The organism is Streptomyces sp. NPDC058295, from assembly GCF_042880655.1.
Classification (GTDB): Bacteria; Actinomycetota; Actinomycetes; order Streptomycetales; family Streptomycetaceae; genus Streptomyces; species Streptomyces coriariae.
Map to the genome: position 1 here is coordinate 168,966 of NZ_JBHVYO010000013.1, position 48,073 is coordinate 217,038.

Sequence of the window (48,073 nt, forward strand, 5' to 3'; positions counted from 1 at the left end):
CAGCGATGGAACAGGCAGCCCGCCGGCGTCCGGGGGCGCCACCCCGCCCACCTCGAACTCGGCCAGCAGTTCGATGTCCTCCTCGCCCGCGAGCTCGATCAGCTCGGCACAGAGCACCGGCGCGGCCGCCTCGGCCTCGCCGGACCAGGTGATCTGAGGCGCAGGCGCACAAAAGGGCCGGGTTCCTCTTCAGGAACCCGGCCTTGTCGTCGTACGGGTGGGGGTCAGAACAGCCGCAGCTTGTCGTCCTCGATGCCCCGCATCGCGTTGTAGTCCAGGACCTGGCAGCCGATGCCGCGGTCGGTGGCGAGCACGCGGGCCTGGGGCTTGATCTCCTGGGCCGCGAAGACACCACGCACCGGGGCGAGGTGCGGGTCGCGGTTCAACAGCTCCAGATAGCGCGTGAGTTGCTCGACGCCGTCGATCTCGCCGCGTCGCTTGATCTCCACCGCGACGGTCTGCCCCTCCGCGTCCCGGCACAGGATGTCGACCGGGCCGATGGCGGTCATGTACTCGCGGCGGATGAGGGTGTAGCCCTCGCCGAGGGTCTCGATGCGGTCGGCGAGCAGCTCCTGGAGGTGTGCTTCCACGCCGTCCTTGATCAGGCCGGGATCGACGCCGAGTTCGTGCGAAGAATCGTGGAGGATCTCCTCCATCGTGATGATGAGCTTCTCTCCGCCCTTGTTGACGACGGTCCAGACGCCTTCCTCGTCGCCCGCGCCCTCCTTCAGCGTGCAGGGGGGCGACATCCAGTTCAGGGGCTTGTAGGCCCGGTCGTCGGCATGGATCGAGACGCTGCCGTCCGCCTTCACCAGGATGAGACGGGGCGCGGAAGGGAGGTGGGCGGTGAGCCGGCCGGCGTAGTCCACGGAGCACCGGGCGATGACGAGACGCATGGTGCACCACGCTATCCGACGCCCCACCGGGCACGCGATTCGCCCGCCCGTCTCCCCACCCCCACCCGCAACCGAGGCCCCTTCTTGCCCGCCCCTTTCGACCTGGTAACCCCTCGTTCGGCAGCTGCTCGGCAGTGGCCGATTGTGTGCCTACTTGGAGTTCCCTATGTGCCCATTCTCCTGGTGCGGTCACGGTCCGTTGCCTACCGTAGTGAACGGGAGGTCGCGATGCGTGTACTCAGCGTGTGCGGTGTTTCGGCATGCGAACTCCCTTTCCCTGTCCGGCAACCCCTGATGTTCCGGGGGTGCGAGAGGAGTACCCATGTCGCTCGACGTCTCACCGGCCCTACTCGAACAGGCCGAGCGAGGCGAGGTCGACGAAGCAGAATTCGTCGACTGCGTCCGGACCTCCCTGCCCTACGCATGGGAGATGGTCAGCTCCCTGGTGGCCCAGCTGAAGGTGGACGGCGGAGACTTCGCCGACAACCAGACGCCCCCGCCGGACGAGCAGGCACGCGGGCAGTTGCTGCGCGCGCTCGCGAGTGACGCCATACGCGGCGCGCTCCAGCGGCACTTCGGTGTGCGGCTGGCCTTCCAGAACTGCCACCGGGTGGCGGTGTTCCCGTTGGAGCCGGCTGTCGACGAGAAGCTCGCCCGATTCACCTCGGTCCGCAGCCAGGTGCTGAACCAGTCCCCGGAATTCCGGGACTGCTGACACGTGAGCCTGTTGCTTGCCGCTCCTGACGCGGGAGGTTCCATCAGTACGGGAGCGGCAAGCCTCGCGGCCGGCTGGGCTGTTCACCGGAGGTGGGGGAGCACCTCCGAGCCCAGCCGCCGTACGTTCTCCTCGGTGGCCGCCAGGTCGCCGGAACCCTCGACCAGCAGGGCGAAACGCGAGATGCCGGTCCGCTCGCCGGTCGCCGCGAGACGGTCGACGCACAGCCGCGGGGTGCCCACCGGGTGCAGCCCGCAGAGCAGTTCGGTGTATGCCACCGGGTCCCGCATGGAGCGGGCCCGGCCGTCCACCGTCACATGGGCGTCGAGCCCCTGCCGCAGCCAGCCCGGCATCGCCTTCACCAAGGTCTCCACCGCGTCCGTGCGCCGGTCCGCGATCTGGCAGACGCCCGCCGAGACATGCCCCGCGCCCCGGATCTCGTCCCCGGACCGCCCGGCCGCGCGCGCGTACTGCCGCCACGCGGCGACCATCTCGGCCTTCTCCTCGTCCCCCACGTGCATGCCGAGGAGCATCGGCAGCCCGCGCTCGGCGGCCAGCCGTACGCTCGCCGGCGAGGTGCACGCGACGACGACCTCCGGGCCCGACGCGTCCGTCAGCGCCTCCGACGGCCGGGGGACCACGGGGACTTCGCGGAAGCGGAACCGCTCGCCGTCGGCCCCCACCGAGGGGTCGCGCAGCCAGCGCACCAGCAGATCGAGTGATTCCGGGAACCCCCGCTCGTACGCCTCCAGGCCCGCGCCGAACACCTCCAGGTCGACCCACGGGCCGCCGCGCCCCACGCCCAGCGAGAAGCGGCCGCCGCTCGTCAGGTGCAGCAGCGCGGCCTGCTCGCCCAGCGCTACGGGGTGGACGGTGGGCAGTACGCTGACCGCCGTGCCGACCCGGATGCGGCGGGTGCGGCCCAGCAGCAGAGCGGCGAGCGTGACCGCCGACGGGCATGTGCCGTACGGCACGAAGTGGTGCTCGGCCAGCCAGACCGAGTCGAGGCCCGCCTCCTCCGCCACCTCGGCCGAGCGGACCGCGCGGTGCAGCGCCTCTCCCTGACCCTGGCCGGGGAACTGGGCTCCCAACACGAAACTTCCAACGCGCATGGACTTTCCTGCTTCCTTGGCTCCGACACGGAGCTCCCCCACCCGGCATAACCGTCTGACACGTGCCGAGGACACGGCCTGGCGGAGAGATTTGCGGATTGTCTGGAGAACGGGACGTCCGGGAGGGCGACTTGTGGGGGCTCGCTGCCCTACGGATACCCGCGCGCACGCCGCGTAGGCTGGACAGCAATCCTGGTCCCTGTATAGCCCCGTGAGGTGTCCCGTGTCCCCGCGTCGCAACCGCCCCAAGGGTGAGGGCTCGTCCGGCCAGAGCGCCGAGGACGACCGCGCGAGACGCTACGGCGGCTGGCAGTCGGGGGAGAGCTGGCAGGGCGAGCAGTGGAGTGTGCGGCACGTGGCCGGCGCGAGCGCCCAGGGCAAGGCGTACCGGTGCCCGGGCTGCGACCAGCTGATCCCCGACGGTGTGCCGCATGTCGTCGTCTGGCCCGAGCACGCGGGCGTCGACGACCGCCGGCACTGGCACAAGGCGTGCTGGAACGCACGGGACCGCCGCACCCCGGGGGTGCGGCGGTCCCGTAACGCGCCGAGGTTCTAGCGGCCGTCGGCTGTCAGCCGTCGGCCGTCAGCTCTCAGACGTCGCGCTTCTCCAGCAGGGCGAAGGCGCCGCCGAGCACGACGGCGGTGACGCCGAGCGCGATCCACAGCGGGTCCCAGCCGGTCGGCCCGCTCTCGCTGAGCGAGGACGAGTAGAACACGCTCATCTGGCTCGGGATCGAGTACTCGAACAGCGCCTGGCGCAGGCCCTCCAGCGAGGACGAGAACATGAAGATCGCGATGACCAGCGGGGCCAGCAGGACACCGATCATGATGGTGATGGCGCCGGCCGAGTGCCGGATGATCGAGCCGACGGCCAGCGAGATCAGCCCGAGCAGCGCGATGTAGAGGGACACCCCGAAGGTGGCCTTGAGCCACTCCGAGCCGGTCGGCTGCCGGGCATCGCCCAGCATCCCCACGTGCACCATGGCGACGAAGCCCGTGGACACGAGCGTGACGACGAACGCGACGGCGAAGAACACGACCGCCTTCGCGGCGAGCACCCGGCCGCGGGACGGGCAGGCCACCATCGTCGTGCGGATCATGCCGGTGCCGTACTCCGAGGCCGTGGTCAGCACGCCGAGCGTGATGATGCACATGCTGCCCAGGAGCAGCCCGAAGAAGCCGAACGACAGGGCGGTGTCGCCCGCGAGGTCGCCCTCGGTCGCGTTCGCGGCGACGATCGCGCCGGCCAGCAGCCCGATGCCGACGACGAGCAGCACGAACACGCCCAGCGTCCACATCGTGGAGCGCACCGACCGGATCTTCGTCCACTCCGAGGTGATGGCGTGCCCGAGGTGCGTGCGCACGATCGGGATCGGCGAGGTGTAGGCGGGGCCGGCCGCGGCGTACGCGGGACCGGGCGCCCCCTGCCAGGCGGGCGCGGCCTGCGGCGACGGGTGCTGCGGGGTGCTCATCGGGCGTCCTCGGACTTGGTCGGGGCGGCGTCGGGGGCGGGAGCGGCGGGAGCGGCCGGGGCCGGCTCGGCCGGCTCGGCCGGGGCGGGTGCGGACGGTGCCGCCGCCGGCGACGCCGGGGCCTGTGCGGGCGCTTGCGCGTACGGGTTGGCCCCGTTCGGGCCGGGTGCCGTGGCGGGGGTCCCGGGGGCGCCGTACGCCCCGTAGGAGGCCGCCGGGGGCGCCTGGACCGGCTGCTGCGGCGCAGCGTATCCGGGGTGCTGCGGCGGCGGGGCGTACCAGCCCGGCTGGCCCTGGCCCGGCACCGGCATGGGCGGCTGCGCGCCGGGCGCGAGCTGCTGCTGGAGACCGGCCTTCTGGTCGATGGTGGACCGGTAGTCGACGGCGCCCTGCGTCATCCGCATGTACGCCTCTTCCAGCGAGGCCTGGTGCGGCGACAACTCCCACAGGCGGACGTCGCCTTCGTGGGCGATGTCGCTGATGCGGGGCAGCGCCAGCCCGGTCACCCGCAGCGCGCCGTCCTGTTCGGGCAGCACATGGCCGCCCGCCTCGGTGAGCGCGGAGGCCAGCTTCTCGCGCAGCTGGGGTTCGGTGTGCGGGGTGCGGACCCGCGCGAAGTCGGCGGAGTTGGCCGAGATGAAGTCCTTCACGCTCATGTCGGAGAGCAACTGCCCGCGCCCGATCACGATCAGGTGATCGGCGGTCACCGCCATCTCGCTCATGAGGTGGGAGGAGACGAACACCGTGCGGCCCTCGGCGGCCAGCGACTTCATCAGGTTGCGAACCCAGAGGATGCCCTCGGGGTCGAGGCCGTTGACCGGCTCGTCGAAGAGCAGCACCTGCGGGTCGCCGAGCAGCGCGGCCGCGATGCCGAGCCGCTGGCCCATGCCCAGGGAGAAGCCCTTGGAACGCTTGCGTGCCACGTCCTGGAGGCCGACGACGCCGAGGACCTCGTCGACCCGCCGGGCCGGGATGCCGGACAGCTGGGCCAGGCTCAGCAGGTGGTTGCGGGCGTGCCGGCCGCCGTGCACCGCCTTGGCGTCCAGCAGGGCACCCACCTGGCGGGCGGCGTTCGGCAGCTTGCGGTACGGGTAGCCGCCGATCGTCACCGTCCCGGAGGTCGGGTTGTCCAGCCCCAGGATCATCCGCATGGTCGTCGACTTGCCCGAGCCGTTCGGCCCTAGGAAGCCGGTGACAGCGCCGGGCCGCACCTGGAAGGAAAGGTTGTACACAGCGGTCTTGTCGCCGTAGCGCTTGGTCAGGCCGACTGCTTCGATCATGCTCCGCACCCATCGAAAGGTTCAGGACAGCAGGGCACACGCCCCCGTAAGGGTTAGGAGACTATCGGGGCGCTGACGGTTCCGCTCAAATGAAAGCAAAGACCAAAGCGTTACGCGTCGCGTTTCTTCAGCAGGAGATAGCCGCCCGCCAGCGCGGCGAGGGCCCACAGGGCCATGATTCCGAAACCGCCCCAGGGCCCGTACGGGGTGTCGTCGTCGATCGGCGTGACCACCTGCATGATCTTGCTGCCCGCCTGGTCGGGCAGATACCGGCCGATCTTCTTCGTCGCCGAGACGTTGCCGAGGATGTTGGAGATCAGGAAGAAGAACGGCATCAGAATGCCGAGCGACAGCATCGGCGAGCGCAGCATCGTGGCCACCCCCATCGAGAACACGGCGATGAGCGTCATGTACAGACCGCCGCCGATGACCGCCCGCAGGACTCCGGTGTCCCCGATCGACGCCTTGTGGGAGCCGAGCATGGCCTGCCCCAGGAAGAACGTGACGAAGCTGGTGGCCAGCCCCACGGCCAGCGCGAGCCCGGTGGCCACCGCGATCTTGCTGAACAGGAAGGTGCCACGTTGCGGCACGGCGGCCAGCGAGGTGCGGATCATGCCGGTGCTGTACTCGTTCGACACGACCAGCACCCCGAACACGATCATCGCGAGCTGACCGAGGCTCATCCCGGCGAAGCTGATGAAGGTGGGGTCGAAGGAGAGCCGGTCGTCGCGGCTCATGTTGTCGAACTCATTGCCCGTGAACGCCGAGATCAGCATGCCGAGGGCGACGGTGACCACCACCGCCAGCGAGAGCGTCCACACGGTGGAGGCCACCGACCGGATCTTGGTCCACTCGGACCGGATGACCTGGGTCGCCGCCATCATCGGCTCCTCGTCCAGTCGTCGCCCCACTGCGGTCCGGGCTGCTCGAACTGTTCGAGCGGACCGGGGGGTGTGTCCGTGTGCGCGTGGTACTCCACCGACTCCGCGGTGAGCTGCATGAACGCCTCCTCCAGGGAGGCCCGCTGGGGACTCAGCTCGTGCAGCACGATCTGGTGCTGCGCGGCCAGCTCCCCGATGTGCTCGGACTTGTCGCCGTCGACCTCCAGTACCCCGCTGCCGGACTCGACGACCAGGACCCCGGCGCCGTGCAGCACGTCGAGCAGCCGCTCCCGCTGCGGGGTACGGATACGGACGTACGAGCGCGAGTTCTGCGCGATGAAGTCGGCCATCGAGGTGTCGGCGAGCAGCCGGCCCTGCCCGATCACGATCAGGTGATCGGCGGTCAGCGCCATCTCGCTCATGAGGTGGGAGGAGACGAACACGGTCCGCCCCTGCGCGGCCAGCGACTTCATCAGGTTGCGGATCCAGTGGATGCCCTCGGGGTCGAGGCCGTTGACCGGCTCGTCGAACATCAGGATCCGGGGGTCGCCGAGGAGCGCGCCCGCGATGCCCAGCCGCTGTCCCATCCCCAGCGAGAACCCCTTGGCCTTCTTCCTCGCCACGGAGGTCAGACCGACGGTGTCCAGCACCTCGTGCACCCGGCTCTGCGGGATGCCGTTGCTCTGCGCCAGACACAGCAGATGGTTGAAGGCGCTGCGCCCGCCGTGCATGGCCTTGGCGTCCAGCAGGGCGCCGATGTACCTGAGGGGGTCCTTCAGCCGGTCGTAGTGCTGCCCGTCGATGCGGACGTCGCCGGCGGTCGGCCGGTCGAGGCCCAGCATCATCCGCATGGTGGTGGACTTGCCCGCGCCGTTGGGACCGAGGAAGCCCGTGACGATGCCCGGTCTGACGGTGCAGGTGAGGTTGTTCACCGCGACCTTCTCGCCGTACCGCTTCGTCAGGCCAGACAGCTCGATCATGCGGCCACGCTAAAGCGCGACAAAGCCCTCTGCCACCGGAGTGGCAAAGGGCTTCGCCGATGTTCGGTCGCCGTACCCGTGGACGTTACCGGGACTGCTGCGCCGGGACCCCGCGGGAGATCGGCTCGTCGTCCGTGGACGGCGTGCCGGCCGCGGCCACCGCGGCGCCGGTCAGCGTGGCGAGCATCTCGCGGACGTTCGTCAGCTGGGCGTTGATCGAGTCGCGGCGGTTGGTGAGGGCCGCCAGCTCGCGCTCGGACTCGGAACGGATGCGGTCCGCCTTGGCATTGGCGTCGGCCACGATGTCCTCGGCCTGGCGCTGCGCCGTCTCGACGGTCTGACGGGCCCGGCGCTCCGCGTCGGTACGCAGCTTCTCGGCCTCCAGGCGCAGCTGCTCCGCGCGGTGCTCGATCTCCGCGAGACGCTTCTCCGCCTTCTGCTGACGGGACGCCAGGTCGCGCTCCGACTGCTCGCGGCGCTTGGCGAGGTTCGTCTCGAAGTCGGCGGCGGCCTGCGCGGCCTTGGCACGGGTCTCCTCGAAGAGGGCGTCCGCCTCCTCACGCTTCGACTGCGCGTCCTTCTGCGCCTCGGACCGCAGCTGCGACGCGTCGCTCTTGGCCTTCTCGACGATCCGGACGCCCTCGTCCTCGGACTTCGCCTTGCGCTCCGCGGCGAACGACTCCGCGTCGTTGCGCACCTGCTGAGCCGCCGACTCGGCGAGCTCACGGTGCTGCTCGGCGGCGCGACGGGCCTCCTCGCGCAGATCCTTGGCCTCTTCCTCGGCGAGGCGGAGGATCTTCTCGACACGCGCGCCGAGGCCGGCGTACGACGGCTCCGCGTCGCTTACCTGAGCCTGGGCGTTCTGCGTCTCGAGGTGGAGCTCCTCGATGCGCTTTTCCAGAGCAGTGATACGGGCCAGAGCGCTGTCACGGTCGGAGACGAGCTTCGAGATGCGTTCGTCCACCTGAGCGCGGTCGTACCCACGCCGCACAAGCTCGAAGCCGTAGGGGGAAGTGTCGCTCATGGGGTTCCTGTCGAATGAGACCGGTGAGGTGATAGGTGGAATCCTAGGGCCCTGAACGGTGTGTCATCGAGCGTATACGTGTTTGATCTGGAGAATGACACCCCTTTTGGGTGGCTGAGCGGCAGAGCGCTTGCCAAAGGTCCGGTCAAAGGCGCGAGACTTTAACGCAATTCACACATTCCGCTAGCCGTCCGAGGCCTTCCCACCCGATCGGGGCGCCCCGATGGTGGCGCCCGCCTTGACGCCCCCGTCCTTGCCGCCGGTCGGTACCTCGAAGGATTCCAGCGCCTCCAGCACGTCCTGGACCCGGGAGATCTCGGCGTTGATGTCCTCACGCCGGCGCACCAGGACCTCCAGCTCGCGCTTGCCCTCCTCGACCGTGCGCCGCGCCTCGCGGATCGCCTCGGCCTTGAGCTCCTCGGCCTCCCGCACGAGCGTCGCCTTCTTCTGCTCGGCCTCCTTGAGCAGTCCCTCGGCCTTCTTCACGGCGGCGATACGGACCTTGCCCGCCTCGGAGTTGGCGTCCGACACCAGCTCCTTCGCCTTCGCCTGCGCCTTGGCGAGCTGCTCCTCGGACGCCTTGATGAGCGCGTCGCAGCGGTCGCCGGTCGACTTCATCGTCTCGGCGGCCTCGCGGCGGGCCCGCTCGTGCAGCCCCTCGATCTCGCTCGTGATGCGGTCGCGCAGCTCCTCCGCCCGCTCCCTTATGGCGGTCGCGTCCCGGCGGGCGCCGATCAGCAGTTCGTCGGCGTCCGTACGAGCCTTCTCCACCCGGGAGTTCCCCTCGACGGTCGCCTCGGAGACCAGCCGCTCGGCCTCGCTGCGGGCCGCGCCGACCATCGAGTCGGCCTGCGCCTCCGCGTCCGCCGTGACCTGCTGCGCCTGCTGCTGCGCCTCCGTGAGCAGCTTGTCCGCCTCGGCCGCGGTCTCCGTGATGAGCGTGTCGACCTGCTCGGCCGCCTCGGAGCGCCGCTTGTTGGCCTCCTTGCGGGCCTCGTCCAGCGTCGAGTCGGCCTCCTCGCGGGCGACGCTCATCAGACGGTCGGCCTCCGCGGCCGCCACCGTCCTGACGCGCTCGGACTCGGTGCGGATCCGCTCGGCGTGCTGCTGCGCGGAACCCACCGTCTCGGCGGCCTCGGCGCGCAGCCGCTCCGCGTCCCCGGCGGCGTCCGAGATCAGCTTCTCCGCCTTGGCGACGGACTCGGCCCGCAGCCGGTCGGCCTCCGCGATCGTCTCGGACTGGAGGCGCTCGGCCTCCGCGATCGTCTCCGTCTGGAGCCGCTCCGCCTCGTTGCGGGCCTCGGTGATGAGGGTGTCGGCCTGCGTCGCCGCGTCCGAGCGGATGCGGTTGGCGTCATCCCGGGCGTCCGCGCGGGTGCGCGAGGCGTCCTGGTCGGCCTGGGCGATGGCGTCCGAGGCCTCGGTGCGGACCCGCTGGGCGTGCGCGGACGCCTCCGAGCGCAGCCGCTCCGCCTCCGCGATCGCCTCGCCGACGGTCTGCTCGGCCAGCGCCTGCGCGGCCTCCGACGCCTCGCTCGCCTCACGCCGGACCCGGTTGGCGTCCTCGGCCGCCCGCTCCTGCACCGCGTAGGCGTCGGAACGGACCCGGTCCGCCTCTTCCTCGGCCTCGCGCCGGGTGCGTTCCGCCGCGTGCTCGGCGGCGGACCGCAGCCCGTTGATCTCGTCCTGCGCCTGCTCGTGCAGCCCGGCGACGGACTCCCGCACCTGCTGCGCGTGCTGCTCGGCCGCCGACACCATCTCATTGGCCCGCCGGTCGGCCTCCTCGACCAGCCGGACGGACTCGGTCTGCGCCTCCTCCACGCGCTTGCGCGCCGAGGCCAGCAGTTCCTCGCTCTGCCGACGGGCCTGCTCGCGCTCCTGGTCCGCCTCCTGGCGGGCGGAACCGAGGAGCTCCTCGGCCTCGCGACGGCGCCGGAGCGCCTCCTCCTGGGCGGCGGCCAGCGTCTCGGACGCCTCGGTGGCCAGCCGCTCGGCGGCGGCCTGCGCCTCCGCGCGCACCCGGTCGGCGGTGTCCTGCGCCTCCGACTTCAGCCGCTCCGCCTCGGCCGCGGCCTCGGAACGCAGCCGCACCGCGACGGCCTCGCCCTCGGCGCGCGAGGCGGACGCGTCGGCGGCGGCCTCGTTGCGCAGCCGGTCCACCTCGGCGGCGGCCTGCTGCTGGAGGGTGCGGATCCGCTCCGCGGCCTCCGAGCGCAGCCGGTCGGTCTCCTCGCCGGCCTCGCGGCGGATCCGCGCGGCCTCCTCGCGGGCGTCGGTGAGCGCCTGTTCGGCGGAGGCGAGCCGGGACTCCGCCTCGGTGTGCAGCCGGTTCAGCTCCTCGGCGGCCTCCGCCTGCCGGGCCTCGACCCCGCGTTCGGTCTCCTCGCGCAGCTCGCGCGCGGCCTCCTCGGCGTTCGCGGTGATGGTCTCGGCCAGCTCCACCGCCTCGTCGCGCTGGCGCTCGGCCTCCGCGCGGGTGCGCTCCAGGGTCTCCTCGGCCTGCCGGCGCAGCGTGGTGGCGCGCTCGATGGCCTCGGTGCGCACCTTCTCGCTGTCCGAGGTGGCCTTCTGGCGCAGCTCGTCGGCGTCGGCCTTCGCCTTGGACAGCAGCTCCTCGGCGGTCCTGGCCGCCTCCTCGATCTGCTGGACGGCCTCCTTGCGGGCCTCCGCGCGGATCTTCTCGCCCTCGGCGACCGCGTCCGCACGCAACTGCTCGGCGTCGCCGCGCAGCCGACGGGCCTCCTCCTGGAGCTCGACCGTCTTGGCGCGGTACTCCTTGGTGTCGTCCTTCGCCGAGCCCTTGAGCTGCTCGGCGATGTCGTGCGCCTCGGCACGCAGCCGGTCCGCCTCGGTCTCCGCCTCGCGACGGATCCGCTCGGCCTCCTCGGCGGCGGCCTTGGTGGTGTTCTGCGCGTCCTCCTGCGCCTTGTTCAGCACGTCCTCGGCGGTCTTCGCCGCCTTGGACAGCTGGGTCGCGCTCTCCTCGGCGGTGAGCGTGCGGGCCTTCTCGGCGGCCTCCGCGACGATCTTCTCGGCCTCGCTGCGGGCGTCGGCGACGAGCTGCTCGGCGTCGGCCTTGGTGGCCTCGGCCTCCTTGGTCGCCTCGCTGACCAGCCGGGCGACCTGCTCCTTCGCCGTACGGGTGCGCTGCTCCTTGGCCGCCTCCGCGCCGGCGAGCGCCTTCTCGGCAGTGGCCTTCGCCTCCGCGAGCACCTTGTCGGCCTCGGCCTGCGCCTTGCGCAGCGCCTCCTCGGCCTCGGACATGCGCTGCTCGGCGGCGCGGCTGAGCTCACCGGCCTGCCGGCGGGCCGCGTCGGACTCCGTGACGGTGGAGGTGCGCAGCTGCTCGGCGTGGTCGCTGGCCTCCTGGGCCTGGCTGGAAGCGGCGTTCAGCAGGCGTTCGGCGTCGGTGCGGGCCCGCAGCAGCAGTTGCTCGGCCTCCGCGCGGGTCGCCTCGGCGTCCGCCTGGAGCCGCTGGCGGGCCTCCGCGGCCACCCGTTCGGCCTCGGCGCGGGCGGCCGTCAGGGCCTGCTCGGCCTCGGCCCGCGACTCGTCGAGCAGCCGGCGCGCCTGAGCCTCGGTGCGGGCCCGCAACTGCTCGGCCCACGCCACGTTCTCGTTGACGTGCGACTCGACGTTCTGCCGGCGCTCGGCCAGCTCCTGGTCGAGCTGCTGACGGCGGGCCACCGCCTCCTGGTGCAGCTCCGCCTGGAGCCGGGCCGCCTGTTCGGCGTGCTCCTGGAGGATCCGCTGCGTCTGCGCCCGGGCCTGACTCAGCTCCCGTTCGGCGTCCTGCCGCAACTGGTCGGCCTGCATCTGCGCGTTACGCAGCATCTGCTCGGCCTGGTACCCGATGTCGCCGCCGTCGAAGGCGGGCCGGGACATGATGGTGCGCCGCGCCTCGTGCAACTTGGCGCGCAGCACCTCGACCTGGTAGCCGAGGTCCTCGGCATGCTGGATCGCCTTTTCCCGCTCGGTCTTCAGCCGCTTCATCTCGGCTTCGAACCGAGTCAGGTGGTCGACGTCAGCCGCCGGTTCCCGCTCCTGGCTCTCGTAGCCCCGCACTGCGCGGTCCCATCCGTCCCTGGTCGCAAGCTTCCCGAACGAGCTCCGTCCATCCGCCGAACGGGGCTCCCGGGGAATGGTGTCAGATCAACGGCGGAGCACGGGCTGCTGCCCCGACGCTCGCCCCCCGAAACCCGGACCCCGGCTGCGTCCCGCCGCCGTACGGCAGGACCGGGTCGCCCCGGTGTGAGCGGCGACCGCCCCCAACCCTACCGGCCCATATGTACGAGGGTCAGTGCTCAGGTGACTCAACGGGCGCCGATGTGACCAGTTCTGTCAGTACTCCGTGGCAATCCTTTGGATGCAGGAAGGTGATTCGTGACCCCATGGAGCCACGTCGGGGCTCTTCGTACAGAACGCGTACGCCCTTGTCCTTGATGTCCGCGGCGTCCGCGTCGACATCCGCCGTACCGAAAGCGATGTGGTGGACGCCCTCGCCGTTCTTGTCGAGCCACTTGGCGACGGTCGAATCCGGTCGTGTCGGCTCCAGGAGCTGCAGGTACGAGGCACCGCCGTCGGACGTATCGTTGATCTTGAGCATGGCCTCGCGCACGCCCTGCTCCTCGTTGACCTCGGAGTGGAACACCTCGAAGCCGTACGTGGAACGGTAGAACTCGACGGTCGCGTCGAGGTCGTGGCAGGCGATCCCGATGTGGTCGATTCGCGTCAGCATGTTGTTAGTGGAGCGCGGCCGTGATGGTTACGCAACGTGCGCGCGATCACACTGACGGCCCGATGACGGCACGGAGTGCCACTCAGTACATTCGAAGTAAACCCTCGTTCACTCCTCGGCCTGTGCGGGCCGGTAAGGGGAATCGCAGCTCATGACTGACTCGACTGGTTCCAACGGCACGACCTCGGTGATCGTCGCGGGCGCGCGGACGCCCATGGGACGACTGCTGGGCTCCCTGAAGTCCTTCTCCGGAGCCGACCTCGGCGGCTTCGCGATCAAGGCCGCCCTCGACCGTGCGGGGATCGGCGGCGACCAGGTGCAGTACGTGATCATGGGGCAGGTGCTCCAGGCCGGTGCGGGGCAGATCCCGGCCCGTCAGGCCGCGGTCAAGGCCGGCATCCCGATGAGCGTCCCGGCGCTCACGATCAACAAGGTGTGTCTGTCGGGCCTCGACGCGATCGCGCTGGCCGACCAGCTGATCCGCGCGGGTGAGTTCGACATCGTGGTGGCCGGCGGCCAGGAGTCCATGACCAACGCCCCCCACCTGCTGCCGAAGTCCCGCGAGGGCTTCAAGTACGGCGCGATCGAGATGCTCGACGCGATGGCGTACGACGGTCTCACCGACGCCTTCGAGAACATCGCCATGGGCGAGTCCACGGAGAAGCACAACACGCGGCTCGGGATCGCGCGTCCCGAGCAGGACGAGATCGCCGCGCTGAGCCATCAGAGGGCCGCCGCCGCGCAGAAGAACGGCATCTTCGAGGCCGAGATCACCCCGGTCGAGATCCCGCAGCGCAAGGGCGAGCCGGTCGTCTTCAGCAAGGACGAGGGCATCCGCGCCGACACCACCGCGGAGTCCCTGGGCAAGCTCCGCCCGGCGTTCACCCGGGACGGCACGATCACCGCGGGCACCTCCTCGCAGATCTCCGACGGCGCGGCGGCCGTGGTCGTGATGAGCAAGGCCAAGGCCGAGCAGCTGGGCCTGTCGTGGATCGCCGAGATCGGCGCCCACGGCAACGTGGCCGGGCCGGACAACTCGCTCCAGTCCCAGCCCTCCAACGCCATCCTGCACGCCCTGAAGAAGGACGGCCTGGAGGTCTCCGACCTGGACCTGGTCGAGATCAACGAGGCCTTCGCCGCGGTGGCGGTGCAGTCAATGAAGGACCTGGGCGTCTCCACGGAAAAGGTGAACGTGAACGGCGGGGCGATCGCCCTGGGCCACCCGATCGGCATGTCCGGCGCCCGTCTCGTCCTGCACCTGGCCCTGGAGCTCAGGCGCCGGGGCGGCGGTGTGGGCGCGGCCGCGCTGTGCGGCGGCGGCGGTCAGGGTGACGCGCTGATCGTGCGGGTACCCAAGGCCTGACCCCTCGCGCCTCGCGCATGTCTCATCCTGAACGGATCTGAACGGAGCTGTGATGCAGGACGTCTCCTCGCTGGTCGCCCAGGCCAGGGAAGGCCGGCCGCGGGCCGTGGCCCGGCTGATCTCCCTGGTGGAGGGGGCGTCCCCGCAGCTCAGGGAGGTCATGGAGGCGCTGGCCCCGCTCACGGGCAACGCGTATGTGGTGGGCCTGACCGGTTCACCGGGCGTGGGCAAGTCCACGTCGACGTCCGCGCTGGTCACCGCCTACCGCAAGCAGGGCCGACGGGTCGGGGTGCTGGCCGTCGACCCGTCCTCGCCGTTCTCCGGGGGCGCCCTGCTCGGCGACCGCGTCCGGATGTCGGAGCACGCCTCCGACCCCGGCGTCTACATCCGCTCGATGGCCACCCGCGGCCATCTGGGCGGCCTCGCCTGGTCGGCCCCGCAGGCGATCCGGGTACTGGATGCGGCCGGCTGCGACGTGATCCTGGTCGAGACGGTCGGCGTCGGCCAGTCGGAGGTCGAGATCGCGTCCCAGGCCGACACCAGTGTCGTCCTGCTGGCCCCGGGCATGGGCGACGGCATCCAGGCCGCCAAGGCCGGGATCCTGGAGATCGGCGACGTCTACGTCGTCAACAAGGCGGACCGGGACGGCGCCGACGCCACCGCCCGCGAACTGAACCACATGCTCGGCCTCGGGGAGGCCCGCGGCCCCGGGGACTGGCGCCCGCCGATCGTCAAGACGGTCGCCGCCCGCGCCGAGGGCATCGACGAGGTCGTCGAGGCACTGGAGAAGCACCGCGCGTGGATGGAGGAGCACGGCGTCCTCACCGAACGGCGCCGCTCCCGCGCCGCCCGCGAGGTCGAGACGATCGCCGTCACGGCCCTGCGCGAACGCATCGGGGACCTGCATGGCGACCGCCGCCTGAGCACGCTCGCCGAGCGCATCGTCGCCGGCGAACTGGACCCCTACCGGGCAGCGGACGAACTGGTGGCGGGACTGACACAGGGCTGACGCGAGAAGCGGGGGCGACCCGAGGCGAGGCGGCGGGGCGCCCGAGGCGAGGCGGCGGGGCGCCCGAGGCGAGGCGGCGATGTGGGCGTCGGTGGGGGTGGCTGCCCGGCGGTCACCGGCGTGCGGCGCGCGATGCGGGCGGGCGGGCGGTCCATTGGGGGCGCCCCGGACGCGGGAAGCGCGGCGGCCCGAGGCGGGGCGCATATGGCGAGACCGCGGGATGCCCGAGATGAGGCGGGCGGGGCGCCCGAGGCGAGGCGGCGATGTGGGCGTCGGTGGGGGTGGCTGACCGGCGGTTTCCGTGGTGCGGTGCGCGAGGCCGGGGGGCGGTGCATCGGGGGTGCCGGACATGGGGGCGAGCCGGTGAGCTCTTCGTAAAAGGCCTCGTCGGGTCCCTGGCCGCGCTGATACGGTCGCGTTCATGTTCCTTCTCTTGGCATAGGGCCCGCCTCGGCCCGTGATCGGTGAGCGGCGTACGGCCGCCCCGCTCGCGGCGATCAGGCGTCCCCTTTTTCTCCTGCCATGAGTCGAGGAACTCCTCATGTCCGCTTCGCCTGCCGTGCGGCCTTCGTATGCCGTCGTCCTGCGCGTTCCGCACGCCCGCCGTACCTTCGCCGCCGCCCTGACCGGGCGGCTGTCGTACGGGATCGTCCCGCTGTCCCTGATGCTCGCCGTGACCCGCTCCTCGGGCTCGTACGCGGTGGCGGGCACCGTGATGGCCCTGTTCGGAGCCACCACCGTCTTCCTGTCGCCGGCCCGGGCGGCCCTCATCGACCGGCACGGGCCACGCCGGGCACTCGTCCCGATGACCGCCGCCTACCTCGCGGTGCTCGTCCTGCTCACCCTGGCCCTGGCGCGCCCGGCCGGCGCCCCGGCTCCGGTGCTGGGCGCCCTGGCGGCCGTCGCGGGCGCCTGTGTGCCGCCGCTGGGGCCGACCATGCGGGCGGTGTGGGGGAGGCTCACCCCGGACCGAGCCCTGTTGCAACGCGCGTACAGCCTCGACGGGGTCGCCGAGGAACTCCTCTTCGTCACCGGGCCGTTGCTGGTCGGCGTACTCGTCGGCTTCGCACCGCCGACCGCGGGGATCGTCGTCGGGGCGGCCCTGATGGCCGGGGGCACGGCCGGGTTCCTGTCCTCGCCGGCCGTGCGGGCGGTGGGGCCGGGGAAGGCCACCGTGCCGCGGGCCGGCGGCGGTCTGCGCGGGCTCGGGCGGCCGGTGGCCGCCATCGCGGGCGTGGGGCTCGCGCTGGGTGTGGTCGATCTGCTGGTCGTGGCGTTCGCCGAGCGCCACGGGCACGGGAACGGCGGGGCGAGCGCCGCCTGGGTGCTGGCCGCGCTGTCGGCCGGCAGCGCCGTCGGCGGGCTGCTCAACGGGGCCGTCACCTGGCGGGCGCCGGCCGGGGCGCGGCTGCCGCTGCTCACGGCGGGGCTCGGTCTGACGTTGTGCGGTGCGGGACTCGCGCCGGGGCTCGGCACCCTCGCCGTCGCCGTCGCGGCCGCCGGGTTCTTCGTGTCGCCGGCGATCACCACGGCGTATCTCATCGCCGACGAGATCGCCGCGCCGGAAGCCCGGGTGCGGGCCGGGGCGTGGGTCAACACGGCCGTCAACGCGGGCAGCACGGCCGGTACCGCGGTCGCCGGAGCGCTGGCCGGGCGGCTGCCGGTGGCGGCGTGCTTCGCGCTGACCGGCGCGGTGGTGCTGATGACGGCGGCGGCCGTCGCCCGAGGCGCCCGGAGGGGCACGAACGATCTCGTGCCCCTCGCCTGACGGCCGGCGGGTCGGCGGGTCGGTCGGACGGACGCCAGGTCAGTCGTCGAGCTCCTGGGTGACCTTGCCCGTGCGTACGTCCACCTGCCACTCGCCGGCCTTGGCGGTGTCCACGCTCCAGACCGTGGCGCGGTCGTCGTCGTCCAGCTCGACGTCGGTCACCGCGCCCTCGGCGGCGACGGCCAGCGCCGCCTCGCGGGCGTCGACGTCCGCGCCCTTCAACGCGGCGAGGTCCGCACGGGCGTCGTCGGCGTCAGTGTCGTCGGCGTCGTCATCGGCGGCATCGGCGTCATCGGCGTCATCGGTGTCGCGGTGGACGCCGAGGACCTTGCCGGTGTCGGGGGAGACGGCGACGGTCCGCTCGACGCCGTCGGCCTGGACGACGTCCACGTGCCAGGTGCCCGCGTCGGCGCCGTCGTCCTCCCGGTCGGCGCCGACGGCGGTGCCCGGCGTGTGCCGCAGCGCGGCCGCGATCACCTCGGCGGCGGTGGCCTTCGAGGAGCTCGCCGTGCTCCCCTCGGTCCGGTCGGCGGCCACCGGCTTGGTGGCCCGCACCTCGGCCGCGCCGGTCCGCGCCTCGTCGTCCGCGAAGGCGACCGCCGTACCTCCGCCGATCACGACGGACGCGGCGACGGCGGCGATGACGAGCTTGCGCTTCATGGGGTTCCTCCCGATCGGTGTGCTCTCGGCCTGCTTCGGCTTCGACGGGGACCAAGCTGCCTGAACGGAGCTGAAGGCACGCTGAAGCAGCCTGAAGATCACTTCAGGTTCGGTTTGGGACGCTGGTGCCATGCGGCTGTTGATCGTGGAGGACGAGAAGCGACTGGCCCGGTCGCTCGCCGGCGGCCTGACCGCCGAGGGCTACGCCGTGGACGTCGTCCACGACGGCCTCGAAGGGCTGTACCGGGCGAGCGAGTCGCCGTACGACCTGGTCATCCTCGACATCATGCTGCCCGGCATGAACGGCTACCGGGTCTGCTCCACCCTGCGGGCCGCCGGCAACGACGTCCCGGTCCTCATGCTCACCGCCAAGGACGGCGAGTACGACGAGGCGGAGGGCCTGGACACGGGCGCGGACGACTACCTCACCAAGCCGTTCTCGTACGTCGTCCTGGTCGCCCGCGTGAAGGCGCTGCTGCGCCGGGGCGGACAGGGCACCGGGGCCCCGGCCGTGCACGTCCTGGGCGATCTGAAGGTCGACACCGCCGCCCGGCGGGTGTTCCTGCGGGACGGCGGCACGGAGGTCGAAGCCGCGCTGACCGCCAAGGAGTTCGCCGTGCTGGAACAGCTGGTCGTGCGGGCGGGCGAGGTGGTGTCCAAGACCGAGATCCTCGACCACGTCTGGGACTTCGCCTACGACGGCGACCCCAACATCGTCGAGGTGTACGTCAGCGCGCTGCGCCGCAAGCTGGGCGCGGGGCTCATCCGGACGGTGCGCGGCGCCGGCTACCGGCTGGAGCGGCCGGAGGCGGCGCGATGAACCGCCGGTTCGGGTCCGTGCGGGCCCGGGCGACGCTCGGCGCCACGTTCGTGGTCACGGTGGCGCTCCTCGCGGCGGGGACGGCCGTGCTGCTCTCGCTGCGCTCCAGCCTGACCGGCCGGGCCGACGGCCAGGCGGAACGCTCCGCGCGGACCGTCGCCGCCCAACTGGCCCTCGGTACGCCCTACGACAAGCTCTCCTCGCTGGACGACGACGAGCGGGTGGTCCAGGTCGTCGACGCGAACGGGGACCAGGCCGCCGCCACCGAGGACCTGGAGCGGATCAGCGGCGCCGGCACGAGCGTGCCGCGGGCGCGGGAGGACACCGGGGACGACCCCTCGGGGGAGCCGGGAGGGGAGGCGGGGGAGAAGCCGGGAGCGGAAGCGGGGGAGGATCCCTGGGAGGACGGCGGGAGTGGCGACCTCGACGGCGACTCCGCCCAGGGGGACTCGCTCGAACCCGGCGAGATCGGCGACGAGACCCGCTTCGGTGACGGCTCCGCGACCGTCGACGGCGCCACGGCCGACTACCGCTTCGCCGCCGTGGACGTGCGGGACCCGAAGAAGGGCCTGCTCACCGTGTACGCGGGTGCGTCCCTGGCGGCCGAGCAGAGCGCTGTACGCACGGCACTCACCGTCATGCTGATCGGTTTCCCCCTGCTGCTCGCCGTGGTCGCGGGAGTGACCTGGCTGGTCACCCGGCGGGCGCTGCGCCCGGTCGAGGACATCCGGCGGGAGATGGCCGCGATCACCGCCGCCGCCGATCTGACCCGCCGGGTGCCCGAGCCGGACACCCACGACGAGGTCGCCCGGCTCGCCCGCACGACGAACGAGACGCTGGCCGCGCTGGAGACCTCCGTGGAGCGTCAGCGCCGGTTCGTGGCCGACGCCTCGCACGAGCTGCGCAGCCCCATCGCCTCGCTGCGCACCCAGCTCGAAGTGGGTGCCGCGCACCCCGGGCTGCTGGACGTGCCGGGCGCGGTCGAGGACACCGTACGGCTCCAGCGGCTGGCCGCCGACCTGCTGCTGCTCGCCCGGCTGGACGCGGGGGAGGGGCCGGTGGCCGGCGCGCGGGTGGATCCGGTGGCGCTGGCCCGGGAGGAGGCGGCCGGGCGACCGGACGTGACGGTGCTGGTGGAGCCCGGGGAGCCGGCGTCCGGGGAGGTGGCGTCCGGGGAGGTGGCCGGATCGCGGGGGCAGCTGGGGCGGGTGCTGGCCAACCTGCTCGACAACGCCCACCGGCACGCCCGTTCGGCCGTCACGGTGACCGTGCGGAGGGCGGGCGGGCAGGTCGTCGTCGAGGTCGCCGACGACGGGGACGGGGTGCCCGAGGCGGACCGGGAGCGGATCTTCGAGCGGTTCGTGCGGCTCGACGACGCCCGCGGCCGTGACGACGGCGGGGCGGGCCTCGGCCTGGCGATCGCCCGCGACGTGGCCGTCCGGCACGGTGGCACGCTCACGGTCCGTGAGACGCCGACAGGCGGAGCCCTGTTCGCGCTCCGCCTGCCGATCGCCTGAACCCGGTCACCGGGACCGATCACCCGTACCGATCACCCGTACCGATCGCCTGAACCGATCGGTCGGCGGGGGTCCCTCACGGGCGTCCCCGCTGCCCGCGGAGGTGTTCCGCGACGGGCTTCAGGGCCTTGGACAGCTCCGTCGTGGCGTCGGGGGAGAGGAGGTCGATGAAGTGCCGCCGCACGGACTCCACATGACGGGGAGCGACCTTCTGCATCGTCTCCAGGCCGTGCTCGGTCAGGACCGCGTACAGGCCGCGGCGGTCGGACTCGCAGTTCTCACGGCGCACCAGGTTGGCGCTCTCCATGCGGGTGATCTGGTGCGAGAGACGGCTCTTGGACTGGAGGGTGGCGGACGCGAGGTCGCTCATCCGCATCCGGACGCCCTCCGACTCGGAGAGGTTCACCAGGATCTCGTAGTCGTTCATGGTCAGGCCGAACGGTTGGAGATCCTTTTCGAGCTGGTACGTCAACAGCCTGTTGACCTCCAGGTGGGTGCGCCAAGCGCACTGCTCCGCATCGGTCAGCCAGCGCGTGGCCGTTTCGGTCTCCATAATTGAAGTCTACCTAAAATGTTGAAAGGCGAACTAGTAAGGGCGGTGTGACGGTGCGCACGCGTTCGATGTCACACTCCGCAGACTACCGCTCACAGCCCGAAGCGACGCTGGAGGTCCCCCAGCTGTCCGGGAAGGCGCGGTGCGCCGGTTTGCGCGCCGTGGCCACCCTGTCCACCGGGTACGCCGCCCCCGCCGGGCACTCCCGGCTCGTGCGGAACCGCCCCCGTCGCCTGCTCGGCCATGAGCAGCTCGGTCGACTGGAGCAGCACCGTCCCGGCCCCCACGAACTCGAACTGGTGCTCCTCCCCGGAAGCCCCTCCGAGGCCTGTCAGTGCACGTAGACCGCCCATCAGGCCGGTCATGTACCCGTGGTCGTAGTGATGGCACGGAGAGGGGCAGTCGGCCCAGCCGACAAGTGCCTGCGGATCGACCCGGATCGGCGGCTCCATGAACACCACCGGACCGTTAGATGCCGCGACGAACTTGCCGGTTCCGATCAGCGTGAGAAATCCCGGCACGATCGACTGCTTGAGCGACAGAGTTGGCTGAAAAGCGAGCAGATTGCCCGAGCGAATGGTCAGGTTGCCGTCGTCCAGGTCGTACGAATTCACGTCGAAGGCCCGGTCGGCGAGGAGCATCTTGCCCGAACCCTCCGCCACGACCCAGTCGCTGGCGTGCAGAGGCGAATGGAACGAAGTGCGCACCAGACGGTCCAGACGGCCGTGTCCGATGCCGTTGAAGTCGATCGACCCGTAGTAGGCGATCATCTTCCCCTTCTGGAGGAACCACTGGCTCCCCTTGAGCTCCACGCAGAAGGTGTAGCTGTTCACGTTGTCGTCGACCGGCAGGGTCATCGGGTCGTGCACCGTCGGGCCGCCGCCCGGAGCCCCGTACATGCTCACAGCTTCTCCTCCGACGCCTGGACGAACACCGCACCGCTGCCGCTCAGCTCCAGCTGGAACGCCTCGCCGGAGCCCCGGCCCACCATGTCCCGCCAGCCCAGCGCGGTGGACAGCTTGTTGCGGACATCGCCGTGGTGGGCGACGTAGGCCTGGGGGTCGACATGGATCGGGCGCTGCGGGGTGATCGGCACCTCGAAGACTCCGCCGTGGGCCATCACGGCGACGGCTCCGTGCCCCTTGAGGGTGGTGGTGAACAGGCCCTGCCCGCTGACCTGGCCGCGGACCATGCCCATGACCCCGCCCTGGGAGCCCAGGAACATCGTGCCCTGCTGGAGGGTGCCCTCGAAGGCGAGCAGCCGGTCCGCCTCGACGTACAGCGTGTCGCCGGTGAGCCGGATGACCTGGACGTGGTGGCCGCCGTGCCCGAAGAGGACCGTGCCACTGCCCTCGACGGTCATCAGGGGGGTGTCCTCGTTGGCGAGGCGCCGCCCGATCATGGACATCACCCCGCCCTGCCCGCCCTGGACGTTCGGGGTGAAGGCCACCTCGCCGCGGTAGGCGAGCATGGCGCCGCGCTGGCTGAAGAGCCGTTGGCCGGGGACGAGGGTCGCCTCGACCATCTTGGAGTTGATCTCGCGGAAGGTCATCTCACACATCCCCCGCGATCGTGTTGCGCTCGCTCGGCTGGACGTACACCAGGCCGTCCCCCTCGAACCGGATCTGGAAGGCCTCGCCGCCGCCCTCACCCATGAACGTGCGGAAGGTCACACCGGACTGGAAGGTCTGCCGGACGTTGCCCTGGTGCGCGACATAGGCCCCGGGGTCGACGGTCAGCGGGTACTGCGGACTGACCCGCAGCACCACGGCCGGCCCGTCCGAAGTGATGGCCGCCTGCCCGGTGCCCTCGACGGTCGTCGTGAACAGTCCGTTGCCCTGGCTCGCGCCGCGCAGGCCGGTGAAACTCGTCCCGGTCCTGAGGCCGGCGTCGGTCGCGAGCAGGTTGCTCGACTCGACGTACAGCTTGTCCCCCTGGAGCTGCACGAGATTGATCTCGGAGGCACGATCGGCCAGCCAGCACGTGCCCTGCCCCCTCACCTCCATCATGGTCATCTGCTCGCCGGTGAGCCGCCGGGTGACCATCCCCCGGATGCCCTCACCGCCGCCGCTGAGCTTCTTGAACGCCATCTGCCCGTCGTACGCGACCATCGAGCCGTTCTTCGCCTTCACGGCGTCCCCGGTCACGTCGACGGCGAGCACTTTGCTGCCTTGAAGTCGAAACATCGCCACGCTGCGAAAGGTATCGGCCGGACGGGTGCGTCGAACAGCACCCGGGGGTGGAGAACGACCCTGAACGCACCCTTAGGCGGACCGTTTGCCACAATGGGCGAACGCTTGTGCGTGCATTCACAAACCGACCTGTTCGTCGCCGTACCTCCCCCCGAAGGTGACTCGTGGACCTGAAGACAGCCTCCGCCCTCCGCCGCCTGCGCCTGGTCTCCGCCCCCGAGGCCGTGTCCTTCCTTCTCCTGCTGGTCTGCTCGGTGCTGAAGCGGACCACGGACTTCAACGCGGTGCCCGTGATGGGCATGGTCCACGGCGTGCTGTTCGTCCTCTACGTGCTCTTCTGGGCGGACGCCTGGAACCGTGCGAAGTGGTCGCTGAAGACCGCGGCCCTCTACTTCGTCCTGTCGGTCCTGCCGACCGGCGGCTTCTTCGCCGAGCGCAGGCTGCGCCGTGAGGCCGAGGACGCGGTCATCGCCTCCCGCGCCCGCCGGGAAACGGTGGCGAAGGCATGATCGTCGCGTTCTCGGTCACACCGCTGGGGGTCGGTGAGGACGTCGGTGACTACGTCGCCGACGCCGTCCGGGTCGTCCGCGCGTCCGGCCTCCCGAACCGCACCGACGCCATGTTCACCTCCATCGAGGGTGAATGGGACGAGGTCATGGACGTCGTCAAGCGCGCCGTGGCCGCCGTCGAGGAACGCGCCCCCCGGGTCTCCCTGGTCCTGAAGGCGGACATCCGCCCCGGTGTCACGGACGGTCTGACCTCCAAGGTGGAGACGGTGGAGCGGCATCTGGGGGAGCGCTCGGCGTAGCGGGAGGGGCAGCGACGGAACACCCGTTTGAGCAGTCGCTCGAACGGGTGATATCGGATGGGGTTTTCGGCCGGTGCCGCCTGGCTAATGTCTCCCGAGGCCGATCAGGTTCCGCGCGGTGGCGTGGCGTTGAAGGGGAGTGTGCGGTGGCAGGGCGGCGCGGACCGGGACTGGTCGGCAGGGCGGTCACGGCGCTCCTGGTGGCGGCATCGCTGTCGGTGGTCTGTGTGGGGGAGGTGCCCCGGCCGCCCGCGTGCGCACTCGCCCGCGGCGAGCTGACCGTGGACGACCTGCCCGCCGGCTCGTCGGTCCTCGACTGCCTCGCCGTCGGCCGGGTGGTCACCCACGAGGGCGCCGGAGTGGCGGTGCCCGGACCCGGCACGACGGTCAGCGTCGACGCGCTCACGGTGGACGGCTCGGCGCACGGTTTCACCCTGACGGTCGCCGCCGACGGAACGGTCTCCTACGCCTACGAGGCGGCCCACGGGTCGACCCACACGGCGGCGGCCGCGTCCAGGGCCCGCGCCGACGCCCCCGCTCCCTGCGCCGACGGTGCCTACTCCACCGCGGGCCGCAAGGAGTACGGCACGTACGAGTGGTTCATCGGCGACGGGCCCCTGCCGGGCCGGCTGTCCCACGCCGAGGGCCGGCGGGCCTTCGAGGACGCCATCGCCACCATCACCACCAGCCGCAACGACTGCGGCTACGACGACACGGTGACGGCGAAGGCCAGGTTCCTGTCGAGCACCGGCAACGAGGCCGGCATCGACCGCGCGGCCCACTGCACCCGCCGGGACGGTCTGAGCGTGTGGGACGCGGGCGACATCGGCGCCGAGACCGTCGCGACGACCTGCTCCTGGAGCCGTCCGGTGCCCGACGGACCCGAGGAACTGCTCGAGGCCGACGTCCGCTTCAACACCCATGACTTCCCGTTCACGAACCGCCCGTCCGGCGCCTGCACGCACGCGTACGACATCCGCAGCGTCGCCACGCACGAGGCAGGGCACGTCTTCGGCCTCGGCCACTCCGGCGCCGGACACGAGAACCTGACCATGTACGCGAACTCCTTCGCCTGCTCCACGGACGCCCGCACCCTCGGCAAGGGCGACATCCTCGGCCTGCGCAGCCTCTACTGAGCGTCGCCCGACACCAGCGCCATTCCCAGCGGCGTCCGTTCGTACAGCACCTGGTGGCCGTAGCGCCGGGACACCAGCAGCCCGGAGTCGCGCAGCACCGTCAGGTGCGCGGAGACCGAGGACGGGGCGAGGCCGAGCCGGTGGGCGAGGGCCGAGGTGGTCGCCGGCTCGTCGAGCGCGCCGAGCACGCCGGCCCGGCCCCGGCCCAGCAGCCGGACGAGCGCCTCGGGGGAGTGGGCGGTGGTGTCGGTCCACAGGCCGCCGATGCCCCGCGCCGGGTACACGAGCGTCGGCTGCCACGGAGGGTCGAAGCCGCTCACGACGTCCGGCCACGAGAACACGCTCGGCATCAGCACCAGCCCCGCGCCGCCCAGGTGCCGCTCGTGCTCGCCGTTCGACTCGACGGTCAGGGTCCCGGCCCGCCAGCCGCACCGCCGGTTGATCTCCGGCAGCAGCCCGCCCAGGCCCACCTCGGCCAGCCGTCGGGAGTGGAAGGCGACGTCCGCCTCCAGCAGGGCGCGCAGCCGGGGCCAGTCCGGTGCGAGCAGGGTGTGCCAGATCCCCTCCAGCACGCCGGTCAGCTCCCGGATCATCCGCTCCGGATCCGCCAGCCAGGCCCGTCCTCGGGGCGAGTCCAGGGCGCCGGGGGTGTCCGCGAGCGAGCGCGCGGTGTCCGCGCGGGCGGCCTCGGGGTCGGCGGCCCGGACCGCGGCGAGCTCCTCCTCGAAGTCGGCCGCGGGCCCGACCGGCGGCGGGCACAGCCAGTCGGGGGAGTGCCCCCGGCGCGGCATCAGCAGCCACAGCCCGGTCAGGTCGAGCGTCTCGGCGGCGGTACGGATCCGGCGCAGCCAGGGCGTGTGGTAGCCGTGCCGGTCGGGCCGCTTGAGGGTGCGCGCGACCTCCTGCGTCTCCCACAGCGGGGACACGGCGAAGCGGCAGCGCAGGAAGTCGTCCTCCCCGAAGTGCAGGTATGACGGCACGACCTCACCCCTCGAACATTCGGCGGTGACCGAAACACTAGGGCCTGCGCGCTCCGCCGAGCACGCTGCCGCCATGTCAGAAGTCACGACGCCCTCGACGCCCCCGACAGCCGAGAAACCCCCGACACCCGCGACAGCAGCGACACCCACGACCGGGACGCCCCCCGCCGGCTACCTGCGTGTCTTCGCCGTCCGTGAGTTCCGGGCCGTCTTCGCCGCCCATCTGCTGTCGATGCTCGGCGTGATCGTCGCCGAGATCGCGCTGTCCGTCCTCGTCTACGACCTGACCGGCTCGCCGCTGATGAGCGCCCTGGCCTGGGCCCTCGGCTTCCTGCCCTACGTCGTCGGCGGCACCCTGCTCGCCGGGGTCGCCGACCGCTTCCCGGCCCGGCGTGTGCTCGTGGGCTGCGACCTGGTGTGCGCGGTGTGCGTGGTGCCGATGACGGCGCAGGGCGCTCCCCTCGCCGTGCTGCTCGCCCTGCGCTGCTGTCTCGCCGTGGTCTCGCCGATCTTCGCGGGCACCCGGATGGCCACCCTCGCGGACATCCTCGGCGACGGCGACCTGTTCGTCCTCGGCCGCTCCCTGCTGCGCATCACCGCACAGAGCGCGCTGCTCGTCGGCTTCGGTCTCGGCGGCCTGCTGCTCACCGTCGCCTCCCCGCGCCAGGCCCTGCTCGTCACCGTCGGCACCTTCCTCGCCTCCGCCGCACTGCTGAGGCTCGGCACCCGCCGCCGCCCCGCCCGGACAGGGGCCGGCGGCGCCCTGGTCGCGGAGTCCCTCAAGGGCGCCCGGCAGATCCTCGCCGACCGGCGCGTACGGGCGCTGCTGCTGCTCTTCTGGGTGCCGCCGGCCTTCACGGTCGCCCCGGAGGCGCTGTCCGCGCCCTACGCCGACGGCCTCGGCGTCGGCCCCACCGGCCTCGGCCTGCTGATGTGCGCGCTGCCGGTCGGCGCGATCGCCGGCGAGCTGTACGCGGGCTCCCGGCTGCGCCCGGTCACCCGTGAGCGCGTCGCGCTGCCGCTCGTCTGTGTGATCCTGCTGCCCTATCTCGGCTACGCCCTCCACCCCGGCCTCGCCGTCTCGCTGCTCCTGCTGGTGGTCTCGGGCGCCGGGTCGGCGTACACCCTCGGCCTCGACCGGTGGATCGTCCGGGACGTGCCCGAGGAACTGCGCGGACGGGCCATGACGCTGCTCACCGCCGGGCTCATGACGTTCCAGGGGGTCGGCATGGCTCTCGCCGGGGTGGCCGCGGAGCTGGTGGGCGTGGCGGCCGCGGTCACCGGGGCCGGTGCGCTGGGTACGGTCTGCTGCGTACTGGCGGCCCTGGAGGTCCGGCGGACCGAAGGCCGAGACGGGGCTGACCACGATATGACCGGCCGGTAAGGTCTGGAGGCGTGCCGAAACCGCCCAGTCTCCCGTTCGACCCCATCGCCCGCGCCGACGAGCTCTGGAAGCAGCGCTGGGGGAACACGCCGTCCATGGCCGCGATCACCTCGATCATGCGCGCGCACCAGATCCTGCTCGCCGAGGTGGACGCCGTGGTCAAGCCGTACGGCCTGACGTTCGCACGCTTCGAGGCGCTGGTGCTGCTCACCTTCTCCAAGGAGGGCGAGCTGACCATGTCGAAGATCGGTGAGCGCCTCCAGGTGCACCCCACCTCGGTGACGAACACCGTCGACCGCCTGGTGAAGTCGGGCCTGGTGGCCCGGCGGCCCAACCCCAACGACGGCCGCGGCACCCTCGCCGTCATCACCGACAAGGGGCGGGAGGTCGTCGAGGAGGCCACCCGCGACCTGATGGCGATGGACTTCGGCCTCGGGGTGTACGACGCGGAGGAGTGCGGGGAGATCTTCGCGATGCTCCGGCCGCTGCGGGTCGCCGCGCAGGACTTCGACGAGGAGTGACCCGGCTCCGGCAGGGGTGACCCGGGACAAGATCTCCCGGAACGGGTCGTTACGCTCGTCGGCATGAAGAAGAGCGTGCTGACCCGCTACCGCGTCCTGGCCTATGTCACCGGTGTGCTGCTGGTCCTGCTGTGCCTGGGCATGATCGCCAAGTACGGCCTGGACGTCGACGGGGCCGCGGACTTCACCCGCGTCGTCGCCATCGCGCACGGCTGGCTCTACGTCCTCTACCTGGTCTTCGCCTTCGACCTGGGCTCCAAGGCGAAGTGGCCGGTGGGCAAGCAGCTGTGGGTGCTGCTCGCCGGGACCGTTCCGACGGCCGCCTTCTTCGTGGAGCGCAGGATCAGCCGCGAGCTGGAGGGCCGGGTCGCCGACGAGGCCCCGGTGGCCGCCAAGGCCTAGTTCCGGCGCCGTTCCAGGCACCGATTCCGGAGCCGATCCCGCTACCGATTCCGCCGTCGTACCCGTGCCCACGCGCGCGTGTACGGCGGCGTTTCGGTGCTCGGACACGCACAGTTACTAGGATGTCCTACCAATAGCCATCGACATTTACTTGGACGTCCTAGTAAATTTGAGTCATGGACGCTGACGCCATCGAGGAGGGCCGCCGTCGCTGGCAGGCCCGGTACGACGCTTCGCGCAAGCGTGAGGCCGACTTCACCACGCTCTCCGGGGACCCCGTGGAGCCGGCGTACGGGCCCCGGCCCGGTGACACGTACGACGGCTTCGAGCGGATCGGCTGGCCCGGGGAGTACCCCTTCACGCGCGGCCTGTACCCGACCGGCTACCGGGGGCGCACGTGGACCATCCGGCAGTTCGCCGGCTTCGGCAACGCCGAGCAGACCAACGAGCGCTACAAGATGATCCTGGCCAACGGCGGCGGGGGTCTGTCCGTGGCCTTCGACATGCCGACATTGATGGGGCGCGACTCCGACGACCGGCACGCGCTGGGCGAGGTCGGGCACTGCGGGGTCGCCATCGACTCGGCCGCCGACATGGAGGTCCTGTTCAAGGACATCCCGCTGGGTGACGTCACGACCTCCATGACGATCAGCGGGCCGGCCGTCCCGGTCTTCTGCATGTATCTCGTCGCCGCCGAACGGCAGGGCGTCGACCCGGGCCTGCTCAACGGCACGCTCCAGACGGACATCTTCAAGGAGTACATCGCCCAGAAGGAGTGGCTCTTCCAGCCCGAGCCGCATCTGCGTCTCATCGGCGACCTGATGGAGTACTGCGCGGCCGGCATCCCCGCCTACAAGCCGCTCTCCGTCTCCGGCTACCACATCCGCGAGGCCGGCGCGACGGCCGCGCAGGAGCTGGCCTACACGCTGGCGGACGGCTTCGGGTACGTGGAGCTGGGGCTCAGCCGCGGTCTCGACGTGGACGTGTTCGCGCCCGGACTGTCCTTCTTCTTCGACGCGCACGTCGACTTCTTCGAGGAGATCGCCAAGTTCCGCGCGGCGCGCAGGATCTGGGCGCGCTGGATGCGGGACGTCTACGGGGCGAAGTCCGAGAAGGCGCAGTGGCTGCGTTTCCACACCCAGACCGCCGGGGTCTCGCTGACCGCCCAGCAGCCGTACAACAACGTGGTGCGTACGGCCGTGGAGGCCCTCGCGGCGGTGCTCGGCGGGACCAACTCGCTGCACACGAACGCCCTGGACGAGACCCTCGCGCTGCCGAGCGAGCAGGCGGCGGAGATCGCGCTGCGCACCCAGCAGGTGCTGATGGAGGAGACCGGCGTCGCCAACGTCGCCGACCCGCTGGGCGGTTCCTGGTACGTCGAGCAGCTGACGGACCGGATCGAGGCCGACGCCGAGAAGATCTTCGAGCAGATCAGGGAGCGGGGGCTGCGGGCCCACCCCGACGGGCGGCACCCGATCGGACCGATCACCTCCGGGATCCTGCGCGGGATCGAGGACGGCTGGTTCACCGGGGAGATCGCGGAGTCCGCGTTCCAGTACCAACAGGCCGTGGAGAAGGGCGAGAAGCGGGTCGTCGGCGTCAACGCGCACCACGGGTCGGTGACCGGGGACCTGGAGATCCTGCGGGTCAGCCACGAGGTGGAGCGGGAGCAGGTGCGGGCGTTGGGCGCCCGCAGGGCCGCTCGGGACGAGACGGCCGTGCGGGCCGCGCTCACCGCCATGCTGGGCGCGGCTCGTGACGGCTCCAACATGATCGGGCCGATGCTGGACGCGGTGCGGGCCGAGGCCACGCTGGGCGAGATCTGTGACGTGCTGCGGGACGAGTGGGGGGTGTACACCGAGCCCGCGGGGTTCTAGACGGCGCCGGCAGGGGCGTCTGCGAGACGTCGGCGGGGGCGGGGGCGAGCAGCGGCCCCCGCCCTCAGACGTGTTCGCCGGGGAGGTCTTCGGACGGGCCGGTGGACGCGGTCAGGCCCAGCAGCAGGACCCGGGTGAAGCTGCGTACCCACTCCTCGTCCGCGGGTTCCGCGCTGACCAGGGTGCGGTGGACCACCGCACCCGCCACGACGTCGAAGATGAGGTCGACCGTGCGGGCGGCCTCGGCCGGGTCGGTCTGCGGGGGGAGTTCACCGCGCGCCTGGGCGCGGGCGCGGCCCTCCAGCACCAGATCCTTCTGCGGGTCGACGATGGAGGCGCGGATGCGCTCGCGCAGGGCGTCGTCGCGGGTGGACTCGGCGACGGCCGCCATCAGGCCGCTCTTGGCCTCCGGCCGGGCCAGGATCGCCGCGAACTGCAGGACCACACCCTCGATGTCGGCGGCGAGGCTGCCCCGGTCGGGGAGTTCGAGTTCCCCGAAGAGTTCCGCGACCGCGTCGACGACCAGTTCGTTCTTGCCCGCCCAGCGGCGGTAGAGCGTCGTCTTGGCGACCCCGGCGCGTGTCGCCACGTCCCCCAGCGTCAGCTTGGACCAGCCCAGCTCGACCAGCGCCTCCCGAGTCGCGGCCAGGATCGCCGTGTCGGCCGCGGCGCTGCGCGGACGGCCCGTGCGACAGGCGGGGGTGCGGATCTGCATTCCCCGACCATAACCGGCGGTTTGTCATGGGCTTCCGTGAGGGAGATCACCGAGGCGGGGTGTTGCGGAGGCACTCGGTGCCATTACGCTACGACTCGTAGCGAAAGCTCGCGCTGGACGTGCGCGGGCCGTCGGCCCGACAGGGTGCGGGGTGGGGACCCCGGCTCTCGTGTTCGGGATGTTCGGTACGTATTCGGAACGCTTTTCACGCAGGCGCGCGGACGGGGGAGGATAGACGCATGCAGCCACGGAACATGTCCATGAGCGGAGTCGTCGACCTCGCCGCGGTGAAGGCGGCCCAGGAGGCCAAGGCGAAGGCGGAGCAGACGCGCGCCGAAACGGCACGGCAGGGTGGCGCGGGGGCCGTCTCCCCGGCCGATCTCGTCATCGACGTCGATGAGGCGGGCTTCGAGCGGGAGGTCCTTCAGCGGTCCGCCGAGGTGCCCGTCGTCATCGACTTCTGGGCCGAGTGGTGCCAGCCCTGCAAGCAACTGAGCCCCGTCCTCGAGCGGCTCGCCGTCGAGTACAACGGCCGCTTCCTGCTCGCCAAGATCGACGTCGACGCCAATCAGATGCTGATGCAGCAGTTCGGGGTGCAGGGCATCCCGGCCGTCTTCGCGGTCGTCGCGGGGCAGGCGCTGCCGCTCTTCCAGGGGGCCGCCGGCGAAGAGCAGATCCGGCAGACCCTCGACCAGCTGGTGCAGGTCGCCGAGCAGCGGTTCGGGCTCACCGGTCTGACCGTCGACGCCGATGCCGGGCCGGGCGCCGTGGAGGCGGTCGAGGCCGAGCCCGTCGGACCGTACGACGCGCTGCTCGAAGCCGCCGTACAGGCGCTGGACGCCGGTGACTTCGGCGGTGCCGTGCAGGCGTACCGCAATGTGCTCGCCGACGACCCGGGCAACAGCGAGGCCAAGCTCGGGCTCGCGCAGGCCGAGTTGCTCCAGCGGGTGGGCGGTATGGACCCCCAGCAGGTGCGCAAGGACGCCGCCGACAAGCCCGAGAACGCCGAGGCGCAGATCGCCGCGGCCGACCTGGATCTGGTGGGCGGTCATGTCGAGGACGCCTTCGGACGGCTCATCGACACCGTGCGGCGCACGGCCGGTGACGACCGGGAAGCCGTACGGCTGCGGCTGCTCGAACTGTTCGAGGTGGTAGGGCCGGACGACCCCCGGGTCGCGGCGGCCCGGCGAGCGCTGGCGCGCGCCCTCTTCTGATCCGGCGGGCGCCGGGTTCTGACCAGTCACTAAACGTCAGAGCCCGTGGTGCCCGAGTGAAAGTTCTGCCGATGTGGTTCCTCTGCGGCCGCGCTTTACCAAATCTTGGTAATCGCGGCCGCTGTTACTTCAAGTAAGACTCGGGCGTTGTTCTGTCGGATTCTGTCCAGCGATCAACAGCTTTGTCCCGGGCATCGATGACACCCTGTGTTGCCGGTCGAGACCTATGGGTCGTTGTTCGGTTATCCGGCCGTTACTAGCGAGTAACGAACCCCCTTGTGCGGGCGGCGAGAATGCACCACGATCGGCCACGCTCGGTCCAATCCCGTACCCCGACAGCCGGTTGGGTCAACGGGTTTTCCTGGGTCCCCACCGAGCAGAGCCGACGGCAGTGGAGTCGGCTCTCGGACAGGGGGGTCTTCGCTGCGGTGAAGCCTGTCCAGCAAGGTTGTGCGTGATGCGTGTCAGGCGCGACCAGTGGTTGTCGCTCGGGGGTGATCGCCGGTGATCGGTGCGCGGTTCGCGCCTCCGAGAAAGGCGCTCCCCTTCCCGAGGACGTAGCACTTCTCCCATCCCTGCCCGGCTGAGCCGCCGTCCGAGGGGGCCCAGCGGGATCAGGAGATGTACGTCCGAGAAGGAGGAAATATGGAGTCCCAGGTGCGTGGCGGGACCAGATGGAAGCGCTTCGCTGTGGTCATGGTGCCCAGCGTTGCCGCTACGGCATGTATAGGTGTCGCCCTCGCGCAGGGTGCACTGGCCGCGTCGTTCAGCGTGTCCGGTCAGTCGTTCAAGGTGACGGCCGACAAGCTCGAAGGCACGGGCTTCTCGCAGTACGGCGCGATCGACTCGGGTTACACCCTCGACGGCAAGAAGACGGCTCACGCCGTTGCCGTCTCGGCGTTCAAGAGCGCCTCGATCACGAACATGTGCCAGTCCGTGGTCACCCCGAACATCCCGCTGCTCGGTTCCGTCAGCCTCACGCTGAAGGCGGGTGGCGGCGGTAAGCCGGTCGAGGCAGAGAACCTGTACATCGACGTCGAGGACCTGCAGGCGGACGCCGTCTTCAAGGGCATCGACATCGGCGTTGCGGCCAAGGACGCCTCCAAGGGTCCGGGCCTCAAGAGCGGTGACACGGCCAACCCGTACGGGTTCGCCCAGCAGGCGGACTCCGCCACGCTGACCGACGTGAAGCAGACGGCGTGGGCCACCACCGCCGGAACCTTCAAGCTCAGCGGCCTGAAGATGTCGCTGTCGACGGGTGTCAAGGAGTGCTACTAAGCACTCTCTGACGGGCGGGGGGGCCGGTGGCGCCCCCGCCCGTCCAGTCTGAAGCCCGGGGCTTCACCAGCACTTCGACCCACCACCACAGAAACGCCGCACCAGGGAGCTGTTTTCCATGAGCGCCGAGACCCCTGTCGCCCCCGGTCAGTTCACCCGCCGGAGGCAGCAGTTCCGCGCATGGCGGGGCACCAGGCCGTTCTGGGCGGGCCTGTTCGTCCTCCTCGCCGGCTTCCCCATCGCCTACTTCCCTTACGCGCACCTCCAGGTGGGCCACCTGACGCTGGCGATGGCCACCACCGCGGGCGCGGGGTCGCTGATCATCGGCGTGCTGCTGGGCGTACTGGGCATCAGTCTGTGGTTCCAGAAGCACGTACAGGTCTTCGCGGGAGTCGCGGCGATCCTGCTCGGTCTGGTCTCCATCCCGGTGTCGAACCTGGGCGGCTTCCTCATCGGCTTCCTGTTCGCGCTGATCGGCGGGGCGATGGCCGTGTCCTGGGTGCCGGGCACACCGCCCGGCCAGGCTCCGGGGCCGGAAGCCGGTGCGACCGCCGGAGGCGCCCCCGAAGGCGCGTTCCCCGCAACTCCCGCCGACGCGGGCGACCTCACCGAGAACCCGTACAGCACGGGCCCGGCCCCCGTCGAGAAGCCGTCCTTCACGAAGGACGACCACGGGGCGAACGAGCCGCACGATCTGCACGATCTGTCAGGAACGAGCCCGGCCAACGGGGCGAACGGGAGGCACAGTGCCGGCTGACGAGGTTTCCACCGGGAGCGATGTGGACGCTGCCCGCGTGAGAACCACCGGGCCGCGGCACGCGGCACCCAAGAAGCCGATCTTCACCAGGTTCCACATGCCGGCCGGCAAGGCGATAGCCCTGGCGGCCATGCCGACGGCGGTCCTGATGGGCATGGGGTTCACGCCGACCCTTGCCAACGCCGAGGATCAGCCGGCGTCCAAGAGCCTCACGATCGACGAGTACAAGGACTGTGTGGCGGCCCTGGAGGGCGCGGACGCCTCCGCGTCGGCCTCCCCGTCGCCGTCCGCCTCGGCGAGCGCGAGCGAATCGGCCGACGACTCCAAGGACGACTCGAAGGACGACTCCAAGGACGAGTCCACGGACGACTCGAAGGACACGTCGAGCGGCTCGGGCGACACGGGTGACTCCGGTTCGTCGGATTCAGGTTCCGACGACACGGCAGAGCCCGCTCCCGCCGCGTCCTCGGCGGCCGCCGCGCCCGACAAGTCTTCGACGTCCGGTGACACCGCGACGGCGAGCCCCTCGGCCTCCGCGACGGACAAGAACGTCCTGGAGAACATCGGCGACGCCATCACGGACCTCTTCGACGGCAGCGACTCCGACGCGACGGCCGGTACGAGCCCGTCTCCGTCGGCTTCGGCCTCGGCCTCGGAGTCGGCGTCGACCGGCGACTCGTCGTCGGACGCCGGCTCGGGCTCCTCGGACGGTTCCGGCTCCTCCGACTCCGGCAAGGACTCGTCCGGTACCTCCAAGGACACCACCGACGCCGTCACCGACACGGTGAAGGACACCGTCAAGGACACCGCCGACACGGACACCGAGGAGGCCGCCGAGGACACCACGGCCTCGCCGAGTCCCTCGGAGAGCGCCACCACGGACGCCGACGACTGCCCCGCCGCCACGGACGACGAGGGCGGCATCGACAACAAGATCCGGCTGCCCGACGACCCCTGGTACCTGAACGCCAGTTCGCTGCTCCTCAAGGGCGCCGACTACCAGGGCATCGTCAAGGTGAAGACCGCCAACGGCACGGTCAAGGAGGTGCTGAAGTACGTCATCTCCGACGGCACCGACATCGGCGACCTCCACCAGACGGTGGACGACAAGCAGTCCGGCAAGACCTACCACGTGCAGGCGGGCAAGGGCACCACGTCCACCATCCGTGACGGCGACACGATCATGTACACGGAGAGCATCTCCGGCAACCTGTTCGGCCTGATACCGATCACGTTCACCCCGAAGAGCCCGCCGCCGCTGAACATCCCGCTGATCTACTTCACCGACGTGAAGGTCCAGCAGGCGGGCCAGCTCGGCGGCACGCTGACCGTCCCCGGCCTGCACCAGTACACGACCGGCTGAGCCGTACCGGCCGATCGTCCCCAGACCCGTCCGGGAGCCGCAACAAACGCTGAGGGCGCCCCCTGTTCACAGGGGGCGCCCTCAGCGCCGTACGAGCCGCCTCAGGCGGCCGGGGCCGCCCGCTCAGTCGCGGGAGCCGCCACCGAGGTGGTGGACCCGGAGCATGTTGGTGGTGCCGGCCACGCCGGGGGGCGAACCGGCGGTGATGATGACGATCTCGCCCGGGCTGAAGCGGTTGATCTTGGCGATCTGCTGGTCGACCATGTCGACCATCTCGTCGGTGGTGTTCACGAACGGCACGATGTGCGACTCGACGCCCCAGCTGAGCGTCAGCTGGTTGCGGGTGCCCTCGTCGGTGGTGAAGGCGATGATCGGCTGGGCCGCGCGGTAGCGCGAGAGCCGGCGGGCGGTGTCGCCGGACTGGGTGAAGGCCACCAGACCCCGGCCGCCGAGGAAGTCGGAGATCTCGCACGCGGCGCGCGCGATCGAACCACCCTGCGTGCGCGGCTTCTTGCCCGGCACGAGCGGCTGGAGACCCTTGCTGAGCAGCTCCTGCTCGGCCGCGGTGACGATCTTCGACATCGTCTTCACGGTCTCGATCGGATACGCGCCCACGCTCGACTCGGCGGACAGCATGACCGCGTCCGCGCCGTCCAGGATCGCGTTGGCCACGTCGGAGGCCTCGGCGCGGGTCGGACGGGAGTTGGTGATCATCGACTCCATCATCTGGGTCGCCACGATCACCGGCTTGGCGTTACGGCGGCACAGCTCGATGAGGCGCTTCTGCACCATGGGGACCTTCTCGAGCGGGTACTCGACGGCCAGGTCGCCACGGGCCACCATGACGGCGTCGAACGCCGCGACGACGTCCTCCATGTTCTCCACGGCCTGCGGCTTCTCCACCTTGGCGATGACGGGGACCCGGCGGCCCTCCTCGTCCATCACCCGGTGGACGTCGGCCACGTCCTTGGCGTCCCGCACGAAGGACAGCGCGACCAGGTCGGCGCCCATCCGCAGCGCGAACCGCAGGTCCTCGATGTCCTTCTCGCTCAGCGCGGGCACGTTGACGGCCGCGCCGGGCAGGTTGATGCCCTTGTGGTCGGAGATGACACCGCCCTCGATGACGATCGTCTTCACCCGCGGACCCTCGACGTCCAGGACCTTCAGCTCGACGTTGCCGTCGTTGATGAGGATCTGGTCGCCGCGCGAGACGTCGCCCGGCAGACCCTTGTACGTCGTGCCGCAGATCGTCTTGTCGCCGGGGACGTCCTCGGCGGTGATGATGAACTCGTCACCCCGCACCAGCTCGACCGGACCCTCGGCGAAGGTCTCGAGGCGGATCTTCGGGCCCTGGAGGTCGGCGAGGACACCGATGGCCCGGCCGGTCTCCTTGGCGGCGGCCCGGACCCGGTCGTAGCGGCCCTGGTGCTCGGCGTGGGTGCCGTGGCTGAAGTTGAAGCGGGCCACGTTCATGCCGGCCTCGATCAGCGACACGAGCATTTCGTGGGAGTCGACCGCGGGGCCGAGAGTACAGACGATTTTCGAACGGCGCATGGGGCGATCCTATCGGTTTGTTTCGCTACGGAATATTCCGTCTGGTGGAAGATACAAATGAGAGGGGTTGTGCTCAGTTGCTTTCCTGCTCAGTTTGTCTTTTGCACCAGTGCGTAGGTCTGTGTGGCGATCTCCAGTTCCTCGTCCGTCGGCACCACGGCGACCGCCACCCGCGCGCCGGCGGGCGAGATCAGCCGCGGCTCGTCACCGCGTACCGCGTTCAGCTCGTCGTCCACCGCCAGGCCCAGGGAACCCAGGCCCGCAACGGCCGCCTCCCGCACCGGCGCGGCGTTCTCCCCGACCCCGGCGGTGAACGCGACCGCGTCCACGTGCCCGAGTACGGCGTAATAGGCGCCGATGTACTTCTTCAGCCGGTGAATGTAGATGTCGAACGCGAGCTTCGCCCGCTCGTCACCCTCGTCGATCCGGCGCCGGATCTCCCGCATGTCGTTGTCACCGCACAGCCCGATCAGCCCGCTCTTCTTGTTGAGAAGAGTGTCGATTTCATCGATGGACATTTCACCAACACGCGCCAAATGGAAGATGACGGCCGGATCGATGTCCCCGGAGCGCGTACCCATCACGAGCCCCTCCAAGGGCGTCAGCCCCATCGAGGTGTCCACGCACCGGCCCCTCTCGACGGCCGAGGCGGACGCCCCGTTGCCGAGGTGCAGCACGATGACATTCACCTCTTCGGGTGCCTTGCCCAGCAGCTTCGCCGTCGCCCGGGAGACGTACGCGTGCGAGGTCCCGTGGAAGCCGTAGCGCCGCACGCGGTGCGCCTCGGCGGTCTCGACGTCGATCGCGTAGCGGGCCGCCGCCTCCGGCATCGTGGTGTGGAACGCGGTGTCGAAGACGGCGACCTGGGGCAGGTCGGGACGCAGGGCCGTCGCGGTGCGGATGCCGGTGAGGTTGGCCGGGTTGTGCAGCGGGGCGACCGGGATCAGCCGCTCGATCTCGGCGAGGACGGCGTCGTCGATCACGGTCGGCTCGGTGAAGTGCTTGCCGCCGTGCACGACCCGGTGCCCGATGGCGGCGAGTTCGGGGGAGTCGAGGCCGAGCCCGTCCTTCGCGAGCTCCTCCGCCACGGCCTTCAGCGCTGCGTCGTGGTCGGCGATCGGCCCGGTCCACTCCCGGCTCTCCCCGCCGGTCGCGAGGGGCGTGTGCTTGAGCCGGGAGGGCTGCTCGCCGATCCGCTCGACGAGCCCGTTCGCCAGCCGGCCGCTGTCCCGCATGTCGAGCAGCTGGTACTTCACCGACGAGGAGCCGGAGTTGAGGACGAGGACACGGGTTGCCGTCACTGCTGGGAAGCCTTCTCGCTCGGGGTCTGGGCCTGGATCGCCGTGATGGCGACGGTGTTGACGATGTCCTGGACCAGGGCGCCCCGGGACAGGTCGTTGACCGGCTTGCGCAGGCCCTGGAGCACCGGCCCGACCGCGATCGCGCCGGCCGAACGCTGCACGGCCTTGTAGGTGTTGTTGCCGGTGTTGAGGTCCGGGAAGATCAACACGCTGGCCTGACCGGCGACTTCGGAGTCCGGCAGCTTGGTCGCGGCGACGGTCGGCTCCACGGCGGCGTCGTACTGGATCGGCCCCTCGATCCTCAGGTCGGGGCGCCGCTCGCGGACGAGCTTCGTCGCCTCCCGCACCTTGTCGACGTCGGCGCCCGAGCCGGACGTACCGGTGGAGTACGACAGCATCGCGATCCGCGGCTCCACACCGAACTGGGCGGCGGTCGCGGCCGCCTGGATGGCGATGTCGGCGAGCTGCTCGGCGTTCGGGTCCGGGTTCACGGCACAGTCGCCGTACACGAGGACCTTGTCGGCCAGGCACATGAAGAAGACGGACGAGACGATGTCGGCGTCCGGCTTGGTCTTGATGATCTCGAAGGCCGGCCGGATGGTGGCTGCCGTGGAGTGCACCGACCCGGAGACCATGCCGTCGGCGAGGCCCTCCTGGACCATGAGCGTGCCGAAGTAGTTCACGTCCGAGACGACGTCGTACGCCAGCTCCACCGTGACACCCTTGTGGGCCCGCAGCCGGGCGTACTTCTCGGCGAAGGAGTCGCGCAGCTCGGAGGTGGCCGGGTCGATCAGCGAGCAGTCGCCGAGGTCGATGCCGAGGTCGGCGGCCTTCTTGCGGATCTGGTCGACCGGCCCGAGGAGCGTCAGGTCGCAGACGCCCCGGCGCAGCAGCACCTCGGCCGCGTGCAGCACACGCTCCTCGGTCCCCTCCGGAAGGACGACCCGGCGCTTGTCGACGCGGGCCCGCTCCAGGAGCTTGTGCTCGAACATCATCGGCGTGACGCGGTCGGTGCTCGGCGCGGAGACACGGCGGAGCAGATCGACCGTGTCCACGTGCCGCTCGAACAGCCCCAGCGCGGTCTCGGCCTTGCGCGGGGTGGCCGCGTTCAGCTTGCCCTCGAGGGAGAACAGCTGCTCGGCGGTGAGGAAGCTGTTGCCGGGCACCGAGACGACGGGCGTACCGGGGGCGAGGCGGGCGGCGAGGGTGAGGACCTCGGGGCTCGGCACCTCGTCGAGGGTGAGCAGCAGTCCGGCTATCGGCGGGGTGCCGGCGCTGTGCGCGGCCAGCGAGCCGATGACCAGGTCGGCGCGGTCTCCCGGGGTGACGACCAGGCAGCCCGGGGTCAGCGCGTTGAGGAAGTTCGGCAGCATCGCCCCGCCGAAGACGAAGTCGAGCGCGTCACGGGCCAGCCCGGAGTCGTCGCCGAGCAGCACCTTCGCGCCCAGCGCGTGGCTGATCTGCGCGACGGTCGGCGCGGAGAGCGCGGGCTCGTCGGGCAGCACGTAACAGGGCACGGGCAGCCGGGTCGCGAGCCGGGCGGCGATCTCCTCCCGGTCGTCCGGGGCCACCCGGTTGGTCACCACGGCGAGGACGTCGCAGCCGAGGACCTGGTACGCCCGGTAGGCGTTGCGGGTCTCCGCGAACACCGACTCGACCGTCTGCTTGCGGCCGCCGACGACCGGGATCACGGACGCGCCGAACTCGTTCGCGAGGCGCGCGTTGAGGGCGAGTTCGTCCGGGAACTGGGTGTCGGCGTAGTCCGTTCCCAGGACGAGGACGACGTCGTAGTCGCGGGCGACGCGGTGGAACCGCTCGACGAGGGTGGAGACCAGTTCGTCCGTCCCCTGCTCCGCCTGCAGGGCGGAGGCCTCGTGGTAGTCCATGCCGTAGACGGTGGCCGGATCCTGCGCCAGCCGGTAGCGCGCACGCAGCAGCTCGAAGAGCCGGTCGGGCCCGTCATGGACGAGGGGACGGAAGACGCCCACCCGGTCGACCTGCCGGGTCAGGAGCTCCATGACCCCCAGCTCGACGACCTGACGGCCGTCGCCGCGGTCGATTCCGGTCACGTACACGCTGCGGGTCACGCGAGCTCTCCGTCTCTGTACAAGGGTGAGGGCACGGGGCACAAAAATCGCCCACCTAGGTGAGCAGATCCCTCTTGACAATACCTCTGGCCGTAGTTAAGGCGCCCGTCAAGAGACAGCCCGCTCGGCGGCGTGAAACAATCGAATCTGGCTCACCGGTACCAACAGCGAGCAGGAGACACAGCACGATGCGCATCGGAGTTCTCACCGCAGGTGGCGACTGTCCCGGCCTGAACGCAGTGATCCGGTCGGTCGTGCACCGCGCCGTCGACAACTACGGCGACGAGGTGATCGGCTTCGAGGACGGTTACGCGGGTCTGCTGGACGGCCGTTACCGCGGCCTCGACCTCAACGCCGTGAGCGGCATCCTGGCCCGCGGCGGCACCATTCTCGGCTCGTCCCGCCTGGAGCGCGACCGGCTGCGCGAGGCCTGCGAGAGCGCCTCCGACATGATCCACGACTTCGGCATCGACGCGCTGATCCCGATCGGCGGCGAGGGCACGCTGACGGCGGCGCGGATGCTGTCGGACGCCGGCCTGCCGGTGGTGGGCGTGCCGAAGACGATCGACAACGACATCTCGTCGACGGACCGCACCTTCGGCTTCGACACGGCGGTGGGCGTCGCGACGGAGGCGATGGACCGCCTCAAGACCACGGCGGAGTCCCACCAGCGGGTGATGGTGGTCGAGGTCATGGGTCGGCACGCGGGCTGGATCGCGCTGGAGTCCGGCATGGCCGCGGGCGCGCACGGGATCTGCCTGCCGGAGCGCCCCTTCGACCCCGCCGACCTGGTGAAGATGGTCGAGGAGCGGTTCGCGCGCGGCAAGAAGTTCGCGGTGATCTGCGTCGCGGAGGGCGCGCACCCGGCCGACGGCACCATGGACTACAGCAAGGGCGCGATCGACCAGTTCGGTCACGAGCGCTTCCAGGGCATCGGCACGGCGCTGGCCTACGAGCTGGAGAAGCGGCTCGGCAAGGAGGCCCGACCGGTGATTCTCGGCCACGTCCAGCGTGGCGGTGTCCCGACGGCGTACGACCGTGTCCTGGCGACCCGCTTCGGCTGGCATGCGGTCGAGGCGGCGCACCGGGGCCAGTTCGGGCGGATGACCGCGCTGCGCGGGACGGACGTGGTGATGGTGCCGCTGGCGGAGGCGGTCACCGAGCTGAAGACGGTCCCGAAGGACCGGATCGTCGAGGCGGAGTCGGTCTTCTAGGCCGGGCCCCGGGGCGCCGGCTTCGCGGACCCGACCTGGACCCGACCTGGGCGGTCCGGTGCTCGAGGCTCGTCCAGAAGGCGTCGACGATCCGGTCGAGGAAGTCCCGCCCGGCGTCGCTCGCCTCACCGGCCGCGCTGCCGCCGCCCCAGCTCAGCGTGGCGACCATCTGCCCCTGGTAGTCCTGGTGCAGCTCCTGGAGGGTCTCCTCCAGGAGCCGCCGGTCCAGGGGCACGATCCTGCCCACGGGCCTGACGTACGCCTGCCAGCGGGTGCGGGCGGCGGTGCGCAGCAGGTCCGCCAGCTTGGCTTCGAGGCCGGTGACGGTGACCAGGTCGGGCAGCGAGAGGTCGAGCAGCTCGGCGAGGGCCGCGGACTGCCGGTCCGTGCCGCGCCACTGCCCGCTCTCCTCCATCCGCGTGTACGCCAGGAACTCGTGCCCCACGGCCCGGGCGACGTCCTCCGGGGCGAAGCCCTGGGCGACGCGGTGTTCGCGCAGGGTGCGCGGCCTGCCGATCAGTTCACCCGGAGAACACCACAACACGCCCGCGAGAGCGGTGAGTTCGGGGTGCGTGGGGGTGAGTGCCCCGCGTTCCCAGGCGATGACGAGATCGGGGGTGGCGTGCGGCAGGGCGTAGGAGGCGCGCAGTCCGTGGGCGACGTGGTCCGGGGTCATACCGAGGGCGGCGCGGAGCCTGCGGGCGGCGGGAGCGTTGAAGGGGGGACCTGGCTGACGGGTGTGGGCTGGAGGTCTGGGCACGGGGGACAAGGTAGGGGGCGCAGGGTGCGATGACTACAGGGTGTTTGGACACAGTCACGGGTTGTAGGAACCTACGGTGGTGACCGGTCGGTCAGTTGTGCCGGGTGATCTTTCCGACGACCGGCCCGTAGTAGGTACCGCCCTGGAAGGTGATGGTGTCGCCGCCCGAGCCGGCACCTGAGCCCGAGTTTGGGCCTGCGCCTCCACCCGGGCCTGTACCCGCGCCGGGTCGGGGCTCCTCCTGGGTGCCGGGGGAGTTCCGTGGGCGTGGGTCGTGCTTGCGCAGGACCGCCAGCGCGACCTTGGCCGCCTGCCCCGCCGCCAGCTCCTGCGAGCCCTCCGCGTCGGCCGTGCCCTTCCCGGCGTCGGCGAGGTCGCTGATGCCCCGGATGACGAGGGCGTCCAGCCGGCCGCTGAGATGCGCCGCGTGGGACGCCCCGGAGCCCTCCATCTCGATGGCGTACGCGTCGTCGTACGTCCGTCGGATGTGATCCCGCAGCGCGGACCGCTCGTCGGCCAGCACGACGTCCCCGCAGGCGATCGGCTTGCGGTGGGCCCGCACCCCGTCCAGGTCCCGCAGCGCCGAGCGGGCCGCCTGGACCAGGCGGTGCGAGCCGTGCCATGCCTCGGGACGGGCCAGGAAACCCCCCGGGGTCTGCTTGCCGCCGTGGACGGCGTAGACCTTGGTGCCGACGACGACGTCACCGAGCCGCAGGTCGTCCTTGAGGCCGCCCGCGACGCCCACGAAGAGCAGGCACTCGGGGGCGAGCGCGGACACGATACGGCTGGTGAGCGCGGCCGTGGTCAGGGCGCCCTCGCCGAGCTCGGCGAGCGCCACCGTCCAGCCCGTACCGGAGAGCCGGCCCTGTTCGAGACGGGTTCCGTCGTCGAGGACGACTTCGTCGAGGGATTCCAGGAGGGCGCGCACGGCGTCGTACTCGACGGGAAGCGCGGTGAGGACCACGGCGAGGGGTTCGGTCTCGGGCACCCCTTTAAGGTACTGCCAGGATCATCGGGGGAAGGGGCGGTCGCCATGGCCGAACAGGACGTCAGCGTCGGGCAGTTGCTGCTCGCCGAGTACCAGAGCATCAAGGACGAGCAGAAGGCGCGGATCGGGTTCCGGGACAACCTGCTGTACGTGACCCTGGCGGTGGTGGCGGCGGTGATCGCCGCGGCGGCCCAGGCCGAACAGACGTCGATGCTGCTGGCGTTGCCGCCGGTGTGCGTGGTGCTGGGATGGACCTACCTGGTCAACGACGAGAAGATCTCGGCCGTCGGGCGTTATGTGCGCCAGGAGTTGGCGCCGAGACTCGCCGAACTGGCCGGGACCGAGGTGGCGTTCCGGTGGGAGACCTACCACCGGGTCGGCCCCGGGCGGATCTCCCGGAAGATCGCGCAGTGCGTGGTCGATCTGCTGGCGTTCTGTGTCGTGCCGACGGCCGCGCTGATCGTGTACTGGGGCGGGGGACAGGTGTCGGCGGGGCTGCTGGTGCTGTCCGTGGCCGAGGCGGGAGCGGTGGCGGGGCTGGGCGTGTTCGTCGTGCGGTACGCGGTGCCGTTCGGGGGCGGAGGTGAGTGAGGGTGGTGGCGGTGCGTGAGGTCGCGGCGGTGAGTGAGGGTGGTGGCGGTGAGTGAGGGTGGTGGCGGGAGTGGGGGTGGTGGCGGTGAGGGCGCGGAGGTCACTTCCCGCGGGCCGCACGCACCCAGCGGTAGACCAGTTCCGGCCTCCCCACCTGCCCGTACAGCGGCTTCCGCTCGGCCCTCCCCGCCTCCACCAGATGCTCCAGATACCGGCGGGCCGTGATGCGTGAGATGCCCACCGACTCGGCGACCCCCGCCGCGGTCAGCCCCTGCTCCGCCTCCCGTACGGTCTCCGTCACCCGCTCCAGCGTGGGCGCGCTCAGCCCCTTGGGCAGCGCGGCGGGTCCCGGCGCGCGCAGGGTCGCCAGCGCCCGGTCGACCTCGTCCTGGCCGCTCGCCTCACCCGCGGCCCCCCGGAACTCGGCGTACCGCACCAGCCGGTCCCGCAGCGTGGCGAAGGTGAAGGGCTTCAGTACGTACTGCACGACGCCGAGTGACACGCCCTCCCGCACCACCGTCAGGTCCCGTGCCGACGTCACCGCTATCACGTCCGCGTGATACCCCGCCGCCCGCAGCGAGCGGGCCAGCTGGAGCCCGTGCGCGTCGGGCAGGTGCAGGTCCAGCAGCAGCAGGTCGACCGGCGTGCGGTCGAGCAGCCGCCGGGCCTCCGCGCCGGTGTGCGCCTTGCCCACCGCGACGAACCCCGGCACCCGGCCCACGTACATCACATGGGCGTCCGCGGCGACCGGATCGTCCTCCACGACCAGCACTCTGATCGGCTCTTCGCTCGTCATCCCTTGCCTCCAGACCCCGACGCGGACCCGGTGGTACCGGACGCGACGGCACCGGAGGCCGCCGTCGTCGGCAACGGCAGGCGCACCAGGAACTCCGCCCCGCCGCCCGCGGCCTCCGCCACCGACAGCGTCCCGTCGTGCCGCTGCACCGCCTGCCGGACCAGTGCCAGCCCGAGGCCCCGCCCGCCCGGCCCGGCCGGCTTCGTCGAGAAGCCGCGTTCGAAGACCAGGGTGGCGTGCGCGGGATCCACTCCCGCTCCCGTGTCCGCCACCCGCAGCAGCAGCTCGGCGCCCTCCGTGGCGGCGGTCACCGTCACCTGCGCCCGGGTGCTGCCCTGGGCCGCGTCCACCGCGTTGTCGATGAGGTTGCCCAGGATCGTCACCAGATCCCTGGCAGGGAGCGACTCCGGCAGCAGACCGTCGTCCAGGCTGCTCTCCTGCGACACCACCAGCTCCACGCCTCGCTCGTTCGCCTGGGCCGTCTTGCCCAGCAGCAGGGCCGCCAGGACCGGCTCGCTGACCGCCGCGACCACCTGGTCGGTCAGCGCCTGGGCCAGTTCCAGTTCCGCCGTGGCGAAGTCCACCGCCTCCTCCGCCCGGCCCAGCTCGATCAGCGACACCACCGTGTGCAGCCGGTTCGCAGCCTCGTGGGCCTGTGAGCGCAGTGCCTGCGTGAAGCCGCGTTCGGAGTCCAACTCGCCCATCACGGACTGGAGTTCGGTCACATCGCGCAGGGTGACCACACTGCCCCGGCGCTCGCCGCCCGAGACCGGGGAGGTGTTCACCACGAGCACCCGGTCCGCCGTCAGGTGCACCTCGTCCACCCGGGGCTCCGAGGAGAGCAGCGCACCCGTCAGCGGGGCCGGCAGACCCAGTTCCGCGACCGACATGCCCACCACCTCTCCCGAGACGCCCAGCAGCTCCCGGCCCCCGTCGTTGATCAGCGCCACCTTGTACTGTCCGTCCAGCATCAGCAACCCCTCCCGCACCGCGTGCAGTGCGGCCTGGTGGTAGTCGTGCATATGGCTCAGCTCGGCCGCGTTCATGCCATGGGTGTGGCGGCGCAGGGACGCGTTGATGACGTACGTGCCGATCGCGCCGAGGGCGAGGGCGCCGCCGGCCACCGCGAACAGGGCCGTCACCTGGTCCTGCACCCGCTTGCTGATGGACTCGACCTTGATCCCCGCGCTGACCAGGCCGATGATCGTGCCGTCGTCCTCGATCGGGGTGACCGCGCGGACGGACGCGCCGAGGGTGCCGGTGTAGGTCTCGGTGAAGGTGTCGCCCCGCAGGGCCTGCGCCGTGTTGCCGCGGAAGCGCTGGCCGATCTGGGTCTTGTCCGGATGGGTCCAGCGAATGCCCTCGGGATTCATGATCGTGACGAAGTCGACCTCCGTGTCCCTCATGACCCGCAGGGCGTAGGGCTGGAGCTCGGCGGTGGGCTTCGCGGTCCGGATCGCCGCGCGCACGGAGGGCGAGTCGGCGACCGAGCGGGCCACGGCCGTGGCCTGGCGGCCCGCCGCCTCCTCGGCCTGGGTGCGGTCGCTGACGTAGGTGAACAGCGCGTATCCCGCGACGAGCACCGCTATCAGCACCGCCTGCATGGCGAAGAGCTGGCCGGCCAGGCTGCGGGGTCTCGGCAGAGCGGGGATGCGCATGTCGTCAGTGTGCCCCCGGTGTTAAGTGTGAACTAAATGAACGGAAGGGTGACCGCCCTCACAGGGCGGGAGATAGTCACGGCAATCCCCCATGAACCCCGGACGTGAGCCGCACGCCGGTGATGCCGACGAAGACGTCAAGGAGGGCAGCCGTGGCCGCCAGCACCTCACATACGGCACCTGCCGCACCCGCCGCGAAGCGGGACCGCACCCACTACCTGTACATCGCGGTGATCGTCGCGGTGGCGCTCGGCATCGCCGTGGGCCTGATCTGGCCCGACGCGGGAGTCGAGCTCAAGCCCCTGGGCACAGGCTTCGTGAACCTGATCAAGATGATGATCTCGCCGATCATCTTCTGCACGATCGTGCTGGGCATCGGATCCGTCCGGAAGGCGGCCAAGGTCGGCGCCGTCGGCGGTATCGCGCTCGGCTACTTCACGGTGATGTCGCTCGTCGCCCTCACCATCGGTCTCGTCGTCGGCAACGTCCTGCACCCGGGCGACGGAATGCACCTCACCGACGCGATCAAGGCGTCCGGCCATGACCAGGTGTCCGCCGACGCGCTGCCGCCGGTCGACTTCGTGCTGTCGATCATCCCGCTCACCTTCGTCTCCGCCTTCACCGAGGGGCAGGTGCTGCAGACGCTGCTCGTCGCGCTGCTCGCCGGGTTCGCCCTGCAGGCCATGGGGCCGGTCGGCCAGCCGGTACTGCGCGGTGTCGAGCACATCCAGCGACTCGTCTTCCGCATCCTCGCGATGGTCATGTGGGCGGCCCCGATCGGCGCGTTCGGCGCCATCGCCGCGGTGGTCGGTTCGGCCGGTGTGGACGCACTGAAGAGCCTCGCCGTCCTGATGCTCGGCTTCTACGCGACCTGCTTCCTGTTCGTCTTCATCGTGCTCGCCGCGCTGCTGCGGGCCTTCACCGGCCTGAACATCCTCAAGCTCTTCAAGTACCTGGCCCGTGAGTTCCTGCTGATCCTGTCCACCTCCTCCTCCGAGTCCGCGCTGCCGCGGCTCATCGCGAAGATGGAGCACCTGGGCGTCAGCAAGCCCGTCGTCGGCATCACCGTCCCGACCGGCTACTCCTTCAACCTCGACGGCACCATGATCTACATGACCATGGCGTCGCTCTACATCGCCGACGCCATGGGCACCCCGATGTCGATCGGCGAGCAGATCCCGCTGCTGCTCTTCCTGCTCCTCGCCTCCAAGGGCGCGGCCGGTGTCAGCGGCGCCGGTCTGGCCACCCTGGCCGGTGGTCTCCAGTCGCACAAGCCCGCCCTGGTGGACGGCATCGGCCTCATCGTCGGCATCGACCGCTTCATGAGCGAGGCCCGCGCCCTCACCAACTTCGCCGGCAACGCCGTCGCCACGGTCCTGATCGGCACATGGACCAAGGAGATCGACAAGGAGCGGGTCCAGCTGGTGCTCGCCGGCGGCCTGCCCTTCGACGAGAAGACCCTGCTCGACGACGACGCCGACGGCGCCGAGTCGGCCGCCCCGGCGGACGTCCCCGAGCAGCGCGAGGGCGGCGAGAAGGAACTCGCCAAGGCCTAGTCCTCCCGACTCCGGGTGTCCGGCTCCGCCTGAACCGGGGCCGGACACCCGGGCCACCACCCCACCCTCTCCGGGCGGCCGAGCACTCCCCCGTGGCTCGGCCGCCCGGTCTCTTTGTCCCGGGCCCCCGGCCCCGGCAGCGCCCCGCTAAGC

At 71.1% G+C, this 48,073-nt stretch carries 45 protein-coding genes (1 of these 45 running past the window's edge); 22 read left to right on the forward strand and 23 right to left on the reverse strand.

Features of this window, described 5'->3' with window-relative positions:
* On the forward strand, positions 1-157 hold the 3' end of the coding sequence (locus ACFVYS_RS16645; RefSeq protein ID WP_389502654.1) for an ATP-binding protein. 2,411 nt of this gene lie to the left of the window's left edge; only the last 157 of its 2,568 coding nucleotides appear in the window; the start codon falls outside the window, past its left edge; the stop codon is at positions 155-157.
* Between the two features lie 67 nt (positions 158-224).
* Here ACFVYS_RS16645 and nucS read toward each other — a convergent pair whose 3' ends face one another.
* The gene (gene nucS, locus ACFVYS_RS16650; RefSeq protein ID WP_020131166.1) at positions 225-896 is read right to left on the reverse strand and encodes an endonuclease NucS; all 672 of its coding nucleotides are present in this window, start codon (positions 894-896) and stop codon (positions 225-227) included.
* Between the two features lie 322 nt (positions 897-1,218).
* Here nucS and ACFVYS_RS16655 point away from each other — a divergent pair, with 322 nt between their 5' ends.
* Entirely contained in the window at positions 1,219-1,611 is a 393-nt protein-coding gene (locus tag ACFVYS_RS16655) for an SCO5389 family protein (protein ID WP_020131165.1), read from the forward strand.
* 83 nt (positions 1,612-1,694) lie between these two features.
* Here the strand turns inward: ACFVYS_RS16655 and ACFVYS_RS16660 are convergent, their stop codons facing one another.
* Positions 1,695-2,723, reverse strand: coding sequence for an LLM class flavin-dependent oxidoreductase (locus tag ACFVYS_RS16660; RefSeq protein WP_389502656.1), 1,029 nt, complete (start codon positions 2,721-2,723; stop codon positions 1,695-1,697).
* 223 nt (positions 2,724-2,946) lie between these two features.
* Between ACFVYS_RS16660 and ACFVYS_RS16665 the strand changes: the two genes are divergently transcribed.
* Positions 2,947-3,279 (forward strand): ATP/GTP-binding protein, encoded by a 333-nt coding sequence (locus ACFVYS_RS16665; RefSeq protein ID WP_389502658.1) that lies wholly within the window; start codon positions 2,947-2,949, stop codon positions 3,277-3,279.
* 34 nt (positions 3,280-3,313) lie between these two features.
* On the opposite strand, the gene ACFVYS_RS16670 is transcribed toward ACFVYS_RS16665, so the two are convergent.
* The 7 genes from ACFVYS_RS16670 to mce form a co-directional block, all read right to left on the reverse strand.
* On the reverse strand, positions 3,314-4,195 hold the full coding sequence (locus ACFVYS_RS16670) for an ABC transporter permease subunit (RefSeq protein ID WP_389502660.1): 882 nt from the start codon (positions 4,193-4,195) through the stop codon (positions 3,314-3,316).
* Complete coding sequence (locus tag ACFVYS_RS16675) at positions 4,192-5,475, reverse strand: ATP-binding cassette domain-containing protein (RefSeq protein ID WP_389502662.1); 1,284 nt, start codon at positions 5,473-5,475, stop codon at positions 4,192-4,194. The genes ACFVYS_RS16670 and ACFVYS_RS16675 overlap by 4 nt, the downstream gene beginning before the upstream one ends.
* 110 nt (positions 5,476-5,585) lie before the next feature.
* Positions 5,586-6,356, reverse strand: coding sequence for an ABC transporter permease (locus ACFVYS_RS16680; protein ID WP_389502727.1), 771 nt, complete (start codon positions 6,354-6,356; stop codon positions 5,586-5,588).
* Positions 6,356-7,336, reverse strand: coding sequence for an ABC transporter ATP-binding protein (locus ACFVYS_RS16685; protein WP_389502664.1), 981 nt, complete (start codon positions 7,334-7,336; stop codon positions 6,356-6,358). The genes ACFVYS_RS16680 and ACFVYS_RS16685 overlap by 1 nt, the downstream gene beginning before the upstream one ends.
* 85 nt (positions 7,337-7,421) lie before the next feature.
* Complete coding sequence (locus ACFVYS_RS16690) at positions 7,422-8,360, reverse strand: cellulose-binding protein (RefSeq protein ID WP_020131158.1); 939 nt, start codon at positions 8,358-8,360, stop codon at positions 7,422-7,424.
* A 183-nt stretch (positions 8,361-8,543) separates the two neighbouring features.
* A complete protein-coding gene (gene scy, locus ACFVYS_RS16695; RefSeq protein ID WP_389502666.1) occupies positions 8,544-12,425 on the reverse strand; it encodes a polarized growth protein Scy in 3,882 nt (1,293 codons plus the stop codon).
* Positions 12,426-12,657: 232 nt separating this feature from the next.
* The gene (gene mce / locus ACFVYS_RS16700) at positions 12,658-13,098 is read right to left on the reverse strand and encodes a methylmalonyl-CoA epimerase (protein WP_057603473.1); all 441 of its coding nucleotides are present in this window, start codon (positions 13,096-13,098) and stop codon (positions 12,658-12,660) included.
* A gap of 151 nt (positions 13,099-13,249) precedes the next feature.
* Between mce and ACFVYS_RS16705 the strand changes: the two genes are divergently transcribed.
* From ACFVYS_RS16705 to ACFVYS_RS16715, 3 genes are all read left to right on the forward strand, one after another.
* Positions 13,250-14,461 carry an acetyl-CoA C-acetyltransferase gene (locus ACFVYS_RS16705; RefSeq protein ID WP_389502668.1) on the forward strand — a complete coding sequence of 404 codons (1,212 nt, stop codon included), beginning with the start codon at positions 13,250-13,252 and terminating at the stop codon, positions 14,459-14,461.
* Between the two features lie 52 nt (positions 14,462-14,513).
* Complete coding sequence (gene meaB, locus ACFVYS_RS16710) at positions 14,514-15,470, forward strand: methylmalonyl Co-A mutase-associated GTPase MeaB (RefSeq protein WP_385557803.1); 957 nt, start codon at positions 14,514-14,516, stop codon at positions 15,468-15,470.
* 541 nt (positions 15,471-16,011) lie between these two features.
* Positions 16,012-17,238 carry an MFS transporter gene (locus ACFVYS_RS16715; protein ID WP_389502670.1) on the forward strand — a complete coding sequence of 409 codons (1,227 nt, stop codon included), beginning with the start codon at positions 16,012-16,014 and terminating at the stop codon, positions 17,236-17,238.
* Positions 17,239-17,277: 39 nt separating this feature from the next.
* Here ACFVYS_RS16715 and ACFVYS_RS16720 read toward each other — a convergent pair whose 3' ends face one another.
* Positions 17,278-17,898 (reverse strand): PepSY domain-containing protein, encoded by a 621-nt coding sequence (locus ACFVYS_RS16720; protein WP_389502672.1) that lies wholly within the window; start codon positions 17,896-17,898, stop codon positions 17,278-17,280.
* A gap of 130 nt (positions 17,899-18,028) precedes the next feature.
* Here ACFVYS_RS16720 and ACFVYS_RS16725 point away from each other — a divergent pair, with 130 nt between their 5' ends.
* Positions 18,029-18,718 (forward strand): response regulator transcription factor, encoded by a 690-nt coding sequence (locus tag ACFVYS_RS16725; RefSeq protein ID WP_389502674.1) that lies wholly within the window; start codon positions 18,029-18,031, stop codon positions 18,716-18,718.
* The gene (locus ACFVYS_RS16730) at positions 18,715-20,235 is read left to right on the forward strand and encodes a sensor histidine kinase (protein ID WP_389502676.1); all 1,521 of its coding nucleotides are present in this window, start codon (positions 18,715-18,717) and stop codon (positions 20,233-20,235) included. The genes ACFVYS_RS16725 and ACFVYS_RS16730 overlap by 4 nt, the downstream gene beginning before the upstream one ends.
* A 76-nt stretch (positions 20,236-20,311) precedes the next feature.
* Here ACFVYS_RS16730 and ACFVYS_RS16735 read toward each other — a convergent pair whose 3' ends face one another.
* The 4 genes from ACFVYS_RS16735 to ACFVYS_RS16750 form a co-directional block, all read right to left on the reverse strand.
* Positions 20,312-20,788 carry a MarR family winged helix-turn-helix transcriptional regulator gene (locus ACFVYS_RS16735; protein WP_389502677.1) on the reverse strand — a complete coding sequence of 159 codons (477 nt, stop codon included), beginning with the start codon at positions 20,786-20,788 and terminating at the stop codon, positions 20,312-20,314.
* Positions 20,789-20,880: 92 nt separating this feature from the next.
* Positions 20,881-21,687, reverse strand: coding sequence for an AIM24 family protein (locus tag ACFVYS_RS16740; protein ID WP_389502729.1), 807 nt, complete (start codon positions 21,685-21,687; stop codon positions 20,881-20,883).
* A gap of 2 nt (positions 21,688-21,689) precedes the next feature.
* A complete protein-coding gene (locus ACFVYS_RS16745; protein ID WP_389502731.1) occupies positions 21,690-22,340 on the reverse strand; it encodes an AIM24 family protein in 651 nt (216 codons plus the stop codon).
* A 1-nt stretch (position 22,341) separates the two neighbouring features.
* Entirely contained in the window at positions 22,342-22,974 is a 633-nt protein-coding gene (locus ACFVYS_RS16750) for an AIM24 family protein (protein ID WP_389502732.1), read from the reverse strand.
* Positions 22,975-23,144: 170 nt separating this feature from the next.
* Between ACFVYS_RS16750 and ACFVYS_RS16755 the strand changes: the two genes are divergently transcribed.
* From ACFVYS_RS16755 to ACFVYS_RS16765, 3 genes are all read left to right on the forward strand, one after another.
* Positions 23,145-23,489, forward strand: a complete 345-nt coding sequence (locus ACFVYS_RS16755; RefSeq protein WP_142266210.1) for a DUF3817 domain-containing protein — start codon at positions 23,145-23,147, stop codon at positions 23,487-23,489.
* On the forward strand, positions 23,486-23,788 hold the full coding sequence (locus tag ACFVYS_RS16760; RefSeq protein ID WP_327185133.1) for an MTH1187 family thiamine-binding protein: 303 nt from the start codon (positions 23,486-23,488) through the stop codon (positions 23,786-23,788). The genes ACFVYS_RS16755 and ACFVYS_RS16760 overlap by 4 nt, the downstream gene beginning before the upstream one ends.
* Positions 23,789-23,934: 146 nt before the next feature.
* Entirely contained in the window at positions 23,935-24,924 is a 990-nt protein-coding gene (locus ACFVYS_RS16765) for a matrixin family metalloprotease (RefSeq protein ID WP_389502680.1), read from the forward strand.
* Here the strand turns inward: ACFVYS_RS16765 and ACFVYS_RS16770 are convergent.
* Positions 24,918-25,904 (reverse strand): DUF5937 family protein, encoded by a 987-nt coding sequence (locus ACFVYS_RS16770; protein WP_389502682.1) that lies wholly within the window; start codon positions 25,902-25,904, stop codon positions 24,918-24,920. The genes ACFVYS_RS16765 and ACFVYS_RS16770 overlap by 7 nt on opposite strands.
* Before the next feature lie 73 nt (positions 25,905-25,977).
* Between ACFVYS_RS16770 and ACFVYS_RS16775 the strand changes: the two genes are divergently transcribed.
* The 4 genes from ACFVYS_RS16775 to ACFVYS_RS16790 all read left to right on the forward strand — a co-directional run bounded on the left by ACFVYS_RS16775 (position 25,978) and on the right by ACFVYS_RS16790 (position 30,088).
* Positions 25,978-27,288, forward strand: a complete 1,311-nt coding sequence (locus ACFVYS_RS16775) for an MFS transporter (protein ID WP_389502684.1) — start codon at positions 25,978-25,980, stop codon at positions 27,286-27,288.
* Positions 27,289-27,299: 11 nt separating this feature from the next.
* Positions 27,300-27,809 (forward strand): MarR family winged helix-turn-helix transcriptional regulator, encoded by a 510-nt coding sequence (locus ACFVYS_RS16780; RefSeq protein WP_020131140.1) that lies wholly within the window; start codon positions 27,300-27,302, stop codon positions 27,807-27,809.
* A gap of 63 nt (positions 27,810-27,872) precedes the next feature.
* Complete coding sequence (locus tag ACFVYS_RS16785; RefSeq protein WP_020131139.1) at positions 27,873-28,211, forward strand: DUF3817 domain-containing protein; 339 nt, start codon at positions 27,873-27,875, stop codon at positions 28,209-28,211.
* Between the two features lie 176 nt (positions 28,212-28,387).
* Positions 28,388-30,088: a methylmalonyl-CoA mutase gene (locus ACFVYS_RS16790; RefSeq protein ID WP_389502686.1), complete on the forward strand. Its 1,701-nt coding sequence runs from the start codon at positions 28,388-28,390 to the stop codon at positions 30,086-30,088.
* A 64-nt stretch (positions 30,089-30,152) separates the two neighbouring features.
* On the opposite strand, the gene ACFVYS_RS16795 is transcribed toward ACFVYS_RS16790, so the two are convergent.
* Positions 30,153-30,803, reverse strand: coding sequence for a TetR/AcrR family transcriptional regulator (locus tag ACFVYS_RS16795; RefSeq protein WP_389502687.1), 651 nt, complete (start codon positions 30,801-30,803; stop codon positions 30,153-30,155).
* Positions 30,804-31,042: 239 nt separating this feature from the next.
* Here ACFVYS_RS16795 and ACFVYS_RS16800 point away from each other — a divergent pair, with 239 nt between their 5' ends.
* From ACFVYS_RS16800 to ACFVYS_RS16815, 4 genes are all read left to right on the forward strand, one after another.
* Positions 31,043-32,017 (forward strand): tetratricopeptide repeat protein, encoded by a 975-nt coding sequence (locus ACFVYS_RS16800; RefSeq protein WP_389502689.1) that lies wholly within the window; start codon positions 31,043-31,045, stop codon positions 32,015-32,017.
* A gap of 645 nt (positions 32,018-32,662) precedes the next feature.
* Entirely contained in the window at positions 32,663-33,295 is a 633-nt protein-coding gene (locus ACFVYS_RS16805) for a DUF6230 family protein (RefSeq protein WP_054239872.1), read from the forward strand.
* A 118-nt stretch (positions 33,296-33,413) separates the two neighbouring features.
* Positions 33,414-34,052 (forward strand): DUF6114 domain-containing protein, encoded by a 639-nt coding sequence (locus ACFVYS_RS16810; RefSeq protein WP_389502691.1) that lies wholly within the window; start codon positions 33,414-33,416, stop codon positions 34,050-34,052.
* Positions 34,042-35,415 (forward strand): hypothetical protein, encoded by a 1,374-nt coding sequence (locus ACFVYS_RS16815; protein WP_389502693.1) that lies wholly within the window; start codon positions 34,042-34,044, stop codon positions 35,413-35,415. The genes ACFVYS_RS16810 and ACFVYS_RS16815 overlap by 11 nt, the downstream gene beginning before the upstream one ends.
* Before the next feature lie 123 nt (positions 35,416-35,538).
* Here ACFVYS_RS16815 and pyk read toward each other — a convergent pair whose 3' ends face one another.
* From pyk to pta, 3 genes are all read right to left on the reverse strand, one after another.
* On the reverse strand, positions 35,539-36,969 hold the full coding sequence (gene pyk, locus ACFVYS_RS16820; RefSeq protein ID WP_389502695.1) for a pyruvate kinase: 1,431 nt from the start codon (positions 36,967-36,969) through the stop codon (positions 35,539-35,541).
* An 89-nt stretch (positions 36,970-37,058) separates the two neighbouring features.
* Positions 37,059-38,270: an acetate kinase gene (locus ACFVYS_RS16825; RefSeq protein WP_389502697.1), complete on the reverse strand. Its 1,212-nt coding sequence runs from the start codon at positions 38,268-38,270 to the stop codon at positions 37,059-37,061.
* Positions 38,267-40,357, reverse strand: coding sequence for a phosphate acetyltransferase (pta, locus tag ACFVYS_RS16830; protein WP_389502699.1), 2,091 nt, complete (start codon positions 40,355-40,357; stop codon positions 38,267-38,269). The genes ACFVYS_RS16825 and pta overlap by 4 nt, the downstream gene beginning before the upstream one ends.
* Before the next feature lie 188 nt (positions 40,358-40,545).
* On the opposite strand from pta, the gene ACFVYS_RS16835 reads away from it, so the two are divergent.
* Positions 40,546-41,571: an ATP-dependent 6-phosphofructokinase gene (locus ACFVYS_RS16835; RefSeq protein WP_054239866.1), complete on the forward strand. Its 1,026-nt coding sequence runs from the start codon at positions 40,546-40,548 to the stop codon at positions 41,569-41,571.
* On the opposite strand, the gene ACFVYS_RS16840 is transcribed toward ACFVYS_RS16835, so the two are convergent.
* Complete coding sequence (locus ACFVYS_RS16840) at positions 41,513-42,331, reverse strand: XRE family transcriptional regulator (protein ID WP_389502701.1); 819 nt, start codon at positions 42,329-42,331, stop codon at positions 41,513-41,515. The two genes, ACFVYS_RS16835 and ACFVYS_RS16840, sit on opposite strands and share 59 nt — an antisense overlap.
* A gap of 91 nt (positions 42,332-42,422) precedes the next feature.
* On the reverse strand, positions 42,423-43,319 hold the full coding sequence (locus tag ACFVYS_RS16845) for a 5'-methylthioadenosine/S-adenosylhomocysteine nucleosidase (RefSeq protein WP_389502703.1): 897 nt from the start codon (positions 43,317-43,319) through the stop codon (positions 42,423-42,425).
* Positions 43,320-43,364: 45 nt separating this feature from the next.
* Between ACFVYS_RS16845 and ACFVYS_RS16850 the strand changes: the two genes are divergently transcribed.
* Complete coding sequence (locus ACFVYS_RS16850) at positions 43,365-43,910, forward strand: hypothetical protein (RefSeq protein ID WP_389502705.1); 546 nt, start codon at positions 43,365-43,367, stop codon at positions 43,908-43,910.
* A 100-nt stretch (positions 43,911-44,010) separates the two neighbouring features.
* Here the strand turns inward: ACFVYS_RS16850 and ACFVYS_RS16855 are convergent, their stop codons facing one another.
* Together ACFVYS_RS16855 and ACFVYS_RS16860 are read right to left on the reverse strand one after the other, a co-directional pair.
* A complete protein-coding gene (locus ACFVYS_RS16855) occupies positions 44,011-44,706 on the reverse strand; it encodes a response regulator (RefSeq protein ID WP_389502707.1) in 696 nt (231 codons plus the stop codon).
* Positions 44,703-46,364: an ATP-binding protein gene (locus ACFVYS_RS16860; protein WP_389502709.1), complete on the reverse strand. Its 1,662-nt coding sequence runs from the start codon at positions 46,362-46,364 to the stop codon at positions 44,703-44,705. Before ACFVYS_RS16860 ends, ACFVYS_RS16855 begins: the two co-directional genes overlap by 4 nt.
* Before the next feature lie 122 nt (positions 46,365-46,486).
* On the opposite strand from ACFVYS_RS16860, the gene ACFVYS_RS16865 reads away from it, so the two are divergent.
* On the forward strand, positions 46,487-47,920 hold the full coding sequence (locus tag ACFVYS_RS16865) for a cation:dicarboxylate symporter family transporter (protein ID WP_389502734.1): 1,434 nt from the start codon (positions 46,487-46,489) through the stop codon (positions 47,918-47,920).
* Positions 47,921-48,073 lie beyond the last annotated feature (153 nt).

Excerpts from the sequence above, each read along its gene's own strand:
- nucS (WP_020131166.1), bottom strand. The coding sequence starts at position 896 with ATGCGTCTCGTCATCGCCCGGTGCTCCGTGGACTACGCCGGCCGGCTC.
- ACFVYS_RS16655 (WP_020131165.1), top strand. The coding sequence starts at position 1,219 with ATGTCGCTCGACGTCTCACCGGCCCTACTCGAACAGGCCGAGCGAGGC.
- ACFVYS_RS16660 (WP_389502656.1), bottom strand. The coding sequence starts at position 2,723 with ATGCGCGTTGGAAGTTTCGTGTTGGGAGCCCAGTTCCCCGGCCAGGGT.
- ACFVYS_RS16670 (WP_389502660.1), bottom strand. The coding sequence starts at position 4,195 with ATGAGCACCCCGCAGCACCCGTCGCCGCAGGCCGCGCCCGCCTGGCAG.
- ACFVYS_RS16675 (WP_389502662.1), bottom strand. The coding sequence starts at position 5,475 with ATGATCGAAGCAGTCGGCCTGACCAAGCGCTACGGCGACAAGACCGCT.
- ACFVYS_RS16680 (WP_389502727.1), bottom strand. The coding sequence starts at position 6,356 with ATGGCGGCGACCCAGGTCATCCGGTCCGAGTGGACCAAGATCCGGTCG.
- ACFVYS_RS16685 (WP_389502664.1), bottom strand. The coding sequence starts at position 7,336 with ATGATCGAGCTGTCTGGCCTGACGAAGCGGTACGGCGAGAAGGTCGCG.
- ACFVYS_RS16690 (WP_020131158.1), bottom strand. The coding sequence starts at position 8,360 with ATGAGCGACACTTCCCCCTACGGCTTCGAGCTTGTGCGGCGTGGGTAC.
- mce (WP_057603473.1), bottom strand. The coding sequence starts at position 13,098 with ATGCTGACGCGAATCGACCACATCGGGATCGCCTGCCACGACCTCGAC.
- ACFVYS_RS16705 (WP_389502668.1), top strand. The coding sequence starts at position 13,250 with ATGACTGACTCGACTGGTTCCAACGGCACGACCTCGGTGATCGTCGCG.
- meaB (WP_385557803.1), top strand. The coding sequence starts at position 14,514 with ATGCAGGACGTCTCCTCGCTGGTCGCCCAGGCCAGGGAAGGCCGGCCG.
- ACFVYS_RS16715 (WP_389502670.1), top strand. The coding sequence starts at position 16,012 with ATGTCCGCTTCGCCTGCCGTGCGGCCTTCGTATGCCGTCGTCCTGCGC.
- ACFVYS_RS16720 (WP_389502672.1), bottom strand. The coding sequence starts at position 17,898 with ATGAAGCGCAAGCTCGTCATCGCCGCCGTCGCCGCGTCCGTCGTGATC.
- ACFVYS_RS16725 (WP_389502674.1), top strand. The coding sequence starts at position 18,029 with ATGCGGCTGTTGATCGTGGAGGACGAGAAGCGACTGGCCCGGTCGCTC.
- ACFVYS_RS16730 (WP_389502676.1), top strand. The coding sequence starts at position 18,715 with ATGAACCGCCGGTTCGGGTCCGTGCGGGCCCGGGCGACGCTCGGCGCC.
- ACFVYS_RS16735 (WP_389502677.1), bottom strand. The coding sequence starts at position 20,788 with ATGGAGACCGAAACGGCCACGCGCTGGCTGACCGATGCGGAGCAGTGC.
- ACFVYS_RS16740 (WP_389502729.1), bottom strand. The coding sequence starts at position 21,687 with ATGTACGGGGCTCCGGGCGGCGGCCCGACGGTGCACGACCCGATGACC.
- ACFVYS_RS16745 (WP_389502731.1), bottom strand. The coding sequence starts at position 22,340 with ATGACCTTCCGCGAGATCAACTCCAAGATGGTCGAGGCGACCCTCGTC.
- ACFVYS_RS16750 (WP_389502732.1), bottom strand. The coding sequence starts at position 22,974 with ATGTTTCGACTTCAAGGCAGCAAAGTGCTCGCCGTCGACGTGACCGGG.
- ACFVYS_RS16760 (WP_327185133.1), top strand. The coding sequence starts at position 23,486 with ATGATCGTCGCGTTCTCGGTCACACCGCTGGGGGTCGGTGAGGACGTC.
- ACFVYS_RS16775 (WP_389502684.1), top strand. The coding sequence starts at position 25,978 with ATGTCAGAAGTCACGACGCCCTCGACGCCCCCGACAGCCGAGAAACCC.
- ACFVYS_RS16785 (WP_020131139.1), top strand. The coding sequence starts at position 27,873 with ATGAAGAAGAGCGTGCTGACCCGCTACCGCGTCCTGGCCTATGTCACC.
- ACFVYS_RS16790 (WP_389502686.1), top strand. The coding sequence starts at position 28,388 with ATGGACGCTGACGCCATCGAGGAGGGCCGCCGTCGCTGGCAGGCCCGG.
- ACFVYS_RS16795 (WP_389502687.1), bottom strand. The coding sequence starts at position 30,803 with ATGCAGATCCGCACCCCCGCCTGTCGCACGGGCCGTCCGCGCAGCGCC.
- ACFVYS_RS16800 (WP_389502689.1), top strand. The coding sequence starts at position 31,043 with ATGCAGCCACGGAACATGTCCATGAGCGGAGTCGTCGACCTCGCCGCG.
- ACFVYS_RS16805 (WP_054239872.1), top strand. The coding sequence starts at position 32,663 with ATGGAGTCCCAGGTGCGTGGCGGGACCAGATGGAAGCGCTTCGCTGTG.
- ACFVYS_RS16810 (WP_389502691.1), top strand. The coding sequence starts at position 33,414 with ATGAGCGCCGAGACCCCTGTCGCCCCCGGTCAGTTCACCCGCCGGAGG.
- pyk (WP_389502695.1), bottom strand. The coding sequence starts at position 36,969 with ATGCGCCGTTCGAAAATCGTCTGTACTCTCGGCCCCGCGGTCGACTCC.
- ACFVYS_RS16835 (WP_054239866.1), top strand. The coding sequence starts at position 40,546 with ATGCGCATCGGAGTTCTCACCGCAGGTGGCGACTGTCCCGGCCTGAAC.
- ACFVYS_RS16850 (WP_389502705.1), top strand. The coding sequence starts at position 43,365 with ATGGCCGAACAGGACGTCAGCGTCGGGCAGTTGCTGCTCGCCGAGTAC.
- ACFVYS_RS16855 (WP_389502707.1), bottom strand. The coding sequence starts at position 44,706 with ATGACGAGCGAAGAGCCGATCAGAGTGCTGGTCGTGGAGGACGATCCG.
- ACFVYS_RS16860 (WP_389502709.1), bottom strand. The coding sequence starts at position 46,364 with ATGCGCATCCCCGCTCTGCCGAGACCCCGCAGCCTGGCCGGCCAGCTC.
- ACFVYS_RS16865 (WP_389502734.1), top strand. The coding sequence starts at position 46,487 with ATGCCGACGAAGACGTCAAGGAGGGCAGCCGTGGCCGCCAGCACCTCA.